Raw genomic sequence first — 50,745 nt, 5'->3', positions numbered from 1 at the left:
TTAATGAATGACTGTTTTATATGAGTAAAATTTTGATAAATGAATAACTATTATTTTTTTGCTTGATATTGTTAATTTTTAATGCAGCTGATTAAATCCTTCCCCAAAAACTTTCGAAGTTTCTGTAACTGTTACGAAGGCACGTGGATCATTTTCCTTTAAAAATTTTCTTAGTGCAATAAACTGCCTTCTGTCAAGTATAACAAGAAGAATATCTCTTTCTGCCCCTGAATATCCTCCGACTGCTTTAAGGATTGTACATCCTCTGTCAAAGTCCTTCAGAATGTAGTTTATAACAAGGTCTTTCTGTGATGTTATTACCATAACCTGTTTACTTGAGTAAAATCCGTCAATCAATTTGTCAGTTAAAAAACCTGAAAAATAGACACTCAATAAACCTACAAGCGCCAATTCAATACCGAAGGAAAACATGGCAAGAATTGTAACAGTGGCGTCTACCATAAAATTAGACATTCCGTATCCTATGTGGAAATATTTCTGGATAATTCTTCCAATTATTGAAGTTCCTCCAGTCGAAGCTTCAAACATATAAAGCATCGCAGTTCCGACAGCCGCAAAAACACTACCGAATATAGTTGCTAATATTAAGTCATCTGTAAAAGCCTGATTAGGAGCAAATTTTTCAAATATTCCTAAAAAAAGTGATAAAAGTATAGTCGCATAAATGCTCTTAATTCCAAATTGGCCACTTATCATTACAAATGCCATGGAAAATAATATGACGTTACCAATTGTAACAACAATACTGCTGGGTATATTAAACATGTGGGTCATAATCAGGGCAAACCCTGTAATTCCTCCACTGGCTATTTTATTCGGGAAAAAGAAAAATTGCAGCCCGACTGATAATATGAATACACCAAGTGTAATAACCGCATATTCTTTTATAGTTTTTATAATGTTGTATTTCATTTTCTTTTCAAATCTCCTATTTCTATAAAATTATTCTGCTCTATTATAATGATTTGTGTTATTGATGTCAAGATAAATTTCTTTTAATTATAACTTTGGTAAAAAATATTATGGGAAAAGTATAAAAAAAATGAATAGGAAATATTGGAAAAATAATTGAAATTATTGATAAAATTGTGATAGAATGATATAATTTTATTAACATATCAATATATTTTTTTTATTCATATTAAAAATATTTATCAACTGAAAATAGAAAAAATAAGAAGGAGGATTTTGAAATGAGTCAAAAAGACAAAATTGTAATTTCTGAAGGTCTGACATTTGATGATGTATTGTTAATTCCTCAGGCATCTGAAGTATTACCTCACGAAGTGTCACTAAAAACAAAGGTTACAGAAAAACTGGAACTGAATATCCCTATTATGAGTGCGGCTATGGATACGGTAACTGAAGCTGTTCTTGCCATAGCAATAGCAAGGGAAGGTGGAATAGGTTTTATTCATAAGAATATGACTATTGAAAGACAGGCTGAGGAAGTTCAAAAGGTAAAAAGATATGAAAGCGGTATGATTACTAATCCGATAACTTTAAGGGAAGATGCAATATTGCAGGAAGCAAATAATCTGATGAAGGAATACAAAATTTCAGGATTGCCTATTGTGGATGGAGAAGGTAGTTTAAAGGGAATTATTACCAACAGAGATTTAAAGTACAGAGAAGACTTATCAGTAAAAGTTACAGATATAATGACAAAGGAAAATCTTGTAACAGCACCTGTAGGAACTACTCTTGAAGAAGCAAAATCAATTCTTCTTGAACATAGAATAGAAAAACTTCCAATTGTAGAGGGGAATAAACTGAAAGGTTTAATTACAATAAAGGATATTGATAACATAATAAATTATCCTAACGCATGTAAAGATTCTCATGGAAGATTGAGAGTTGGAGCGGCTGTAGGAATCGGAAGTGATACAATTAAAAGAATACAGGCTCTTATAGATGCCGGAGTTGACATAATAACAGTGGATTCAGCTCACGGACATTCAAGAGGAGTGGTAGAAAGAATAAGGGAAATAAGAAAAACATTCCCTGATCTTGACCTGATTGGTGGAAATATAGTTACGAAAGAAGCTGCACTTGCACTTATAGATGCAGGAGTAAATGCAGTAAAAGTAGGGGTTGGACCTGGGTCAATCTGTACTACGAGAGTTGTTGCAGGAGTTGGAGTTCCACAAATTACTGCTGTAATGGAAGTGGCAGATGTATGTAAGGAAAAAGGCGTAGGAGTAATAGCCGATGGTGGAATAAAACTTTCAGGGGATATTGTGAAGGCAATAGCGGCAGGAGCAGATTGCGTAATGCTTGGAGGAATTCTGGCAGGTACTCAGGAAGCACCTGGAGAAGAAATTCTTTATAACGGAAGAAAATACAAAACATATGCAGGAATGGGATCACTTGCTGCAATGAAGAGAGGAAGCAGCGACAGATACTTCCAGCTTGAATCTGCAACAGAGAAATTAGTTCCTGAAGGAATAGAATCAATGGTTCCATTTAAAGGGGCATTGAAGGATACAGTATATCAAATGTGCGGTGGATTAAGATCTGGAATGGGATATTGCGGAACACCTACAATTAAAGAGTTAAAAGAAAATGGAAAATTTGTAAGAATAACAAATGCAGGATTGAAGGAAAGCCATCCACATGATGTTATAATAACAAAAGAAGCTCCGAATTATAACTCTACAAAATAATTGAAAAAAATGTTATAATAATAAAAAAATTATTATAAATGAGGCGATATATGAAAAAAATATTATTTTTATGTGCATTAATGTTGAGCATAAACAGTTTTCTATATTCATATGAAGACTATTACCAGAAAGTTTATACTGTGAAAATCTCAAAGGCTGAAATCTATAAGGCTGTTAATGCAACTTCACAACAGCAGAAACAGCTTTCAAAAGTGTTTGACAGATATCAGAAAAGAGCAGAAGGTGTAAACGGAATGCTTAAAAAGTATGAAACGAAAAAAGAAAAATTATCAGAAATAGAAAGCAAAAGATATGAAGAAATAGCAAAAATTTTATCATATGACCAGCTTTTACTGTATAATGACTATATAAACAGTAAAAAAATCGAATTTGAAGAAAAAAATGATAAAATCAAAAACTTGCTGGATAATTTAGAATTAAAGAATGAGCAGAAGGCAGATATTTTGAAATATGACAGGGATTTTAAGAGGGAAGTTAGAAAACTTAAGGAAAAATTCATGTCTGAAGAAGATTTTTCAAAAGAATTCGAAAGACTTAGAGCAGAAAGAAACGAAAAAATTAGAAGTGTTCTTACAGAGGAACAGAAAAAAGCAGTAGATAATTTTTAATTAATATAAAATTGTATTTTCTTTTTTTAAGAAATACAGTTTTATAAGAAAAATCAAATGTTTAAATTGATGAAAAAAATAACTTTAAAAATTTTTAAATTTTACTATTGAAATAAGTAGAAATAAAGGTATAATATATGAAGATAAATATAGGAGGCGATGTAAATGGCAAAAATGAAAGCGGCTAGATGGCACAACAGAAATGATGTAAGGGTTGAAGAACTGGAAATACCTCAACCAAAAGCAAATCAAATTAAGATTGAAGTGAAATACTGCGGAATCTGTGGAAGTGATTTGCATGAATATTTGGGAGGACCTATTTTTATTCCGGTAGATAAACCACATCCATATACAGGAGAAAAAGCCCCTTTAGTTATGGGACACGAATTTTCAGGAGAAGTTGTAGAAGTTGGTCCTGAAATAACTAAATTTAAAGTTGGAGATAGAGTTACTGTAGAACCAATCCACGCAAAAGACGGATTAAAAGGGAAATACAACTTAGATCCTAACTTAAACTTCATAGGATTAGCTGGTGGAGGAGGAGGATTCTCTGAATACGTTGTTGTAAATGAGGATCAGGCTCACAAATTACCAGAAAATGTAGATTTTGAACAAGGAGCTTTAACAGAACCGGCAGCAGTTGGATTATATGCTGTAAGACAAAGTAGAATAAAAGCCGGGGATACAGCAGCAGTATTTGGTTGCGGTCCTATAGGATTATTGGTTATAGATGCATTAAGAGCGGCAGGGGCATCAAGAATATATGCAGTAGAATTATCACCTGAACGTCAAGCAAAAGCAAAAGAATTAGGAGCAATAATAGTAGATCCTGCAAAAGAAGATGCTGTAGAATCAATTAGAAAACAAACTAATGGAGGAGTTAACGTATCATTTGAAGTAACAGGAGTTCCAGTAGTACTTCCACAATCTCTTGAAGTTGCAGAAAAAGGAGGAGAACTTGTAGTTGTAAGTATTTGGGAAAAACCTGCAACAATTCATCCAAATGAAATAGTAATTCAGGAAAAAACAATGAAAGGAGTTATTGCTTACCGTGATGTATTCCCTAAAGTTCTTGAATTAATGGGACAAGGATACTTCTCTAAAGATCTTCTTGTAACTAAAAGAATTAAATTAGATGATATAGTTGAAGAAGGATTTGAAGCTCTTGTAAAAGAAAAAAGTCAAGTTAAGATTTTAGTATCGCCTAAATAGTCAAATAAAAGTTAAATAGAAATTATTTTATGGAACATATGCTTAATTCAATATAGACGAGTTTATTGGATAAGTATATGTTCTTTTTATATTGAAACTGGTAAAATGGAAAACTGTTAATTTGCTCATAAAAAACTGCACCTCTAATCTTGTATCAAAGATTTTGGGTGCAGTATAACAGTACAATTTCTAAATTTATTTTTTTATATCTCCACGATTAGTAACAAGTTCATATCCTATGGAGGACATTCTCTGATTGAGACAGCTTCTACACTGTGCAGATTCATCTCCTGTACATATTTTATTATCATAGAGTGCATATTTTTTTCTGACTGAAACAGGGGACAAATTTGGCATAACAACATTTGCTCCTGCATCAATTCCCATTTCACGTCCACGCGGATGAATAGTTCCGAGGGCAGTAGTAGATGGAATGAGCAAGTTTGGCTTAATCAATCTTAAAAGTGAAAGAAGAAAAAGAGTTTCTGACAATTCACCCTGTTTTTTATCTGCAAAAATTGTGGAATGCTGTGGAATAAAAGGTCCGATACCACACATTTCAGGCTGAAATTCCTGTATGAAGTATAAATCTTCAGCAAGAGTATGGTAAGTCTGCCCAGGAGAACCCACCATAAATCCGCATCCCACCTGATATCCTATTTCCTTGAGATATCCTAGACATTCCCTACGTTTATCAAATGAAAGTTCCTTAGGATGTAAAATATTATAATGCTCCCTGTCTGCTGTTTCATGACGGAGGAGATATCTGTCTGCTCCTGCATCAAAAAAAGCTTTATAGGATTCTTTTGTTCTTTCACCGATGGATATTGTAATAGCACAGTCAGGATAATTTTTCCGGATGGATTTTATTATATCTACCATCCTCTCATCAGTAAAATAGGGATCTTCCCCACCCTGCAGTACAAAAGTACGAAATCCCAGCCTATAACCTTCTTCGCAGCAGGAAAGGATGTCTTCCTTAGTAAGACGATATCTTTCAACTTCGTGATTTGAGCTTTGAATACCACAGTAATGGCAATTATTTTTACAATAATTTGTAAATTCTATAAGTCCTCTTGTGTAGACTCCGTTTCCATAAATTTTTTTTCTCCATTTAACAGCCAGTTCCTGTGCAAATTTTTCATCCTCTTCTGTACGGTTTTTTAAAACTTCCTCATATTCAGAAAGACTTAATCGATGTTCCGTATCAAGACGGGAAATAAGCTCCCTTATTCTGCTGTTATTATTTGTAGATGAGTTTTCCCTGTCCATAATATTTAACCTCCTAATATAGTCTAATACTAGTATATCTTATTTTTTTAAAAAGTAAATAGTAGAAAAAAGTCAATATTTATTTGTTCTTCAAAGTTTTAATATATAGAATTTATAAAAATCTTTGGTTAAAAATAGAAAATTAATTAAAATTTTTATAACGAAGAAATTAACTCAATTTTATTTTTAAGATTTTTTTCAACAATAATTCTATTAAGTTTTTCAGTTAGTTTTTCACTATGAAAAGGCTTGAAATAAGGCTTTATAAATTTATTTATTTCCATGGATGCAGTTATTGACCCCTTATTTTCTGATAAAAGTTCCAAATGTTCTAAAAGAGTGGACTTTATTTCAAGAAAATCAGGAATAGATGAAATTTTTCCCTGCTGAATAAGTTCCCTTATTTGAGAAATAATCCATGGATTTCCAACAATTCCACGTGCAAGCATGGTTCCATCCAAGTTTGAATTTTTTATTTTCTGAATTATATCATGCGGTTCAAATAAATCACCATTTCCGATAAAATCAGTGTTTCTTGGAAGAGAAGAAAGCTGACTGACAATGTCCCAGTTGGCACTTCCACCATAAATTTGTTCCTGTGTACGCCCATGAACACAGATGAAATCAAGGTTATATTTATTTGCAAGATTTAAATAGAATTCGGGATTAGAAAAATCTTTATATCCTATACGTATTTTTATTGAAATTTTTGTACTGTCTGATAAAGTATTTTTCAATCTGTATAAAATTTTCTCAACAAATTCAGTATTGGGAAGCAGTGCAGAACCTGAGCCATTTTTTATAATTTTTGGCTGGGGACATCCCATATTAAGATTGATTTTTTTAAAGCCCATTTTTTCAAGCTTCTGAAATGAAAATACAATTTCTTCTTCGTCACTTCCGAAAACCTGTGTTCCTGTATTTTGGAAATTATCACATTTCAAAAGTTCTTTTTCTGTGGTTTTATCATTGGCGGCAAGAAGATGTGCATTTACCATTTCAGTAAAAAGAAAATCAGGATTAAATTTTTCCAGTATTTTTCTAAAGGAATAGTCGGTAATTCCTGCCATTGGTGCAACATATATTTTCATAAAAGTTTTTCTCCTTTAATTTTACAATTACAGCTTATAGTAATGCAGCCATTATTATATCATGTTTAAAGGGAATTACAACAACAAATTGATTTCAAAGTTAAAACAAACAGAAAAGGATGTAATTGTAGAATATACTTTCATCAAGTAAAATAATAAACATTAGGAGGGATAAAAATGAAAAAGTTATTAACAATATTTATGTTATCAATGTTACTTGTGGTATCTTGTACAACAGCAAGTGATGGAACAACAAAAGTAAGTAAGACAGGAGTAGGTGCCGGAATAGGAGCTGCGGCAGGTGCTGTATTAGGACAGGTAATAGGAAAAGATACAAAAGGAACAGTTATAGGAACAGCTGGAGGGGCAGCAGTAGGAGCAGTTATAGGAAATATCTTTGACAGACAGGAGAAAGAGTTGAAGACTAAATTAAAAGGTTCAGGTGTAGAAGTTGAAAGAACAGGGCAAGGGGAAATAAAACTTGTAGCTCCTGAAAATATCACATTTGATACAAACAGCAGTATAATAAAGCCAAAATTTGAAGATCTGCTTGATAAAGTAGCTGAAGTTTTACAAAAATATCCTGATAGTGATATAATTGTTTCAGGACATACTGACAGCACTGGAAATGATTCGATAAACGAACCTCTTTCAAGAAACAGAGCTTCTTCTGTATCATCTTACTTAATCTCAAAAGGAGTAAAAAGTTCAAGAATAACTTCTGTTGGATATGGAAGCAGACAGCCAATAGCAAGTAATTCTACAGAAGCTGGAAGAGCACAAAATAGAAGAGTTGAAATAAAAGTAGTAGCTAGAGAACAGTAATAATAATAATATATCGAGACTACCCGGAAATATTTCCAGGTAGTTTTTATGTTTTAGAAGTCTAGAAAAACAAGGAATATAATAATTTATGATATATATAAATGATATAAAAAACCTATATTTTACATTAATAGTTATTTTTGATACAATAATCTAGTAAATAATTTGAAAATTCATGAAATGAAGGAGGAAAAAATGTCATTAACATTAATTTTAGTCATATTATTACTCATAATTAATATTCAAATTCTAGGACTCATAGTCGTGAAAAAATTACAATTTTCAGCCTTGAAAGTTTCCAGGAATGATTTTGAAATGGAATCAGTAATAATGAGAAAAGACTATTATTAAAATTGTTAATAATATACTCGTAATATAAAAACATGAATTGCAGTTATTCCAAAAAAATCTTAGGAAATATAAATCTTAATTATAGACTTTTTAAGGCGATTTGAAAACAGATCGCCTTTTATTTTAGAAAATATTCTGTTAAAAAATTAAGGATTAAATAAAATTAGGAGAGTGAAATCGATGACAGCAAAAGGAAAAGAAAGAAGTAACAACTTGACAAAAGGTGCGGCGAGGGCACCACATAGATCATTGTTAAAGGGATTGGGGTTTGTAAATGATGAAATGGATAAACCGATAATTGGGATTGCGAATTCATTTAATGAAATAATACCTGGACATGTTCATTTGAAGGATCTGGTTCAATCGGTAAAAGATGGAATCAGAATGGCTGGAGGAGTTCCAATGGAATTTAATACAATTGGAATTTGTGACGGACTTGCAATGAACCATATTGGGATGAAATATTCACTGGTAACAAGAAATATAGTTGCAGATTCGATTGAAGCAGTTGCCATGGCAACTCCGTTTGATGCAATTGTATTTATGCCAAGCTGCGATAAAGTGGTACCTGGAATGTTGATTGCCGCGGCAAGATTGAATATTCCTGCAATATTTATAAGCGGGGGGGCGATGCTTGCAGGAGTCTACAAAGGTAAGAAAATAGGGTTAAGTAATGTATTTGAAGCAGTTGGTTCATATAATACCGGAAAAATTACTAAAAAGGAACTGAATTCAGTTGAAGAAATGGCGTGTCCTACATGTGGTTCATGTGCAGGAATGTATACAGCAAACACAATGAACTGTCTGACAGAAGCACTTGGAATGGGACTTCCTGGAAATGGAACTGTTCCTGCAGTATTTTCAGAAAGGGCAAGACTTGCTAAAAAAGCAGGTATGCAAATTATGGAAGTTTTAAAAGCAGATTTAAGACCAAGTGATATTTTAACAAGGGAAGCATTTGAAAATGCAGTTGCAGTAGACATGGCATTAGGTGGATCATCAAATACGGCGTTACATTTACCTGCAATAGCACATGAAGCGGGAGTTAAGCTGACTTTGGATGATTTCAATGAAATAGCTCAGAAAACACGTCAAATTTGTAAGTTATCACCTTCCGGAGAGCATTTTATAGAAGATTTATACAGAGCCGGAGGAGTTACTGGAGTTATGAAAAGAATGCTTGAAAATGGAAGATTACATGAAAATGCCAAGACGGTAGCACTTCAGACTCAAGGAGAACTGGCAAGGGAAGCGTATATTAACGATGATGATGTAATCAAGCCTTGGGACAAGCCGGCGTATCAAACTGGAGGAATTGCTGTATTAAAAGGAAATCTGGCACCGGACGGATGCGTTGTAAAAGAAGGAGCTGTTGCACCGGATATGCTGCAGCATTCAGGACCTGCGAAAGTATTTAATAGTGAAGAAGAAGCGGTAGATGCCATTGTCGGTGGAAAAATTGTAGCTGGAGATGTGGTAGTTATTAGATACGAAGGACCAAAAGGTGGACCTGGAATGAGGGAAATGTTATCACCAACAGCAATGATTGCAGGAATGGGACTTGATAAGGATGTTGCATTGATTACTGACGGAAGATTCTCAGGAGCAACAAGAGGGGCTTCAATAGGTCACGTTTCACCGGAAGCCGCTTCAGGTGGAAATATTGCAATAGTTCAGGATGGAGATATTGTTGAAATTGATATTCCAAACAGAAAAATTAATATAAAAATTTCAGATGAAGAAATTGAAGCTAGAAAAGCTAAGTTAGAACCATTTAAAATTGAAGTAAAAGGATATCTGAAAAAATATGCTATGCATGTGTCTTCTGCTGCAGAAGGTGCAATTGAAATATTAGATTAATGTGTGATGGATTTTTAAATAGGAAACTGAAAAAAGAAAAAGATGGAGAAGGTGAAAGAATTGCATAAACTTTATGATTTTATGGAGGCAAGGGAAAGATTGAATACTGTGATTACCAAGACAAAATTAATTCACAGTTCGGTTTTTTCAAAAGAAACAGGGAATGACGTTTATATTAAACCTGAAAATTTACAGAGAACAGGTTCGTTTAAGTTAAGAGGGGCCTATAACAAAATAGCAAAACTTACAGAAGAAGAAAAAAAGAAGGGGGTTATAGCTTCTTCTGCAGGAAATCATGCTCAGGGGGTGGCACTTGCCGCACAGAAACTTGGTATTAAGGCGGTCATTGTAATGCCTAAATATACACCGCTTATAAAGGTGGAAGCAACCCGTCAGTATGGTGCAGAAGTTATTCTGGCCGGAGAAGCATATGATGATGCATATAATTATGCTAAAGAATTGCAGGAAAAGGAAGGATATGTATTTATTCATCCCTTTAATGATGATGATGTTGTGGAAGGACAGGGAACTATTGCACTTGAAGTGCTGGAGGAATTGCCGGATACTGATATAATTCTTGTTCCTCTTGGAGGGGGAGGACTTATTTCCGGAATTGCACTTGCGGCAAAACTGAAAAACCCAATGATAAAGATAATTGGAGTGGAACCTGAAGGGGCGGCTTCGGCAACAGCGGCTTTAAAAAATGGGGAAGTTGTGGAACTGCCTGAAGTAAATACAATAGCAGATGGTACAGCTGTCAGAAGAATAGGGGATTTAAACTATGATTATATAAAAAAATATGTAGATGATATAATTACAGTTTCTGACTATGAACTTATGGAATCCTTCCTTCTGTTAGTTGAAAAACATAAAATTGTTGCAGAAAATGCAGGAGTTCTTTCAGTTGCGGCACTTAGAAAAATTAATGAAAAAGGAAAGAAAATTGTTTCAATTTTAAGTGGAGGAAATATTGATGTGTTAACTATTTCTTCCATGATAAATAAAGGGCTTGTTGTTAGAGGAAGAATATTCAGATTCTCAGTTGACTTGCCGGATAAACCAGGACAGCTGGTTGCTGTATCGCAAATTCTTTCTGAAAATAATGCCAACGTTATAAGACTTGATCATAACCAGTTTAAAAATCTTAACAGATTTCATGATGTGGAACTGCAGGTAACAGTTGAAACAAACGGTGAAGAACATATTCAGAAAATAATAGAGGAATTTAATAAGAAGGGATATGTTGTTAAAAGACTGAATTCTCAGGAAATAGAATAAAGAATGAAAGAAGAAAGGCGGTTGGAAAATGAGCAGTGAAATGATTAATGGAGCCAGAGTAGTACTGGAATGTCTGCACAGACTAGGTGTAGAGGATATATTTGGATATCCGGGAGGTGCAGTAATACCTATTTATGATGAAATTTACAAATTTGACAAAATAAAACATTATTTTGCAAGACATGAGCAAGGGGCCGCCCATGAGGCTGACGGATATGCAAGGGTATCCGGGAAAGTAGGAGTATGCCTTGCCACTTCAGGGCCGGGAGCAACAAATCTTGTTACGGGAATAATGACGGCACACATGGATTCTGTTCCCGTACTTGCAATAACTGGGCAGGTAGGCAGTTCGTTATTGGGAAAAGATGCATTTCAGGAAAGTGACATAGTGGGAATAACACTACCTATTACAAAAATGAATTATCTCGTACAGAATATAGAGGACTTGCCAAGAATTCTGAAGGAAGCTTACTATATTGCTTCAACAGGTAGACCAGGACCGGTTCTCGTTGATATTCCTAGAGATGTTCAATTACAGAAAATAACATATCAGGACTTTGAAAAATTATATGAAAAAGAATTTAGACTGGAAGGGTATGATCCTACATATAAGGGGCATCCAGGCCAGATAAAAAGGGCTGTAAGGTTAATAAAGGAATCTAAAAAGCCTTTAATTATAGCAGGAGCAGGAATTTTAAAATCAAAGGCATCAGGATGCCTGAAGGAATTTGCTGAAAGGATAGATGCTCCTGTAACAATGACATTACTTGGACTTGGAGGATTTCCAGGAAATCATGAACTGTCATTAGGAATGCTTGGAATGCATGGAACAGTTTATGCAAACTATGCAACAGATGAAGCAGATCTTATAATTGCGGCAGGAATAAGATTTGATGACAGGATTACAGGAAATCCTGATAAATTCTGTCCAAAAGCAAAAATATTACATATAGACATTGATCCTGCTGAAATAGAAAAAAATAAAAAGGTAGATGTGCCAATAGTAGGAGATCTGAAAAATGTTTTAACTGAACTGAATAAGGAACTGACACAGTTAAAACATGATGAATGGCTGGAAAAAGTTAAAGTCTGGAAAAAGGAATATCCTCTTGTTTATAGAAAAGTGGGAGATGACAAACTTATTCCTCAGGAAGTTCTTTCAGAACTGGATAATATCCTTAAGGGAGACGGAATAGTTGTAACAGATGTTGGACAGCATCAGATGTGGACAGCACAGTACATGACTTATACAAACCCTGATTCGATTGTGACATCAGGAGGAGCTGGAACTATGGGATTTGGACTTCCTGCGGCAATAGGTGCCCAGGTGGCAAAGCCTGATAGAAAAGTAGTGCTTGTTGTGGGTGATGGAGGATTCCAGATGACATTCCAGGAACTTATGATGATAAAACAGTATAATCTTCCGGTAAAAGTACTGCTTATAAATAACTCATTCCTTGGAATGGTAAGACAGTGGCAGGAAATATTCAATGACAGGAGATATTCATTTGTTAATCTTGACTATAATCCTGATTTTATAAAAATTGGTGAAGCATACGGAATTAAGTCGGTAACATTGAGAACAAAGGAAGACTTGAAAAATAAACTTAAAGGGCTTATAGAGAGTGATGAGGGAGTATTGATAAACTGCATAGTTGAAAAGGAAGAAAATGTATATCCGATGATACCGGCAGGAACAAGTGTAGCTCAGATGGTAGGTAAGAGAGGGGTGCTTGAAAATGAATAAGGAACACGAAATTCTTATAATTGCAAAAAATACTAACGGAATAGTTGCCAGAATAATGTCATTATTTAACAGAAGAGGATATTTTGTAAATAAAATGACAGCGGGAGTTACAAATAAACCTGGATATGCAAGACTGACACTTACTGTAGACGGAGATTCAAAATCGCTTGACCAGATACAGAAACAGGTGTATAAAATAGTTGATGTAGTAAAAGTGAAAGTATTTCCTTCAGAAGGTGTAATAAGAAGGGAACTTATGCTTATAAAGGTGAAATCTGACAGTGAAACAAGGGCACAGATTGTTCAGATAGCTGATATTTATAGAGGAAAGGTACTTGACGTATCTCCAACTTCCCTAATAATAGAACTTACAGGAGATGTGCAGAAACTGAGGGGATTTGTGGAAATAATGAGAAATTATGGAATACTGGAAATGGCAAAAACAGGAGTCACTGCAATGAGCAGAGGGGAAAAAATGTAATATTTTTTAAAATAAAAAGTATATAAAGGAGATACTGAAATGAGTATAAGTCAGCATTGGGAAAAAGAAAAATATGAGAAAAATGCACGCTTTGTTTCTGATTATGGTGAAGAACTGATAGAATGGCTAAATCCTCAAAAAAATGAATATATATTGGATTTGGGCTGTGGAGACGGAGTATTGACTAAAAAAATTAGTGAATACGGATGCAAAGTCTTAGGGTTGGATGGAAGTCAGAAATTTATTGAAGCAGCTGGAAAATTGGGAATAGATGCAGTACAAGGCGATGCACAGAATATGAATTTTGAAAATGAATTTGATGCAATTTTTTCCAATGCGGCATTACATTGGATGACTGATTACGATGGAGTGCTAAAAAGTGTGTCCAAAGCTTTAAAGAAAAGTGGACGCTTTGTAGTTGAAATGGGCTGCAAGGGGAATGTGGAAACAATAGAAAATGCAATTTTTGAAATTGCAGAGAAACACAATTTAAAAGCTAAAAAATGCTGGTTTTTTCCAACTCCGGAAGAAGAAAAGGAATTACTTGAAAGATATGGACTGAAAGTAAAAAGAATGACAAGTTTTTCGCGTCCAACCTTACTTCCTACTGGAATAAAAGGATGGCTACAAACCTTTTCTGCACCTGCTTTTGTGAATATTCCAAAAGAGATGCACGAGAAATTGATTGATGAAATAGCTGAAAAAGTAGAAAATGAACTTGAAAAAAATGAAAATGGACAAATACTGGCGGATTATGTCAGATTGAGATTTGAGGCTGTGAAGGAATAGAGAATCTTTATTTTGAGAGGAAGATGAATTTGAAAACAATAGGGCTAATAGGAGGAATGAGCTGGGAAAGTACAGCAACTTATTATAAAATAATAAATGAAACTGTGAAAGAAAAACTTGGTGGACTTCATTCGGCTAAATGTATATTATATAGTGTGGATTTCCAGGAAATAGAAGAATGTCAGGCAAATGGCAACTGGGAAAAAAGTGGAGAAATCTTGGGAGAAGCTGCATATAATTTGGAAAAAGCGGGAGCAGATTTCATAGTTATCTGCACAAATACAATGCACAAGGTTGTTAACCAAATTAAAGAAAAAATCTCCATTCCAATATTGCATATTGCTGAAATGACAGCAGAGAAAATATTAGAAAAAGGATTAAAAAATATAGCATTGCTTGGAACAAAATATACGATGGAACAGGATTTTTACAAATCAAAACTTATTGAAAAGGGTATAAATGTTATAATTCCTGATAAGAATGACATAGAAACTATAAATGAAGTAATATATGACGAACTTTGTCTTGGAACCATAAATTTTAATTCAAAAAAAAAATTTTTAGAAATTGTTGATAAGCTAAGAAGTAAAGGAGCAGAAGGTATAATATTAGGATGTACTGAAATAGGGCTTCTTATAAAAAATGAAGATACTGATGTTCCATTATTTGATACAGCGATTATTCATGCAGAGCAGGCGGCAATGTATTCTATAAAATAAAAATAAAATGAAGAGTATTACCTAATAAGGAGGAGACAATGAAAAAACATATTAAAATATTCGATACAACTCTGCGGGATGGAGAACAGACACCACGTGTGAACCTTAACGCACAGGAAAAATTGAGAATTGCAAAACAGCTTGAAAGTCTGGGAGTAGACATAATTGAAGCTGGATTTGCTGTAGCGTCACCTGGAGATTTTGAAGCGGTTAAAATGATTGCGGAAAATGTTAAAAATTCTACAGTCTGCAGTTTAGCCCGTGCAGTGAAAAAGGATATTGAAACAGCAGGAAAGGCTTTAAAGGGTGCGGCAAAACCTAGAATTCATACATTTATTGCAACTTCGCCTATTCATAGGGAATTTAAGTTGAAAATGACAAAAGAGCAGATTGTGGAAAGAGCAAGAGAAATGGTTGCTTATGCTAAGACATTTGTAGAGGATGTTGAGTTTTCTTCAGAAGATGCGACTAGAACAGAAAAAGAATTTTTGGTAGAGGTGTATGAAACAGCTATAAAAGCTGGAGCAACTACATTGAATGTACCTGATACTGTAGGTTACAGAACTCCAAATGAAATGTTTGAACTTATAACTTATTTGAGAAAAAATGTAAAAGGAATTGAAAATGTTGATATTTCTGTGCATTGTCACGATGATTTGGGACTTTCTGTAGCAAATTCAGTTGCGGCAATTCAAGCTGGGGCAACTCAAATTGAATGTACAATTAACGGACTTGGAGAAAGAGCTGGAAATACTTCGCTTGAAGAAATTGCAATGATTTTGAAAACAAGAAAAGATTTATTTGAAGAATATTACACAAATATTGATTCAAAACAAATTTATCCGACAAGTAAATTAGTAAGTCTTTTGACAGGGGTTACAACACAGCCAAATAAGGCAATCGTTGGAGCAAATGCTTTTGCACATGAGTCAGGAATCCATCAGCACGGAGTTTTAGCAAATCCTGAAACTTACGAAATTATGAGTCCTGAATCTGTAGGAAGAAATCCAGATAGCTTGGTACTTGGAAAACATTCAGGAAAACACGCTTTTATACAAAAGTTGGAATCTTTAGGATTTGATCATGTTGGAAGTGACAGGGTAGAGCAATTATTTTCACAGTTTAAAACATTAGCAGACAAGAAAAAATATGTTTTAGATGAGGATATTATTGCATTAGTTGCTGGAGATGCGGCAAAAATTGAAGGAAGAATAAAATTAGAGCACTTTGAAATTTCAAGACAGGAAGGTAAAAAACCAAAAGCTACAGTTACAATTGACTTAGATGGAGAAAAATTGGTCAAAGAAGCACTTGGAGATGGACCAGTTGATGCAGCTTACAATGCAGTAAATTTAGCAGTGAATGACACTTTTGTCTTAGAAGAATATAAATTGGAAGCAATTACAGGGGATACAGATGCACAAGCGCAAGTTGTTGTTATAATTGAAAAAGATGGGAACAGATTTATCGGTAGAGGACAAAGTACAGATGTGGTTGAGGCTAGTATTAAGGCTTATATTAATGGGATAAATAGACTTTATAATAAATAGTTTTCTTTTGAAGAGGTGAGAAATTATGCCTAAATTGGTTATAAATGATAAATCAGGTAAAAAAAATACTTCAATGAATTTTTTTCTGGATGATAAAGTTATAAAATTTAAAGAAAATAAAAAAGAAATTGAAAATGTAGATTATGGAGAACATACAATTAAAGTACGAACTTTGTATTTTAAAAGTTCTAAACAAAAAATAAATATTGAAAAAGAAGTTACAGAAATTGAAATAAAACAAAATTATAGGGTATATTTACTTTTTGTATGTTTAGTTATAATTTCATTACTTGGAGTTTTCTTGAAAATAAAACTAAAAATAGAAGCTAGTAAAGGTTTTTTATATATGATTTTATTTGTTATAGTGATGAATCTATATTTTGTTTTTGGAAATCCTTTAGTTTTGAAAGTAAAAGAGTAAATAAAAAAATATTGATTTATATAGGGTAGTTTTAAATACAAACTAGCAATTTTTAGACGATGAATACTCAATTGACCAATTTTTCAGACAAATGACTCCTGATACAGGAATGAAATCTGACAGGGGACTTGATTTTAATAAGGAAGTTGTTGCTAAGGCTCTTGCTGCCACTATTGATGAAGTATACAAGAGAACAGGTAAAAAATCTATAATTATTAGTCATTCTCAAGGAGGATCTCCAGGTTGGTTAGCACCTGTTTATACCAAAAATATAAAAGCAATAGTTGCAATTGAACCTGGTGGACCTGCAGCAGAAAATAGTATAGAATACAAAGAATTATTGGCACAAAAAATACCTATAGCATTTTATTTTGGTGATTACATTGAAAATGGAGATCCTAAAATTTTATCAACTCCAATTTGGCAGGAAAGATTGGAAAAATGTAAAAATTTTGTAAAAAATTACAATGATGAAGGCGGAAATTCAGTTTTATTTGAACTTCCAAAAGAAGGTATTTTTGGGAATAATCATTTTATATTTCAGAATTTAAATAATGATATTGTGGCTGATCATGTAGAAAAATGGATTAGAGGACTATAAAAAATTGAATAAATAGACTTTACAGCAATTAAAAAAAGAGGGGGATTTTGATGGAGGTTTCAAATAACTATATTAATGAAGTGAAAGAAATACTTAAAAATGCTAGACAAAAAGCATATACTGCTATAAATTCGGCTATGGTGGAAGCATATTGGGAAATTGGAAGAAGAATTGTAGAAGAAGAACAGCGAGGAAAAGAAAGAGCTGAATACGGGAAAGAAATTATCAAAAATTTATCAAAAGAATTGACAGAAGAATTTGGAAAAGGTTTTGGAGAAAGAAATATTCGGAATATTAGACAGTTTTATGTACTATTTTCAGATTATGAAAAATGGAAATCACTGATTTCCAAATTAACTTGGACACACATTCAGAAAGTTTTAAGAGTTTCCAATGAGAAGGCTAGAATATTTTATTTGACGGAAGCAGCAGAAAATATGTGGTCTGTAAGAACTTTGGATAGGAATATATCTACACTCTACTATGATCGTATTGTTGCAAGTATTGATAAAAAAATTGTCGAAAATGAAATGAAAGAGAAGACAAAAAAACTACAAGCAAAAGAATTTATAAAAAATCCAGTAGTTTTGGAGTTTCTAGATTTACCAACAAATATGTCTTATACAGAAAATGAATTAGAAAAAGCATTAACAGACGATATTCAAAAATTTATGATGGAACTTGGAAAAGGTTTTGCATTTGTGGAAAGGCAACAGCATATTCGTACAGAAAATTCAGATTTTTATATCGATTTGGTATTTTATAACTATATTTTGAAATGTTTTGTTATAGTAGAGTTAAAAACAGGAAAATTAACACATCAGGATATTGGACAACTTGATATGTACGTAAGAATGTATGATGACTTAAAAAAACAGAAAAATGATAATCCAACAATAGGACTTCTTCTTTGTACGGATACAGATAGAACTATTATAAAGTATTCAGTTTTGAATGATAATAAAAATCTTTTTGCAAGTAAATATATAAATTATCTGCCTAGTGAAGAGGAATTAATAAATGAAATAGAAAGGCAGAAAGTACTGTTTAAAATAAATAGTAAAGAGGAGGTTTCAAAATGAAAACAGTAATTTTCTCACACCCATGGGATGGAAGTTTTAATAAGGCAATTTTAGACCAAGTAATGAAAAAGCTAGATGAAACAAAAGAAAAATACACAGTTATTGATTTAAATAAAGATGGATTCAATCCTGTGATGACTGAAAAAGATTTGGAGTTGTATTCGCAAGGAAAAAGTGCTGATCTTTTGGTTCTGAAATATCAGGAAATTTTGAAAAATACAGATGAATTAATATTGATTTTTCCGATTTGGTGGATGTCGTTACCTGCGATATTAAAAGGATTTTTGGATAAAGTTATGTTGAGAGGATTTGCTTATGAAAGTGGGAAATATGGAATAAAAGGACTTTTACCAATAAAATCGGCTAAAATGATTACAACAGCTGAAGCACCAAAGTTTTTGTTAAATATAATGGGATTTGGAATGACGATGAGAAAGGCGAATCTTGGTGGAGTCGGAATAAAAAACACAAAATGGATTCATTATAGTTTGAGAGCAAAAGGAAAAGATGAAGACAGGAAGAAATTTCTTGAAAAAGTTGGGAAATTTGTGAGTAATTAACAAGGAAAGAAGTAACAGTCTTAAAATTGAAAAAATATGAAAAATATGTTTATTCATTTACTGGAATTTTACTTATACAAAACGGTCATTCATAAAAAAAGTCAAAATTCACCTGAAAAATTAGGTTGTTGACTTTTTCTAAATTCATTTTCTGTTTTGAATTGTGAAATTATAAATATTTTATAAATGTAGTTTTTACAGTATTTTTTAATTTTTGAGGCAGTATCATCGGAAGGTTTACATTATGAAAAAGAAAAATTTGATTTTTGAAATTCTTAAATAGTTAAATAGATGGAGAATAAAAATGAAAAAAGGATTTTTTTGGTTATTCTACTTGTTGTTTTTAACATTTTTTGATATTGTTTTGGTGATTATAAGGTTTAATAATAGCATTTATGATTTTTTAATAAGTTTGAATATAAAAAATGAATGGATTTTAGGAAAATTATTTTTGCTAGTGGAGGTTATTTTTATTATAATTTGTTTGACCTTCGCTTATTTAATTTCAAAGATAAAAGTCAGTAAAAAAAGTTTGTTAATCCCACCATTAGTTATAGTGGTGATAAAAGTAATAATATTTTTTTGTATATTTAGATTTTTTACGTTGAGTCCTGAATCAGAAGATGCAGGAGCAGGAGGATTTCTTTTATATCTTATATTCTTCGGCTTTGGAGTTTATATAGGAATGATAAATTTATATTTTTATTTGGGATTATTATTCAATTTATTTAGAAGGAGAAAAAATGAAAGGGAAAAGTTGGATTCTTAAAATGATATATGTTTTTTTAGGATTAATTGCATTATTTCTGGTGTATTCGCATTATGAATACAGACATATAAAAATAAGGACAATTGAAATACAGTCAAAAGATATACCGGAAGAATTTAATGGGAAGAGAATATTATTTGTTGCAGATTTTCAATATGATACAATGTCAAGATATAATAGAAAACAGCAGAAAAAGGCGATTGAGCTGATTAATGCACAAAAGAAGGATATGGTACTGCTGGGGGGAGATTATGCAACTTGGGAGAAAAATATTCCTAAGTTTTATGAAGATGCTAAAGATATAAAGATTCCTGAACTTGGAGTATATGCGATTTACGGGAATCATGAATATCCAGGAGAAGAAGAAACAGCTGAAAATATGAAAAAGCTTGGCTTTAATCTTTTAGTAAATGAAAATAGAAAAATAACAATTAACAATGAAAGTATATATATTGCAGGAGTGACAGACTTATGGCATGGAAATCCTGATGCGGAAAAGGCACTTGAAGGTATAGAAAAAGAGGATTTTGTATTGTTTTTAACTCATAATCCTGAATATTTTGAAGATATGACAGAGGCTGAGAAAGAAAAAACTGATATGATTCTGGCAGGACATAGCCATGCCGGTCAGATTACTTTTTTTGGAAAAATTATTGTATCAGCGGTAAAAAATAAAGAGAAATATGGATATGGAATGAAAAATTATGGTGGTCATAAACTATACATTACTTCAGGGATTGGAGGAGCTGCCCTGGAGATGTTTATCAGGTTTTTTGCACAGCCTGAGATTGTAATTTTTGAGTTAAAAAGAATTTAAAACTTCCAGGAAATAAAAAAGGTGGAAAAAATGGGAATAAAAAATTTAGAAATAAGAAATGCAAAATACAATATAAAGGAATTGAAGAAAAATTATTTAAAAGGGAAAAAGCAGAAATTTCTTTTTTTCTGGGGACATCAGCCATCAAAAGATGGGAGCATAATAAAAACATGTTTCAGCCAATGGTGGAAATCAGTTTTCATTGAAAATGGCAGAAAATATTGCTGTATGGAACAGTATATGATGGCAAAAAAAGCTGAATTATTTGAAGATAATGAAATTTTAGAAGAAATAATGGAAACGGCAGATCCTAAAAAAATAAAAGCTTTAGGAAGAAAAGTTAAAAACTTTAATGAGAAAAAATGGAATGAAGTAAAATATTCGATTGTATTTGCCGGAAATCTACTGAAATTTTCTCAGGATGAAAAGATGAAAGACTTTCTGCTTTCAACTAAAAATGATATAATAGTGGAAGCAAGTCCTTATGATAAAATCTGGGGAATTGGTATGTCTGCAGATGATGAATTTGTGGAAAATCCTACAAGGTGGAAAGGTGAAAATCTTTTAGGATTTGCATTAATGGAAGTAAGAGATGAATTATCCAAGTAAAAAAGTAAGGATGTAGAAGTAATGGAAAAAATTTTAATAACAGGTGCGAGTTCAGGAATTGGAAAAGAATTAGCAAGAAATCTGGCAGGCAGAAGCAGGAAAATGTATCTGCTGGCAAGGTCTGAAGACAAACTGAATTTACTGAAAAAAGAACTGGAAGAAAAAAATTCTTTACTCGAATGTACATGCATAAAATATGATTTAAATGATATTGAACAATTGGAAAAAATTACTGAAAACTGTGATGTGGATTTAGTGATTAACTGTGCAGGTATAGGTAAAATTACTGATTTTCTGAAACTAAGTGATGAAGAAGATTTGAATACAATAAATGTGAATTTCATTTCTCCGTTAATTTTGACTAAAAAATTTTCAGAAAAATTTTTACAGGCGGGAAAAGGAACAATATTAAATGTCTGTTCAACTGCCGCCTTATATCAGCATCCGTATATGGCAATATATAGTTCAGTAAAATCTGCCCTGCTGCATTATTCTCTGGCACTGGATGAAGAATTGTCGCATAAAAATAAAAATGTGAGGGTTCTGTCAGTTTGTCCAGGTCCAACAGCAAGTAACTTTTTTGATAAGGATACACAGGAAAAATTTGGAAATTCACAAAAATTTATGATGACTTCAGAATGTGCTGCTAAAGAAATTATAAAAATGATTGAAAAGAAAAAGAGATTTTCCATAATTGGATTTAGAAATAAACTGTCTATGTTTTTAATAAATTTATTACCAGTTTCATTGCAGTTAAAACTGGCAGGATTAATTTTAAAAAAGGTGATTAAATGATAGCTCTGATGAGAGTGTAAAAATTTACTTTAGATTTTAAGTTGAAAAGGATATAATTAAATTGAAAAATGTAAAATATAAAGAGAGAAGGAAAGTAAAATGAACGGAGAAAATAAAAAAAGCAAAGAAAACAGAAAAAGGGAAGAAAATAAGAAATCTATTATTACTTCAGTTTTTGCAGTAATAATTCTTATTGGAGTTTTTTTAATATATAGTTCATATTCAAAAATGCTACGTCTTCAGGCAGAATTAAAGCTACAGGAAGCAAAGGAAAAAATAAAAAAGATAGAAGAAAATGAGCAGAAACAGGCAGAAACACAGCAAAATCTGCAGAAGGATATTCAAAAAGTTGAAGAAACAGTTGCCAATGCTGTGACTCAGCAAACAAATTATGAAGAGGAACTGATGAAAAGAATGTCTTCTGTAAAGGACACTGATTTTGAAGGAAGTACGGCAGAAATGGCAGAACAGGCAGAAAAAGCCCGTAAAGCATGGGATGATGAACTAAATAAAGTTTATAAGCTTCTGATGTCAGAACTTTCAGGTGAACAGAAAGCAAAACTTCAAAACAGTGAGAGGGAATGGATAAAAAATATAGAAAAAGAAATAGAAAAAATGCTTGACGAAGAATGTGGTCTTGATGAAAAAGGAAAAAGAATGACTTGCGGAACAGTGGTTGTTCCAATTGAAGCGGGAACAAGAATGGAAAGAACAAAGGAAAGAGCAATACAGCTTGCAAAAATGTATGACGAAATTCATAAGAAATAGAATTAGAAAATAAATAGTTGTATATTTTTGAAAATGTAAATTAAGAGGTAAAAAATGATAAATAGAAAAATCATATTATCAGTTTTTATAACTTTAGCAGTATTTTTTACAATATGCCTGATATATGCACACTATGAATATAAACAGATAAAGGTAAAAGCGATAGAAATTGCTTCAAAAGATATTCCGGAGAAATTTGACAGAAAGAAGATTTATACGACTTCAGGTGTTGGCGGTGGAGCCTTTGAAATGTTTATAAGATTTTTCGCACAGCCTGAAATTGAGGTACTGAAATTGAGGAAAGTTAAGTAAAGATTTGGAAGAGGTGTGATATGGAAGATAAAGAATTAAAGAAGTTGGCAAAAGAGATTTTTGAAAAAATAAAAAAAAAGTATTATGAAACAGCAAAAGAAATGATAGTTGCAAATGCTTCAGTCAATACTTCAAAGGAAATAAAAATAACAGACAGTAAAATTGAAGGAATTCCATATATTCCAAAAGGGAGTAAAATTCCAACAAATTCAGAAGGGAAACAGTTTATGTTTCTTGCACAGATAAATTGTGCTGACTTAAAAGGTCTAGAAAATTTTCCAAAAGAAGGAATTTTGCAATTTTGGGTTTTGGGAGATGACTTGATGGGATTAGATTTTGACAACAGTACAAATCGGAATGGTTTTGATGTAATTTATTATGAGAAAATTGAAGATTACTATTTGGAAGATGAGTTTAAGAAAATGTATAATCCTTACAAATATGACCCGGCATGGGATTTTTTGATAGCACATCATCCTTGTAAAATGGAATTTTCTTTGGGAAAGCAAAAAGAGAATTTAGACTATGATTTTTTAGATATTTTATTTGAAAAAGTATGGGAAGAAGAAAATTTTAAATTTGATGAAAAAGATAAATTGTCTGAAGAAGTGGAAGAAATTTATGGATATGAATTTTATGAAGAAAATATTGGCACAAAATGTAATGGATTTCCATTTTTCACACAATCTGAACCAAGAAAGGGTGAGGAAATGAATGAATACGATACTTTATTATTTCAAATTAATAGTGGAAAAGAAATAATGATTGGAGATTGTGGAGTGATGAATTTCTTTATTAATCGTGAAAAATTAAAAAATAGGGACTTTTCAGATGTTTTCTACAATTGGGACTGCTATTAATTTTATGAGAATAGAAAGTTGGGAAAATGGATATAGAAACTATAAATTATGAGTATTTTTTAGATTTATTAGTGAGAATGACGCATCATTCGAATGCCATTGAAGGAAATACATTAACACTAAATGAAACAGCTACAATTATTTTAGATAATACAATACCGGGAAGTAAAAGTGTACGTGAAGTTTTTGAAGTTTTAAATCATAAGAAAGCAATTGATTATATTATAAGTGAACTTGAAAATGAGAAAAAATTAGATATTTATATGATTAAAAATATAAATACGGAAATTTTAGACAGATTAAACGATAATGCGGGAAATTTAAAAAATAGCAGTAATGCAATAATTGGTGCAAATTTTGAAACTTCTACGCCAAGTCAGGTACCGATTCTTACCAAAAATTGGATTGAAAATTTAAATTATCGGAAAAATACTGATGAAAAGTTGTTGGAAATACTAAATTCTCATGTAGAGTTTGAAAGAATACATCCTTTTAGTGATGGAAATGGTCGGACAGGAAGATTAATTATGCTATATTTGTGTTTTCAGGAGAAAGTAAGTCCATTTGTGATTGAAAAAAGTGACAGGGCTTTGTATATGACTTATCTGAGGGAACAAAATGTAGATATTATTTTTGAAAGGATAAAAGAATTACAGGAATTTGAGGAAAATAGACTGAAACAATTTTAAAAAATATAGAAAACTTGTAGAAAGAATTGGAGGAGAGAAATGTCAGAAATAAAAAATGGAATAAAAAAACCAAAAACTTTATTTGATAAGGTTTGGGAAAAACATGTAATAACAGGGGAACCAGGGGAAGCTCAGCTACTTTACATAGATTTACACTTAATTCATGAGGTTACTTCACCACAGGCGTTTTCAGGACTGAGATTAGCCGGGAGAAAGGTTAGAAGACCTGACTTAACATTTGGGACAATGGATCATAATACTCCAACTATAATGTCACAAAGACTGGATATTAAAGATAAAATTTCAAAGGCACAGCTGGATGCACTTGCGGCAAACTGTAAGGAATTTGGAATAGAACTGGTTGATATGTTTAATGAAAGCAATGGAATAGTTCATATGGTAGGGCCTGAACAGGGACTTACACAGCCAGGAAAAACAGTAGTTTGTGGAGATAGTCATACTGCAACTCATGGGGCATTTGGAGCAATTGCATTTGGAATAGGAACAAGTGAAGTTGAACATGTACTGGCAACACAGACAATCTGGCAGAAAAAACCTAAGACAATGGGAATTGAAATAACAGGAAAACTGCAAAAGGGAGTTTATGCAAAGGATATAATTTTACATATAATTAAAACTTATGGAATTGGGCTTGGAAACGGTTATGCCTTTGAGTTTTTCGGAGACACGATAAGAGGCCTTTCGATGGAAGAAAGAATGACAATTTGTAACATGGCAATTGAAGGTGGAGGGAAATCAGGAATTATTGCTCCTGATGAAACTACTTTTGAATATGTAAGAGGAAGAAGATTTGCACCTAAAGGTGAAGAATTTGAGAAAAAGGTGGCTGAATGGAAGGAATTATACACAGATTCTGTGGAAGCCTTTGATAAGCATATTAAAGTGGATGTTTCAAACCTTGAACCACAAGTTACATGGGGGACAAATCCTGAAATGGGAATCAGCGTTACAGAAACTTTCCCTGAAATTAAAGATCACAATGATGAAAAGGCATATGAATATATGGGATTAAAGCCGGGACAGACTCCATTTGAGATACCTTTAAAACATGTGTTTATTGGTTCGTGTACAAATGGAAGACTGAGCGACCTGGAAATTGCCGCAAAAATTGTAAAAGGAAAAAAAGTTGCATCAAATATTACAGCAGTTGTAGTTCCAGGATCACAAATAGTTAAAAAAATGGCTGAAGAAAATGGAATAGCACAAATATTCAAAGATGCAGGCTTTGAATGGAGGGAGGCCGGATGCTCAACTTGCCTTGGAATGAACCCTGATTTGATACCGGCTGGAGAACATTGTGCATCAACTTCCAATAGAAACTTTGAAGGACGTCAAGGAAAAGGAGCAAGAACTCACTTAGTAAGTCCGGCAATGGCAGCGGCTGCCGCAATTTATGGGAAATTTGTGGATGTAAGGGAATTGGAAGAAGTGAAATAACTTTAAATAAAGAGTAAAGAGGTAAGTAAAATGAATAAAAATGAAGGAGAAAAACATGAAACCATTTACAAAATATGAAGGAACAATCGTTCCTATAATGAATGATAATATCGACACAGATCAGCTGATTCCAAAGCAATATTTGAAAAGTATTGAAAAAACAGGTTTTGGACAATATGTGTTTGATGAATGGAGATACAACGAAGATAGAACTGAGAATATGGATTTTAATTTAAATAAGCCTGAATATAAGACAGGGACAATTTTAATTACAGGAGATAATTTTGGATGCGGTTCGAGCAGAGAGCATGCGGCGTGGGCATTACAGGATTATGGCTTTCATGTAATTGTTGCTGGAGGATACTCGGGAATTTTCTATATGAACTGGCTGAATAACGGGCATTTGCCAATAACTTTACCTGAAGCAGACAGACTTGAACTGGCTAAACTTCCTGGAGATGTAAAAGTGACAGTTGATCTTGAAAATAATAAATTGACAGCAAATGGAAAGGACTATTTGTTTGAGCTGGAAGAAAGCTGGAAACAGAGATTGCTGAAAGGACTGGATTCAATCGGACTGACATTGGAACATGAAGATGAGATTAGGAAATATGAGGAGAATCATAAATAGTCTAAAAGAGGAGTAAAAATGAAAAATTGGGAAATCATAGATGGAGAGTATACTCGTAAAGTGATGTGGATAAATCATGAGATAGAAATGAAATTGTATTATAATGGCGAAGATGAAATTGATGGAGAGGAAGTTGATGAATCAAAAGTTGAAGAAATGGTTGAAAAAATTTTGGGAAATAAAGATTATTGGGATAAAAAATGTAAAAAATTATTTGCTGACGAATTTGTTGACTGGTTTAATGAAGAAAAATGGGTAAAACCTGAGTATTCTGAAATTTATTATGAAACAAAGAGTACTGATAAAGTGGAAAAAGAATTACTTAAAATTATTGGAAAAGAAGATACAGAAAAAATCATGAAAAATAACTTGCTTACAAAAGAAGCGTTTAAAAAGTTGCTTGATAATCAAGATATGGGAATAATAATTGATTATTGTGATGGAGAAGAAGATTCTTTCTTTACAATTGCTATGCACGAAAAATTATTTTTTGTTGATAAGATGTTCTATGCGTGCTGTAATTTTAATGGTGAAATAGATGAATATTATATGGATTAAATTTTTTAAGAAGGAGAATTAGACATGGAAAAAAAATCAAAAGAACAGCTAAGAGTTGAAGAGTATTTTGAGGAAAACAATATAGTTCATAATGGAAACTATATTTATGCCACTAGGCAGGAGAGAAATTTAAATTCATTTTGGTTATTGGGACTTTCTGGATTGCTATTTAAATCAGCACAGCCTTATTACATTCTTTTTAGGGAAGATGAAATATTATTCTTTAAAATGAAAGTATTGGGTGGAATTAAGGAATTATCTTTCATCATGAAAGTGGAGGATATTAAGAGCATTGTACTGAAAAAAGGACTTCTAAGTTATAGCCTGATAATAAAAGTGGAAACTGATGGAAAAATAAAAAAAGAAATAATAAATTTCATTAAAATTAATGGAAAAGCATGGTGGCTACAGAATAGAAATAATCTGATTGAAAGTGGATATTTTGATAGATTGAAGGAAAAAGTGGATAGAAGAAATTTATTAAATTAAAAATATTCAATAGGAGGTAAAAAAATGTTAAAAAAAATACTTTTTTTAGTAATGCTGTTAAGTATGCAGACGCTTTTTGCAGATTTATCTTTTGAGCAGGAACTTGATAATGTTTCATTCAATGAAGCAGCAAAGGAAGCTTCAATTTCAGCATCAAGACAAGGAAAAAAATCATTTAAATTTACAGGTACGTATATAGAAACAGGAAGAAGTTTCCTTGAAGTGGAGTATAAAAATGGAAAAAGGGACGGTGCCGCTGTATTTTATTATAAAAATGGGAATACTATGGCAAAAGGAAATTATAAAGATGATAAAAAGGATAGAGTGTGGGAATTTTATACAGAAGATGGTAAACTTGAAAGAAAAGTCACTTATAGAAATGGTCTTTATGATGGAATGACAACTGAATTTTTTAAAAGTGGAAAAATAAATAGAACGAGTAACTATGTTCAGGGAATAAAAAATGGAAAAGAAAAGGAATATTATGTTTCCGGAAGAGTTCAGAACGAAGGAAATTATATAAATAATCAGCTTGAAGGAAAATATATCATATATTATCCTAATGGAAGAATTTACATGAAGAGTAATTTTATAAATAATAAGCATAATGGCGAAATCGTTTACTATTATGAAAATGGAAAAACAATGTTAAAAGGTAACACAAAAGATGGAAGCAGCATAGGAGAATTTGAATTTTATGATGAAAATGGAAAATTGGAATACAAAGGGGAATATGACAGCATAAAAGATAAATTCATGCCAAAGCTTGAAAAATATAGAAACAAAACTGTGAGAAGTAACTAATGTAGATATTTTTATAAATATAAAAATCGAAAGGGGTATATAAAATGAATTATAACATTGCATTATTAAAAGGGGATGGAATTGGTCCGGAAATAGTTGATGAAGCGGTAAAAATTCTGGATAAGATTGGAGAGAAATTTGGTCATAAGTTTGAGTATGTTCAGGGGTATTTAGGTGGAGAGTCTATTGATAAGTATGGTATTCCTTTATCTGATGAAACAGTTCAAGTGAGCAGGGAAAGTGATGCAATTTTACTTGGAGCAATTGGAGGGCCTAAATGGGACAATATTGACCCACAGAAGAGACCGGAAAGAGGACTTCTTGCAATAAGAAAGGAACTTGGGGTATATACTAACTTAAGACCTGCAACATTATTTAAACCATTGAAAAGTGCGAGTCCTTTAAAAGAGGAAATAATCGGTGAAGGACTTGACATAATGATAGTAAGGGAACTTACAGGGGGACTTTACTTCGGACATAGGGAATATTCAGAAGAAAAGGCATATGACACACTTTCATACACAAGACCTGAAATTGAAAGAATTGCTAAAAAAGCATTTGAAATAGCAAAACTTAGAAATAAAAAGCTGACAAGTGTTGATAAGCACAATGTTCTTGACACTTCAAAACTTTGGAGAAAAATTGTTGAGGAAATAGCAAAGGATTATCCTGAAGTGGAAGTTTCACACATGTATGTGGATAATGCGGCAATGCAGCTGATTTCAAATCCTGGCCAGTTTGATGTAATTTTAACTGAGAATATGTTTGGAGATATTTTATCTGATGAGGCTTCAATGCTTACAGGATCACTTGGAATGCTGGCATCTGCAAGTTTAGGTGACGGAAAGAAAGGGCTTTATGAGCCAAGTCATGGTTCTGCCCCTGATATAGCTGGACAGAATGTGGCAAATCCTATTGCAACAATACTTTCTGCCGCAATGATGCTAAGATATTCATTTGATTTATCTGCTGAAGCTGATGCAATAGAAAAGGCAGTGGAAAAAACATTGGAAGAAGGATATAGAACAGCTGATATTTATACTGAAGGAATGAAAAAAGTCGGAACTGCTGAAATGGGAACAGAAATAGCAGGAAGAATATAGATAGTTAAATAAATTTAATGATTTTACTCAGAAAGGATGCTAATTAATGAAAAAAGTTTTATTATTTTTATTGGTAATCTTATCTTTTCAGATTACCGCAAAGGAAGAAGAGGTAAGAATATGGTATCAGAATGGAATTTTAACAGAAGTGGGAATAACAATAGAAGAAATCGTTGATTTGAGGAATATAAAAATCGATGAAAAGAATAAGACAGAAATTGAAATGAAAAATTATAAATTTTATGTAAATAAAAATGATTTAATGGAAGAGCATAATAATAATGCCAGCAATATTCGTAATAAAATAGCAAAAATAGATAATGTTGGAAGTAAAATTGATAAAAAACAACTTCAGAATATTGATTTTAGAGAAACTTTATTTGAACTCATAAAAAATAGAAAAGTACTAGTTTATGATAAGAAGAAAAAGAAATATTTGGAGGAGGTTGCAATCTGTAGCGGTTATTCTCAGTATGAAAATGAAAAAAGAAAGGATTTTTCAGGACATATATATGAAAAACTTGTATATAGTAAGGATTTAAGTGATAAAATAGTTATTCCTGATTGGAGATATCATTATAGTGGGGTAAAAAAGAATAATAAATCAAAAAATGATATTGAAGCAAATGGGAATAAGAAAATATCAGAAAGACAGGAAAAAATTGAAAAGTTTACGGAAGAAGCTAAGAAAAATCCTGGGAAGAAATTTAAATTTCGTATAAATGAATAATGGGAAAAAAGGAATATATTATGAAAGAAATACTTCATTATGAAAATGTTACATTTAGAAGAGAAGGTAGGGAAATTTTAAAGGGGATAGATTGGCATATAAATGAAGGAGAAAATTGGGCTTTACTGGGGCTGAACGGCTCCGGTAAATCCACTCTTTTGGGAATGATTCCGGCTTATACTTTTCCAACTTCAGGAGAAGTACGGGTTTTTGGGCATAAATTTGGAAATTATGTATGGACAAAAATTCGTGACAGAGTAGGTTTTGTGAGCTCTACTTTAAATAATTTTTTGAGTACATTGAATTCCCAGAAATTAGAAGATGTCGTAATTTCCGGGAAGTTCAGTTCGATTGGAATTTATCAGGAAGTAACGGAGGAAGATAGAAAAAAAGCTGAAAAAATAATTGAAGATTTTGGAATAACATACATCAAAGAGAAATATTTTTCAACATTGTCACAAGGTGAACAAAGACGGACATTACTTGCAAGAGCATTTATGAATGAACCGGATTTACTGATTTTAGATGAGCCCTGTTCAGGATTAGATGTAAAATCAAGAGAATATCTGCTTTCAGTTTTGGAAAAAAATTCTAAAAATGAAAATGCAGTACCGTTTATTTATGTGACACATCAAATTGAAGAAATAATACCTTCAATTACCCATGTGACTCTTTTAAAAGATGGAAAAGTTTTTGCAAAGGGCAATAAAAAAGATATTTTAACAGATAAAATTTTATCAGAAATGTTTGAAATGTCAGTAAAAATTGTCTGGGAAAATGACAGATCATGGCTAATTGTGAAATAAAGCCAGTAATTTGGCATTACTCACGGTTATTTTTTATGCTGATTAGAAAAATTTTTAAAGGAAATGGGGAATAAAAGTAACTATAGTATCTAATTGATAATGATATATATTGTTTATACTAAACAGTAAAAACATATATGGACTAGATTATTGACAATTTTTATTATAAAATATATAATGTTTAAGTTGATGTAAAAGTCGTAAAATAGACTTGAATAAAATTTATTTAAGTATGAAATTATTAAAATATAAATTTGGGAGGATAAAAAAAATGGCAGGAAATATTTTAGGAACAACAGTTTATTATGATGCAGATTGTAACTTGGACAAATTGACAGGAAAGAAAATAACAATACTGGGGTATGGATCACAGGGGCATGCTCATGCATTGAACTTAAAGGAAAGTGGAATGGATGTAACAGTGGGGCTTAGAAAAGGTTCAAAATCATGGAAACAGGCTGAAGAAGCAGGATTTACAGTTAAAGAAACAGCTGATGCAGTAAAAGGTGCAGATATAGTTATGATTTTAATTCCTGATGAATTACAGGCAGATACATATGCGGCAGATGTTGCACCTAACCTGAAAGAAGGAGCATACTTAGGATTTGGACATGGATTTAACATTCATTTCAAAAAAATAAATCCTAGGGAAGATATAAATGTATTCATGGTTGCACCAAAAGGACCAGGACATCTTGTAAGAAGAACTTTCCAGGAAGGAAGTGGAGTTCCTTGTCTTATAGCAGTGGAAAAAGATCCTAGCGGAGATACTAAGGAAGTAGCTCTTGCATGGGCATCAGGTATTGGTGGAGGAAGATCAGGAATACTTGAAACAACTTACAAACAGGAAACAGAAACAGATTTATTTGGAGAACAGGCAGTTTTATGTGGTGGAGTTGTAGAACTTATGAAAACTGGATTTGAAGTGCTTGTGGAAGCTGGATATGATCCTGTAAATGCTTATTTTGAATGTCTTCACGAAATGAAACTAATTGTAGACCTAATTTATGAAGGTGGACTGGCAACAATGAGAAATTCAATTTCAAACACAGCAGAATATGGAGATTATATTACAGGACCAAAAATAATTACACCTGAAACTAAAAAAGCAATGCAGGGAGTTTTAGCAGATATCCAATCAGGAAAATTTGCTGATGACTTCTTAGCTGATTCAAAAGCAGGACAACCATATTTGAAAGCTAAAAGAGAAGAATTTGCAAAACATGAAGTTGAAAAAGTTGGAGCTGAATTAAGAAAACTTATGTCATGGATTAAAAAATAGTGACTCTTTGTCAAGTACAGGAGTAAAAAATTCGATAACCTTGAGAGATTTTAGGCTGAATAAGCTTTTGAGGTTGTCGAATTTTTTTAACACTATACATAATTATAGAGCCTAAAATTTAGAGAAATAAATAGGGATGAAATAAATAATAAATATAAAGAAAGGAGTGTGTGATATTTTATATAATTATTTATATATTTATTATAAAAGGAAAATATGAAGGATATAAAAGAAGCTTATAACAAAAAAATGAGAAAAATGTTTACAGAAAATATAAAAAAGATATTTACAGAAGATATGTTAAAAGAATATGATGAAAATATGTTAAATGTATTGAAAGAAGTTGGAGTAGATATATTAAATGTAAATTATGAAGAAGCAAATAAAAAAATAATAAATATCAATAAACAAGAAATAGATAAAATAATATGGAATATGGCTAATGTTACAGAAAGTTTCACTTTTTATGGATTTTCACAATATATGTATAAAAAAACAGAAAATATAATTTGGTTGAATTTGTCAGCAAGTATGCTATCTTTTACATTTTGTTGTGTAGAAGGAGCTTATGCTGTTGGTATTTTTCACGCTAGAGAAGCAGTAGGAATCAAAAAAAATCTTGAAAATCTATTAACTTTACTAAGTTTTTATGGGCTTCCAGAACATTTAATGTACGATGAAGAAGCAGAGAGCATAGCAAAAGAAATTTTAAAGTTAGATAAGAATAATGAAATTGCAATCTGTGTATTGAATGAAATCTTAAATTCAACAAAAGAATAAAGAAAAAATTAAAAAGATTAATTCCTACTTCTTACAGAAGTCAGTCCTTATTAGTAAGTTAAATTAATTTGTCCAACTTTTTTGGTCAGTACATTTACCATCTTCATATAAATATAAACAATTTAAAATTACAAATAAAATATTGGACTGGACTTTTTCCAGTCTTTTTTAGTATAATATAATGTATTTAAGAGAGAAGGAGAACTAGGAAAATGATTTTTTTAACGTCACTGGGGAGTATATTTCCCATTATTGTAATGATAGCAATAGGTTATATTTTAAGAAAGAGACACTGGTTTCACCATACATTCAGTGAAAATGTATCGAAACTTATAACAAATGTGGCATTACCATGTTCAATATTTTATTCTGTATTAAAATATTTAGACATGAACGTATTGAAAGAATTATCAAATCGTCTAATTTTTACATTTGCTTCAGTTATTATAGGCTATGTTACAGCTTACATTGTAATAAAAATATTCAAGATAAGAAGAGGACGTCGAGGGGTATTTTATAATGCAGTAGTAAATGCAAACACAATATTTATTGGACTTCCTTTAAATATGGCACTTTTTGGGGAACAGGCTTCCAAATATTATTTAATGTATTACATAACAAATACAATATCAATCTGGACATTAGGATACATACTTCTGGAAAATGATTCTACAGAAGAGAAGGAAGGTAAAGGAGGATTTAATCCTAAAAAACTGCTTTCACCACCACTTATAGCTTTTGTAGTTGCATTTATAGTTCTAGTTCTGGGAATAAGTATTCCTAAACCTCTGGTGGAAACTACAAAGTATCTTGGTAATATTGTTACTCCTCTTGCACTGCTTTATATCGGGATTGTTCTTGCAGATGCAGGACTTCACAGTATAAATTTTGATTTGGATACAATTTTAGCTTTACTGGGAAGATTTGTATTTTCTTCAATCGTTATGGTTGCATTACTGAAAGCTGCAGGTCAGTTTATTCAGCTGGATTCATTGGAAATTAAAACATTTGTCATACAGTCGGCTGCCCCTGTATTTGCGGCATTGCCAATTTTGACAAATCAGACAGAAGGGGATATAGAGTATGCTACAAACGTAGTTACTACAAGTACAATTTTATTTGTGGTTGTCATACCTATACTTATGATGTTTTTAAAGTAAAAATATTATAAAAAAGGAGGAGAAGATGAAGGATAAAGATAAAGTATTGGCATTATTCAATTACATTTCAGAAATATCTAAAAATTTAAAAAATACAAAAACAAATATTGCAGAAGAAAAATGGTTTGATTTTTTAGAAAATTTTCCTAAACATAAGGATATTATTTTTGAATATAAGAATTTAGATGGAAAATATTTTGAAAAGGAAGAAGGTAAACTTTTAGAAATAAGAAAACCAAATTTTTTAAAGCCGTTATATATAGATGAATATCTGCTGGAATGGATTGAGGGAGATTGGAAAGATTACAGAGCAACTTTGGAAGTTAATGAAAAGATATTTGTTGAAAATACTGAAAATGGTTCAGGAGAAATAGTTGATATAACACCTGAAATAGAGGGAAAAATACAGGAAGAGCTTGAGAAAAGAGAGCTATGGATAGAAAAACAGCTGGCTATAGAAGAAGTAAGAAATTTTTTTGATACTCTTTACATCAAATATCTGGAACTCAACAAAGAAACTGAAACATTGGAACTTGTAATTGGAAATGGAATAGTGAGAATAAAAGAGCAGAATGTTTATTATCCTGTTTTGTTAAAAAAGATAAAAATAGACTTTAATGCCAAAGATAATATTTTAATTTTGTCAGATCCTCATACGAATGAAAGTTTTTCTCCAAATTTATATACAAATTTTTTAAATGAAATAGATGATATCCATCTGGAAAATGTTTTTGAACTTGAAAAAGAAGTAAAAGAAAAAAATTTACATCCATTAAATAGGAAAGAAACAGTAGACTTTTTTAAAAAGTTTATTCATAGTTTAACTAATAGAGGTTTTTTTATCGAAGATGGCGATATAGAAGATTTAAAGGAATATGGGGATATATTTATAGAAGATAATCCTCTGATTTTTATAAGAAAAAAAGAAACGGGAATAGTAAAGGCAATAGAGAATATAACAGAGAAAATAGAAAATTCCGGAGAAATTCCTGATCATCTTTATGAATTAGTTGGGATATCTGTTGAAGAAGAAAATGAAAATATAGAAAAAGATTTCAGGGAAGAAGAAATTTTATTTGTAAAGGATGCAAACACTGAACAGGTTAATATAGCAAAACAAATAGAAAAAAATAATGCAGTTGTAGTTCAGGGACCGCCAGGAACTGGAAAGACCCATACTATTGCCAACCTGTTAGGCCATTTTCTGGCACAGGGGAAAAATGTTCTTGTAACAAGTCAGACTAAAAAAGCATTAAGGGTATTAAAGGAAAAAATTCCGAAAAGTATACAAGGACTATGTATTTCAATTTTAGATGATGATAATAGTGATATGAGAAAATCAGTTGAAACTATTTCAGAAAAATTAGGTAACTTTACTTCAGAAAAACTAAAAAAAGAAGTAGGGGAACTGGAAAAAATAAGAATAAAAGAATGCAGTGATTTAGAAAATATAACAGATCAAATGTGCGGGATAAGATATAGGGAAAGCAAATCCATAGATTTTAATGGAGAAACTTTTTTTATAAAAGATATAGCAAAATATTTGAGGGAAAATCCTGAAATTATTGGAAAAATACCCGGGAAAATCTCGGAACTGGTACCTTGTCCCATTACAAATGATGAATTTTCTTTCCTTAAAACAAAATATAGACAACAGGTATCTGAAAGTGAAGAAAAGGAAATAGTTTTAGGTTTAAATAACATTTCTGATTACCTGGATATTAGTGAATTTGAAGAGCTGGTCAATGACAAGAAACATACATGGAAAGAACTGGAAAAACTCTTAAATGATAACAGTTTTAATATTGACAGTAATATTTTATATGTAAATGGAAAAGAAATAATAGATTTAAAAAAGTTTAAGGAAAATTATGATGTAAGACAGACTATTCCAAAAGAACTGACAGAAGATATGGAAAAATGGAAAGTAGATGTGGCTATATCAGGAGGAACAGATAACGGAAATAAAATAAACTGGCAAAATTTTATTGAGGATATAAAAGAATTGCATGAATATTTAAATAATCTGAGACCAAAGTTATTTAAGAAAAGAATTGATTTTTCAGGAATAGCTCTTCCTGATGCTGTAAAAATGATTCAGGAACTTAAAAATGCTTTTAATAATCCTGGCCTTATGTTTGGTTTGAATGTAAAAAAAGCAAAAAATAGAATTGGAAGCAGAATAACTTTAAATGAAGAAACAGTAAAAGATGTTGCAGAATGTGATCTTCTTTTAGAATATTTTAATTTACTTATTCAGGAAAAGGAACTTAAAGAAAGCTGGAAGGAGCTTATAGAAAATAATGGAGGAATTTCAGCAGATTCTTTAGGTGGAAGTTTTATTGATTACGCTTTTGAGTCTGTAAAGGAAATAGAATATTTTCTTAACTGGAATTATAAGGAAAAGGCTAAACTCTTAAAAAATATTGAAAATCTTGGAATAAATAAAAATTGTCTTTTTAAGGAAACAAATATTTCAATGGAGGAAATAAAGGATATATTAAATTCTGCAAAAAACATTGAAAAAGCAATGGAAATTGGAAGTAAGGCCTTAAAATTATCAGAAAAGGAAGAAAAATATTCGCTGTATACTGAAAAAATAAAAAATATAACAAAAAAAGACTCTATACTTGATGAAAAAATAAAAAATGCAGTAGTCAATGAAGAAGTAAAAGAATATTCAAAAAATTTGAAGCAGCTGGAAATATTATCAGCTAAGCAGGAATATTACAAGAAAAGGGAAGATATACTGGAAAGAATAAATAAAACTGCTTTCAAATGGTATGAAGAATTAAAGAATGGTAAAATTAAAGAAATTGAAGATATATGTGAAGTGTGGAAATGGAAACAGCTTTCACAGGAATTGGAAAAGCTGGAAAAAGAGCCATATGAAGATTTAGAAAGGAAAGCTCTTGAAAAAAGGGAAAATATAAAAAAGGCGACGCTGGAACTAGTTGAAAAGAAATCATGGTATCATGTGCTGCATTTTATTGAAAAAAAAGAAAATTTAATGGTAAGTCAGGCGTTAAGAGGTTGGGAGCAGACAATACAGAAAATAGGAAAAGGGACAGGGAAAAATGCTTCATTATATAGAAAGCAGGCAAAAGAAAAAATGAATATCTGTCAGAAAGCCGTTCCGGCCTGGATTATGCCAATGAATAAAGTAATTGATACTTTGAATCCTGCAGAAAATAAATTTGATGTTATAATCATAGACGAAGCCAGCCAGTCGGATATAAGTTCATTAGTGCTTCTATATATGGCAAAAAAGGTTATTATTGTGGGAGATGATAAGCAGGTAAGTCCATTGGATATAGGAGTAAGCGTTGAAAAAGTAAATTCATTAAGAGAAAAATATATAAAAGGAAAAATCATCAATGATGATTTATATGGATTAAATTCTTCACTTTACTCAGTAGCTGCAACAACATACCGTCCACTGATGTTGAAGGAACATTTCAGATGTGTTCCTGAAATAATAGGGTATAGCAATAAAACTTCCTATGATTTGAAAATAAAGCCTTTGAGAGAGTCGGGATCATCGGATTTGAAACCGGCAGTCATAAATTATAAGGTTCCAGGGATGAGGGATGAGAAAAGGAAAATAAATGAACTCGAAGCTAAAACAGTTGTATCTTTAATTAAAGCATGTATGGAAATGAAAGAATATGCTGACAGTTCTTTTGGAGTAATTTCTCTTTTGGGGGATGAACAGTCTGATCTCATTCAGAAAATGATAGTGGAAAAAATAGATGTGACAGATATAGAAAAACATGATATTCTATGTGGAAATTCAAGTCATTTTCAAGGAGATGAAAGAGATGTCATATTCCTTACAATGGTTGACAGTAATTCAGGAGAAGTGCCTTTAAGAGTGATGACTGATGGAACTGAATCAGCAAGAAAGAAAAGATACAATGTTGCGGCGAGCAGGGCTAGAAATCAGATGTGGGTAGTTAATTCCCTGGATGTTGATAATGATTTAAAAACAGGAGATATTAGAAAAGAATTTCTGGAATATGTCAGCAGTCCTAAGGAAATGCTTTTAACTGAAGAAATGGAAAAAAATTCAGAATCGGTTTTTGAAGAAAAAATAGCAAAATACTTAATATCGGAGGGATACCATATAGAACAGCAATGGGAAGCAGGGTTGTACAAAATAGATATGGTTGCACTTTTTCAGGATAAAAAAGTGGCGATAGAATGTGATGGCGAAAAATGGCATAGTACTGAAGAACAGATAAGGGAAGATATGGAACGTCAGAATGTTTTAGAACGTTGTGGATGGGAATTTATAAGAATAAGAGGAAGCAGATATTTCAAAAATCCTGAATCTACAATGAAAACTCTTATAGAAGAATTGAATAGAAAGGGAATATATCCTGAAAGCATGGAGGATAAAAGGTATTTAACAAAAGAAAAGGAACTGTTGAATAAAATAAAAAACAGGGCATTAAAAATTATGAAGTTCTAGGATAGCAATAATTAAATAATAACATATATTTAAGTTTTATCTATTGGTAAAAAAATGAAAATATGCAATAGTTATGGTAGGATATTTTGAAAAAATGAAAGGATGAGAAATATGAAAAAAATAATAATGATAGTAACTTCTGTCCTAATCCTTTCTTCATGCGGAGTGATCGGTGCGGCAGGAAGTATTGCAGGTGAGACAATAAAGGCGGCGGGAACTGTAGCAGGAGCGGCAATTAAAACAACGGGAAATATTATAGGTGGAATAATTGGTGGAAACGAAGGGGAAATCAATGCCAAAGGTGTAAAATATAAATTTGCCAAGGCGAAGGTTGAAAATGACGGAAATACAACAGTTGTAACTGGATTTCTTTCACATAACGGAAGCAGCAAAAAAAATGTAAAACTGGAAGTTCCGTGCTTTGATAAAAAGGGAGATAAAATTGGAGATGCTGTCGATACAATAGATTCCCTTGAAAAAAATAAGAAATGGGAGTTCAGGGCAGTCATAAATTCAGGCGATGTGAAATCATGTAAAGTAAAGACTGGTTACAGTTTAATATTTTAATCGCGGAGTATTTGAAAGCATTGATTTTACTGTGTTCTATGTATTTTAATTAGTTAAATTAAAATTAAAATGATGTGTGGGAACATCAAAAATTTAACCTATAATATACACGGAATATACAAAAAAATACTCCATTGAGGAGGCAGGAAATTAATTTATTTTGTCTATTTCCTGTCTCATTTTTTGTATATTAGTTAAAGTATATTTATCCGTCATCTGTATATTAGTGTGTCCGACAATGCTTGTAATAGCGGCGTTGTTGTCAGTCACTTCTCTCAGAGATGTAATGAATGTGTATCTTGTATCGTGTATCGTATGATCCATTTCCAGTTTTTCTAAAATTTGAGAAAAATATCTTCTGAAACTGGAATAGTTCATATGAGATTTAAAGTTGTGGTTCGGAATAAGATACTCTCCATCTGTCTGCATATATCTGATAATCAAGGGCTGTATCCTGTGATGTATCGGAACTACTCTTTCCTTTCCTGCATCTGTTTTAGATCCTGATGTCACAGTCCAGTTTTCCAGATCTATTTTTTCTTTTTTCACAGATAACAGTTCATTTACCCTGAAACCTGTGTAAATTAATATTAATAGGATATCTGTTCCTGGAATGGTTTCAATGTTATCCCATAGTTTTTGTTGTTCTTCAGCAGTAAATATACTATTTTTTCTCAGTTTTTTAAATTTTCTAAGTTTAAGAAATCTTGTATAATCCTTGTCAAGTACGTCAATTTCCATCGCATACTTGTAAACCAAGCCCGCGAAAGATTTTAATTCTCTCACATACAGCGGAGAAAATTCAGTAAATGTGTCGAATAATGTCTGCAGATGCGGAGTTTTAATGTCTACCATTTTCATATTGTAAAGCGGTGCAAGTTTCTTAAAGAATGATTCGTATGCTTTCAGTCTTTTTTCACTTGTCCCTGTATTTTTCTTTACATCATAAAATCTTTTATAGACATCCTTAAAAGTTAGATTTTTCAAATTAATGTCATATGGATTCGCATTGTAAAGTGAAAGCTGATATTCCGCCTCCTTCCTTGTCGCATAATATCCAAGATACTTGTATATCTGTTTCCCTTCGTCCGTATAACCCGCCGTAATCCTTACCGCAAACGGTCTTCTCCTTTTTCCGCTTAATTTTGCTACTGTTCCGTAGCCATTCGGTTTTCGCATAAAAAAAATCACACTCCTTGTATTGTATTTTAAAGGTTTGTGTGATATACTTAATACTGGTTAGAGTATGTTGTGTTATATCACACATATTTTCAAGGTCCTGTTGGTCGCAGGGCCTTTTTTATTTAGATTTATTATCTCGAGATTATATCGAGATTATTTATTTTGAAAGGTCTATTTCAAGATGTCCGCCTGTCTGGGAAAATATATTACTTCCTAATTTTAATTTTAAGTTTTTAGCATCTACCACATCTTTAGGCACATCAAAGAATATTCTTCTTTTAATCTGCACTCCTGGATTGATTCCATCGAGGTTTAATCCATCTTTGACCATAACCATAGTAGGTGAATACTGAACATCGCCTGAATATAGTTGAAAACTACTTGAATCAAGGGAAATCATTTCCTTGGCTATATTCTTAATTGTAACATGCAGAATTATGAATCTGTTGTCTTCTCCGTCAGGTTTGTATTCAAGATAACCGCTGTCGTCAGTAACTTTTTTGACAGATGATATGTCATTTACGGTAAGTTCTATGTTTTCGGTATTGACCATATCTCCTATTTTAAAAGTTTTAACTTCTTCCTTTTTTGATTCTGCTGTTTTTGTACCCGAAGAACTATTTTCATTTTTACTTCCTCTGCTACCTATAATTCCTAAGATAATCAGGATAACCAGCAGGATAAACCACCATCTTTTATAGATTGGTTTCCTTTCATAATATACTTTTCCGTCTTCTCCGACAATCTTCTTTGCCATTTTAAAATCACTCCTTTATAATATAATGTTGTTGATTAATTGTTTTATTTCTTCATCTTCTTCAAATTCTATTTCTGACTCACTGAAAAACACAACTGCAAAATAGTTAGCCTCAAACTCTATTTTAGACTCAGAAAAACTGAAATATCTGATAATAGTAGCTTCATACGGATGTAGTAGAAGATGGGCAATTTCGTGTGCCAAAACGAACAACTGTTTTAGTGTGGACATCCTAGTATTGATTACTATCAATTGTTTTCCATTCATTCTTATGCAGCTTCCTGAATGATTGTTAAAAGAACGATATTTCACCACAATTCCGAGTTCTTTCGCCAATCTTTTCGGGTCGGAGCGGTATTCCGTTGCGAGCTTTTTGGCAAGTTCAAAAATTTCCTTTTTCTTCATTGATCTTCTTCTCTCCCGTTAAAATTTTATTTCTGCTCTAATGTTTCGATATAGAATTCTCTTAAAATATCAGCCAGTTTCTTAGCATCATCCTCATCCATTTTATTACGTTTGAAAAATAGCATATTATGTTCAATTATGTACTGTAGCTCTGCTTCCTGTTCTGGTGTGAGAACAACATCATCTGTTTTTGATTTCTGAGTTTCTTTTTTTAAAACTGTTCTTTTCATCGGAACATCATACCCCATCAACCATGGTTCTGATACATTTAAAACTTTTGATAATTCATCAATTGCGTTTTGTCTCGGAGTTATTTTTCCACTAATATATTGACTCAGTGCAGATTTTTTTATATTTGTTCTTTCAACTATATCTGACTGATTCAAATTTCTCAATTCCATAGCCTCTTTAATTCTTATATGGCAATCAACTTTGTTTCCCATATTTAGATTTTCCTTCCTAGATTTTATTGATATATTATACCCCATTGTTTAAGAAAAATCAACTTTTTAATAAAAAAGTTTATTTAAAATAAAAAAAAGTATTGACAAGTTAAAAAAATGGTGGTATCATATGTTTAGTTAAAATAAACTTGATTTGGAGGTGGGATATGAGAGATTACTCTTTATTAAGAGGTAGAATAAAAGAAAAGTTAAAAAATGAGTATGTTTTAGCTGAGAAATTGAATTGTTCAAAAGCTACTCTGAGTAAGAAACTTAACGATGAAGTTGATTTCACTCAAACTGAAATAGAGAATGTTTGTACAATTCTTGAAATAGAGAGAATTGATATATCATCTTATTTTTTTACCTCTAAAGTTTAGTTAAAATAAACAAAATATCTAAAAAAGCGAGGTGACCCCATGAAAATAACTTTATTCGGAGCGGATGTCAGCAGGAAAGAGAGGTGATTAGGGAATGGAAAAGAAAGAAACCGCTCAGCAGTTGGAGTTACTGAACGGTAAACTTGACAGGATTATCAGTCTTCTTGAGAGTCAACAGAAAATCCAATTTTACGTCTTGGCCTCTCAGGGTCTCGACGTTTTGAAGCTATCAGACAGAGATTTAACTGAGATGTGTGCTGAAGCACTTGAACAGTCGAACCATCGGAAACCAGTACACCGTCAAAAATTATGATGTCAGGATTCCAGTAGCCCACATCATTGATTAAAATGGGATTGTTTGCAAATGACGAAATTACTATGCTCGCCTGCTCATCATCCCTGATATCTTTTTCAAAATCATTGATGGTACTTACAACACGTTCATGCATCCATTCAGCAGAACGGTAATTCATAGCAGAAACACCTCCTTTCAGAATTATTATACCCTGAAAGGATAAAAATCGAAACGAAAGGATCTTGGAAATATGAAAACTCTAACCATTAAAGAATGTTCCAACCGTATCCACAAATCTGAATCAGCTGTAAGAATCGGATTACAGCGTGGCGGATATAAGTTCGGAACGGCAATTCAGACAGTATCCCCTTCTCCCTCAAGACCAAGGGGCGGATGGGACTACCACATACCCGAGGAGGCCGTGGAACACTACATGAAATATGGGAACTTCCCTGTCATAATCGTGAACGGGGATGACGTGACAAAATTAGTACATTCGCTGGCAAATAATATAGCGATGGATATGATTAAAAAAGGAGGGATAGGAAATGACAATGAAAACTAAAAAAGCGTTGATATGGTACGGCATATTTATAACAGCTCTGATACTTAATCAGACAAAATCATTTACTGACGACATAGTTGTTAAAGTGGTAGTGCACGGCTTATGGGTAACACTTGTTGCGGTTACTTACATGTACTTCAAGGAAACAAAATGGGACTAAGGAGGAAGAAGGATATGCAGAACACATTAAAAGACCTTAACAATCACCTGTTTGCACAGCTGGAACGCCTCAGTGACGAGGAAATGACACAGGAAAAGCTGAACGTGGAAGTGGCCAGGTCGGAGGCGGTCGTAAAGGTCGCATCAACAATAATCGACAACGCCAACACTGTCCTGAGGGCGATAAAGCTTAAGGACGAGGGACTGAACGCGGACTTACAGCTCCCTAAGATGTTGGAGGGATAGGAAATGATTAAAAAAGCACCGAGACGGTACACCAAAGAGGAACTTGACTATATCCGGGAAATCGCACCCGGGAGGCACTATCACGAAATTGTGGAAATGTTCAACAAAAAATTTGAGTACCAGATAAATGCGAAAAAACTTAAGGGGATATTGAGAAATCATGGAATTTCAACCGGACTGACTGGACGTTTTAAAAAAGGAATCACTCCGCACAATAAAGGGAAAAAGTATCCCGGAACAGGTAACAGAACAACGTTCAGAAAAGGGGCTACTCCTCACAATAAAATGAAAGTCGGCGAGGATGCGATAACCACTGACGGATACGTTAAGACAAAAATAGCGGAGCCTGACGTGTGGGAATACAAGCATAAGCTTATTTGGGCAGAGGTAAACGGGCCTATTCCGGAGAAACATTCCATCATATTTGCAGACGGTAACAAACTGAACCTCAGCATTGATAATCTGTTACTCGTATCAAAAGCGGAACTGCTGATGCTGAACAGACGAAGACTGATTTCCGAGGATTCGGAACTCACAAAAACGGGATTAAACGTAGTAAAAGTTATGAACAAAATCTATAAAATTAAGAAGGGAGAGTGACTAAAAAATGAAATATATTTTGTATAAAAATAACAAGTTCATTATGGAAAGAAAATTCTTCTATCCTGTAAAATCGCATTTAAAAAACTTGTTGGGTATGAAAAATTTAATGGTTCTAAGTTTTAAAGAATGGCTGGAAACAGCGGAAAAAAATGGATACAGACTGGAGGTGAAAAAATGAAAAAAGATATTGTGGAAATATACAAGGAATGCGGGAATTTCCATCAGGCTGTAAAAGAAAGTGGATTACCTACATTAGTGGCACATATAAAGCTATTATCAAGTGGTGTATTAAAAATACAGGATAAAATAAAATATGGAAGTGAAAGTGCAAGGCTTGGAGGAAAAGCAGAGGAATATTTTCAGAAGCTTGTGCCTACAGCGGTGGATGCTAACAAGTACTGGCAAGTAAATAATCCAAAGTATGATTTTATGTATAAAAATATAACAATAGATGTAAAATTCAGTTCGTGCTATAGAAGTCGCAGAAGTAAAGAATCGAAAGCGAGACACTGGACTGCAAGATGCAACGGAAGTGCAGATTTATATGTGATTTTTTTAGAAAATGAGAAAAATAGAAACAAAGAAGATAAATTAGAAAACTCTTACATATTACTAATTCCAAATGGATTTTTACACACTAAAGAAAACAAACATTTTACAAAAAGTTCAGCATTTTTTACAGATTTTCAGGTAAAAAAAGAAGAACTTAATTCGATGTTAGATGAATATGCAGGAGTATTGGAATAGTTAAGAAAGGAGAGTGACTAAAAATGCCCGAAATTGAAGGAATTTACTACGAAACAGAAGAGGATTACTATATGATCCTAGATGAACTTTATAGAGATGGAAAGGAAGGTGATTAATAATGAAAACAGAAACAAGACTTTTAAAAAATGTACCAGTAGGTATCAACGGGAAATTACATTATGCAGATATAAAAGTATATCATGATTTGCCTGAAGCTGGATTAGAATTACTTAGAAAATTTAAAGAACTCCCATTAAAATATCAGAAAAAAGCATTGAGATATATTAATAAAAATTATGGTTTAAAAAAGAAAAAAGCCGATACTGGCAATATCGACTGATTATAAAAGTATAACAATAAAAGTATAGCACTAACGAAAGGAAAAATCAATATGGAATTAAAAATATTAAAAAAGGAACTTCTCGGTGCAGTCGAAATAGCTGAGAATTTCATAAGCACCGAGAGGGCATGCATGGAACATCTTAAGTATGTCCATATCAGAACAGACGGAAATAACAGAATTGAAATCTTTACTTCTGACTCCGAGACATGTGCAAAAGTCAGAATTAACGGGCATGTGGAGGAAGAAGGAAAGGTGGCCATACCTTGTAAGATGTTCAAGACCGCAATAAAACAGGCTCCTGATACTGAGATATTAATTAAAGCTTATGATTACAAAATAAAAATTACGGCAAAAAATTACACGTCTGAAATACCTTTAAATGAGTACAATCCGGGATTTAAAGAGGACTCTGTAGAAGCGTTGAAATTCAAAATAAAAAGAGTGGAACTTAAAGAAGCTTTGGAAAAAGTAGAATTTTCAGCATCATGTGACCCCGAGAACTTCGCGGTAAACTGTGTGAGACTGGAAACGGAAGAAAGTATACTTACAACCGTTGGAACGGACACCTACAGACTGGCCATGTGCGAAACAGAAATAACGGAACCTCAGGGGCAATTATCTGCCAGTATCCCCTTGAAAGCGGTAAAAGGATTAATCAAAGCCCTGAAGTCAAAAATACAGGGGGTTGAAGAAACGGTGTTGGTAATGACGGATATCAGTGGAAAAATCAATTTCAGACTTGGAAGCGTCAACATACGGACAGAACCGGTTAAGCTTTCGTTTCCTGATTATAAAACGATAATCAAGGGACTAAAAAATGACAAAAAGGTGCTTCTGAACACGAAAGTATTTCACGTATCGCTCAGAAAAGGGCTTACAGTTGCGAAATACAACAAGGAGGCGAAAAACGGAGGTATACTTGACTTCCGGGGAGGCAGGCTGACAATAAAGGCGAAAGATGGGTTTGCCGTTGAGTACAGAGACACAATTGACACAGTGCAGACAGGGGAAGACTTAAAAATCTCACTGAACTTAAGATTTCTGGCGGACTATTTATATAAGTCTAAGGACAGCCTGACCGTCATGGAAATGTCGAACGAAAGAAATGCAGTGCTTGTAAGGGGAGAAACCGACAGTAAGTGGATATATCTGCTGATGCCACTTGCGTTAAGAGAATAATATTTTAGGAGGACAGATGGAAAAACTCAGATTACCGAAGAAAATAATAAAAAATGAAAAGGATTACGGAGTGCCTATCAGAATAAGGTCAAGCACCCATAGTCTGCTTGACAACATTGAGTGGATACCGTCCGAGGAATATGTAAAAGATAATGGAGGGAGATAATAATGGAAATAAAGGTTTTATTTGAAATTGAAGAAGGAAGTAAAAAAGTAATAGAAAATTTTTCAAAAGCACTAACAGGACTGGAAAATAATCCGGTACAGAACATAGCAGCTTCAGTAGCTGGGAAAATAAAAGAGCCTGAAAAGGTGGAAACAGAAATAAAAACAGGAGACTGGCAGACGAACGATGTAAAAGTGGAGCCTGAGAAAAAGGAAGAATCCCCTGTTAAAAATGTAGAAACCCCAAAAGAAACTCCGAAGGAGGAAGAACCTAAAAAAGCAGAAGCTTCTACGGCAGAAACACAGGGGTGGAGCTACGACCAGCTCAAGGCGGGATGTCATGAGGCTTCAACGATGAATCTAGGCTCAGAGGTCGCCAAATTAATAAAAGGGAAATATAACCTGTCAAAACTGACAGAACTTGACCCTAAGCTGTATGATGCATTTGCAAATGATTTGCGGGAACTAGGGGTGAGAATATGATGAACCACAAGGAAAGGGATCATGCCCTGCTTTCGGCAAGCGGGGCGTCAAGATGGATGAACTGCAATCCAAGTGCAAGGCTTGAGGAACTGTTCCCCGAAACAACTTCAGAATATGCCGAGGAGGGGACACTGGCACATGAGATTTCGGAACTCAAGCTGACAAAATACACAAGCCCGATGGGTGCACGGACTTACAACAGCAGATTGAAGAAACTTAAGGCGAATAAACTGTATAAGCAGGAAATGGATTCCTATACGGATGCCTATCTCGAGCATATAAAGGAGCTTATGATGTCCTTTGATAAACCCGCCGTGGCATCAATCGAGAAGAAAGTGGATTTCAGTGCATATGTGCCCGAAGGATTCGGGACATGTGACTTTGTAACGGTATATGATGGGACCTTATACGTAAGGGATTTGAAGTATGGAAAAGGTGTGCCTGTATTTGCGGAAAATAATCCACAGCTTATGCTCTACTCGTTAGGTGCATTCCTCGAATACTCACTGTTCGAGGACATAGTAACGGTGAATATGGGTATTGTACAGCCGAGACTGGACAGCATCTCGGTGTGGGAAATATCGGCAGAGGAACTCGTGGAATGGGCGGAAAAAGAAGTTAAACCTAACGCCAAAAGGGCATTTAATGCCGAAGGGGATTTTGTCCCGGGACAATGTACGTTCTGCAGGGCGAAAGCAGTCTGCAAGGCAAGGGCTGAAATGAACATGGAACTTGAAACTGATATGAAGCTTAAAGGTAATATCTTAAGTAATGCCGAAATGGGCGACATTCTTAAAAGGGCACAGGATATCGTGAAATGGGTCAAGGACATTGAGAACTACTGCCAGCAGGCAATCCTGAAAGGTGAATCAGTTCCGGGGTGGAAGCTTGTCGAAGGAAGGTCGGTGAGAACGTTCTCGGATACGGAAAAGGCATTTGAGATACTGAAAGACAAGGGGATAGCCGAAGAGCTGATGTATGAACGTAAGATGCTTACATTAAGCCAGCTTGAAGGGACAATAGGGAAGAAAGATTTTAATGATTATGTGGGCGAACTGATAGTAAAGCCTAAGGGTAAGCCTACACTTGTAATGGAGTCGGATAAAAGGGCTCCGTATGTAAATGATGTTATTAATGTAGAAGATGAATTTGAAAAAATAATAGATTAAGAGAGGATGATAATATATGGAAAAAAATCAGAACACTAGAATAAACGTAAGAGGAAGACTAAGCTTTGTACACTTGTTTAAACCACATGCAGCAACTCCGGGGGCGGAAGAAAAATATAGCACGACAATACTTGTACCGAAATCAGATACGGCCGCAAAGCAGAAAATAGATGCCGCAATTGCGGAGGCGATAAAGATAGGAACAGCTGAAAAATGGAACGGAGTAAAACCTCCGCACGTACCAACTCCTATATGGGACGGTGACGGGGTAAAACAGAACGGGGAGCCTTTCGGACCTGAGTGCAAAGGTCACTGGGTATTTACAGCATCAGCAAAAACGGATTATCCGCCTCAGGTAGTGGACAAGTATGTGAATCCTATAATGGACCAGTCTGAAATTTACAGCGGAATCTACGCAAATGTCACAGTCAACTTTTTCCCTTACATGTTCACAGGGAAAAAAGGAATAGGTGCAGGACTGGGGAACGTACAGAAAGTGTCGGACGGAGAACCGCTTGCAGGAGGAAGAACGGCTCAGCAGGACTTCGCTCCGGTTGAGGATGAAGAACTATATTAATTAAAAAGGAAGGATAACGAATGAATGTACTGAACATAGATATTGAAACTTACAGCAGTGAAGATATTTCAAAGACAGGACTGTATAAGTATGCACAGAGTACGGATTTTGAAATCCTTCTTTTTGCCTATTCGCTCAACGGGTCGCCCGTTGAAGTGATTGACCTTGCACAAGGTGATGCAGTGCCGGAGGAAGTTGTTAAAATGCTCAATGACGGGGAAACTGAGCTAAGGGCATATAATGCGGCTTTTGAATGGTACTGCCTTAACCAGGCGGGGTATGAAACTAATCTTGAACAGTGGAGATGTACCATGATACATGCGTATTATGCCGGTTATCCGGGAGGACTGGACAAGGTCGGGAAGGCAATGGGATTTGAAAATGATAAGAAAAAATCCGCAACAGGTAAGGCTCTTATAAAGCTTTTCTCCGTTCCATGCAAACCTACGAAGAGGAACGGCGGAAGAACAAGGAACATGCCACATCACGAGCCTGAGAAGTGGGAGCTGTATAAGGAGTACAACAGGCAGGACGTGGTGGCAGAAATGTCGATAAAGGAAAAACTTGAAGGGATAAAACTTCCAAAATTTGAATGGAAACTGTGGCATACTGATGTCAGAATGAATGCCGAAGGAATAAAAGTGGACAGTGAGCTTGTTGAAAGTGCCCTGTTCGTGAGTGACACCTGGAATGAATATCTGCTGAACGAGGCAAAGGAACTGACAGGACTTGAGAATCCTAACAGTACAGTGCAACTACTGAAATGGTTAAAAGATAAAGGCGTAAATGCCGAAAATCTTCAGAAGGAAACAGTTAAAAATCTTATTGGAGAAACTGAAGGGAACGTAAAAAGAGTGCTTGAAATAAGGCAGGAACTGAGTAAAACAAGCACGAAGAAATATGTGGCCATGAAAGATGCCCTCTGTGAAGATGGAAGGGTGAGGGGACTTCTGCAGTTCTATGGTGCCAACCGTACAGGAAGGTGGGCTGGAAGACTTGTACAGGTACAGAACCTGCCTAGGAACTATCTGTCAGACCTTGATGATGCGAGGAACATGGTAAAAAGAAGAGACCTGCTGACTTTAGACATACTGTATGACAATATACCTGATACCTTGTCGCAGTTAATACGTACGGCATTTGTTCCGGAGGAAGGAAAAAAATTTGTAATCGCCGACTTTTCCGCAATAGAAGCAAGAGTGATCGCATGGCTTGCAGGCGAACAGTGGAGACTTGATGTGTTCAGGACTCACGGGAAAATTTATGAGGCATCGGCATCACAGATGTTCGGTGTGGACATATCAACAATTGCGAAGGGCAAGGAGAACTACCACTTAAGACAGAAAGGGAAGGTTGCGGAACTTGCACTCGGCTATCAGGGGTCAAGCGGAGCCCTTATGGCCATGGGTGCGATTAATATGGGACTTACTG

Annotated in this window: 59 protein-coding genes (1 of these 59 cut by a window edge); 51 read left to right on the top strand and 8 right to left on the bottom strand. The window is 33.3% G+C overall.

Features of this window, described 5'->3' with window-relative positions; genetic code table 11:
- Window positions 1-78: 78 nt before the first annotated feature.
- Entirely contained in the window at window positions 79-933 is an 855-nt protein-coding gene (locus HMPREF1984_RS04205) for a YitT family protein (RefSeq protein WP_021766663.1), read from the bottom strand.
- Between the two features lie 281 nt (window positions 934-1,214).
- On the opposite strand from HMPREF1984_RS04205, the gene guaB reads away from it, so the two are divergent.
- The 3 genes from guaB (at window position 1,215) to HMPREF1984_RS04190 (ending at window position 4,528) form a co-directional block, all read left to right on the top strand.
- On the top strand, window positions 1,215-2,687 hold the full coding sequence (guaB, locus tag HMPREF1984_RS04200; RefSeq protein ID WP_021766661.1) for an IMP dehydrogenase: 1,473 nt from the start codon (window positions 1,215-1,217) through the stop codon (window positions 2,685-2,687).
- A 50-nt stretch (window positions 2,688-2,737) separates the two neighbouring features.
- Window positions 2,738-3,316 carry a hypothetical protein gene (locus HMPREF1984_RS04195; protein ID WP_021766660.1) on the top strand — a complete coding sequence of 193 codons (579 nt, stop codon included), beginning with the start codon at window positions 2,738-2,740 and terminating at the stop codon, window positions 3,314-3,316.
- A gap of 165 nt (window positions 3,317-3,481) precedes the next feature.
- Window positions 3,482-4,528 carry a 2,3-butanediol dehydrogenase gene (locus tag HMPREF1984_RS04190; protein ID WP_021766659.1) on the top strand — a complete coding sequence of 349 codons (1,047 nt, stop codon included), beginning with the start codon at window positions 3,482-3,484 and terminating at the stop codon, window positions 4,526-4,528.
- A gap of 195 nt (window positions 4,529-4,723) precedes the next feature.
- Here HMPREF1984_RS04190 and hydE read toward each other — a convergent pair whose 3' ends face one another.
- Window positions 4,724-5,800 (bottom strand): [FeFe] hydrogenase H-cluster radical SAM maturase HydE, encoded by a 1,077-nt coding sequence (hydE, locus tag HMPREF1984_RS04185; RefSeq protein WP_021766658.1) that lies wholly within the window; start codon window positions 5,798-5,800, stop codon window positions 4,724-4,726.
- A gap of 155 nt (window positions 5,801-5,955) precedes the next feature.
- Entirely contained in the window at window positions 5,956-6,891 is a 936-nt protein-coding gene (locus HMPREF1984_RS04180) for a tRNA-dihydrouridine synthase family protein (RefSeq protein WP_021766657.1), read from the bottom strand.
- 177 nt (window positions 6,892-7,068) lie between these two features.
- Here HMPREF1984_RS04180 and HMPREF1984_RS04175 point away from each other — a divergent pair, with 177 nt between their 5' ends.
- From HMPREF1984_RS04175 to HMPREF1984_RS04015, 34 genes are all read left to right on the top strand, one after another.
- Window positions 7,069-7,716: an OmpA family protein gene (locus HMPREF1984_RS04175; protein ID WP_021766656.1), complete on the top strand. Its 648-nt coding sequence runs from the start codon at window positions 7,069-7,071 to the stop codon at window positions 7,714-7,716.
- Window positions 7,717-7,911: 195 nt separating this feature from the next.
- Window positions 7,912-8,067 carry a hypothetical protein gene (locus tag HMPREF1984_RS11310; RefSeq protein WP_156894242.1) on the top strand — a complete coding sequence of 52 codons (156 nt, stop codon included), beginning with the start codon at window positions 7,912-7,914 and terminating at the stop codon, window positions 8,065-8,067.
- A 180-nt stretch (window positions 8,068-8,247) separates the two neighbouring features.
- On the top strand, window positions 8,248-9,927 hold the full coding sequence (gene ilvD, locus HMPREF1984_RS04170; RefSeq protein WP_021766654.1) for a dihydroxy-acid dehydratase: 1,680 nt from the start codon (window positions 8,248-8,250) through the stop codon (window positions 9,925-9,927).
- Window positions 9,928-9,987: 60 nt separating this feature from the next.
- Complete coding sequence (gene ilvA / locus HMPREF1984_RS04165) at window positions 9,988-11,205, top strand: threonine ammonia-lyase (protein WP_036099741.1); 1,218 nt, start codon at window positions 9,988-9,990, stop codon at window positions 11,203-11,205.
- A 28-nt stretch (window positions 11,206-11,233) separates the two neighbouring features.
- Window positions 11,234-12,952: a biosynthetic-type acetolactate synthase large subunit gene (gene ilvB, locus HMPREF1984_RS04160; RefSeq protein ID WP_021766652.1), complete on the top strand. Its 1,719-nt coding sequence runs from the start codon at window positions 11,234-11,236 to the stop codon at window positions 12,950-12,952.
- Entirely contained in the window at window positions 12,945-13,433 is a 489-nt protein-coding gene (gene ilvN / locus HMPREF1984_RS04155) for an acetolactate synthase small subunit (protein ID WP_021766651.1), read from the top strand. Before ilvB ends, ilvN begins: the two co-directional genes overlap by 8 nt.
- 39 nt (window positions 13,434-13,472) lie before the next feature.
- Entirely contained in the window at window positions 13,473-14,222 is a 750-nt protein-coding gene (locus HMPREF1984_RS04150) for a class I SAM-dependent methyltransferase (protein WP_021766650.1), read from the top strand.
- 29 nt (window positions 14,223-14,251) lie between these two features.
- Window positions 14,252-14,941 (top strand): aspartate/glutamate racemase family protein, encoded by a 690-nt coding sequence (locus HMPREF1984_RS04145; protein ID WP_198011755.1) that lies wholly within the window; start codon window positions 14,252-14,254, stop codon window positions 14,939-14,941.
- A 38-nt stretch (window positions 14,942-14,979) separates the two neighbouring features.
- Window positions 14,980-16,491, top strand: a complete 1,512-nt coding sequence (locus HMPREF1984_RS04140; RefSeq protein WP_021766648.1) for a 2-isopropylmalate synthase — start codon at window positions 14,980-14,982, stop codon at window positions 16,489-16,491.
- 25 nt (window positions 16,492-16,516) lie between these two features.
- Window positions 16,517-16,912, top strand: a complete 396-nt coding sequence (locus HMPREF1984_RS04135; RefSeq protein ID WP_021766647.1) for a hypothetical protein — start codon at window positions 16,517-16,519, stop codon at window positions 16,910-16,912.
- Between the two features lie 109 nt (window positions 16,913-17,021).
- Window positions 17,022-17,513, top strand: coding sequence for a hypothetical protein (locus tag HMPREF1984_RS04130; RefSeq protein WP_198011756.1), 492 nt, complete (start codon window positions 17,022-17,024; stop codon window positions 17,511-17,513).
- A 50-nt stretch (window positions 17,514-17,563) separates the two neighbouring features.
- Entirely contained in the window at window positions 17,564-18,595 is a 1,032-nt protein-coding gene (locus HMPREF1984_RS04125; protein ID WP_021766645.1) for a YhcG family protein, read from the top strand.
- Window positions 18,592-19,155 (top strand): NAD(P)H-dependent oxidoreductase, encoded by a 564-nt coding sequence (locus tag HMPREF1984_RS04120; protein ID WP_021766644.1) that lies wholly within the window; start codon window positions 18,592-18,594, stop codon window positions 19,153-19,155. The genes HMPREF1984_RS04125 and HMPREF1984_RS04120 overlap by 4 nt, the downstream gene beginning before the upstream one ends.
- A gap of 304 nt (window positions 19,156-19,459) precedes the next feature.
- Window positions 19,460-19,924, top strand: coding sequence for a hypothetical protein (locus HMPREF1984_RS04115; RefSeq protein ID WP_021766643.1), 465 nt, complete (start codon window positions 19,460-19,462; stop codon window positions 19,922-19,924).
- Window positions 19,899-20,741, top strand: coding sequence for a metallophosphoesterase (locus tag HMPREF1984_RS04110; RefSeq protein WP_021766642.1), 843 nt, complete (start codon window positions 19,899-19,901; stop codon window positions 20,739-20,741). Before HMPREF1984_RS04115 ends, HMPREF1984_RS04110 begins: the two co-directional genes overlap by 26 nt.
- Window positions 20,742-20,771: 30 nt before the next feature.
- Entirely contained in the window at window positions 20,772-21,350 is a 579-nt protein-coding gene (locus HMPREF1984_RS04105) for an NADAR family protein (protein WP_036099678.1), read from the top strand.
- Window positions 21,351-21,371: 21 nt separating this feature from the next.
- Entirely contained in the window at window positions 21,372-22,145 is a 774-nt protein-coding gene (locus HMPREF1984_RS04100) for an SDR family oxidoreductase (protein ID WP_021766640.1), read from the top strand.
- 99 nt (window positions 22,146-22,244) lie between these two features.
- Complete coding sequence (locus HMPREF1984_RS04095; protein ID WP_021766639.1) at window positions 22,245-22,913, top strand: lysozyme inhibitor LprI family protein; 669 nt, start codon at window positions 22,245-22,247, stop codon at window positions 22,911-22,913.
- A 54-nt stretch (window positions 22,914-22,967) separates the two neighbouring features.
- Entirely contained in the window at window positions 22,968-23,225 is a 258-nt protein-coding gene (locus HMPREF1984_RS04090; RefSeq protein WP_021766638.1) for a hypothetical protein, read from the top strand.
- A gap of 20 nt (window positions 23,226-23,245) precedes the next feature.
- A complete protein-coding gene (locus tag HMPREF1984_RS04085) occupies window positions 23,246-24,085 on the top strand; it encodes a YwqG family protein (protein WP_021766637.1) in 840 nt (279 codons plus the stop codon).
- A gap of 26 nt (window positions 24,086-24,111) precedes the next feature.
- Window positions 24,112-24,774 (top strand): Fic family protein, encoded by a 663-nt coding sequence (locus tag HMPREF1984_RS04080; RefSeq protein ID WP_021766636.1) that lies wholly within the window; start codon window positions 24,112-24,114, stop codon window positions 24,772-24,774.
- A gap of 39 nt (window positions 24,775-24,813) precedes the next feature.
- Window positions 24,814-26,232, top strand: a complete 1,419-nt coding sequence (leuC, locus tag HMPREF1984_RS04075; RefSeq protein ID WP_021766635.1) for a 3-isopropylmalate dehydratase large subunit — start codon at window positions 24,814-24,816, stop codon at window positions 26,230-26,232.
- A 55-nt stretch (window positions 26,233-26,287) separates the two neighbouring features.
- The gene (leuD, locus tag HMPREF1984_RS04070; RefSeq protein ID WP_036099676.1) at window positions 26,288-26,863 is read left to right on the top strand and encodes a 3-isopropylmalate dehydratase small subunit; all 576 of its coding nucleotides are present in this window, start codon (window positions 26,288-26,290) and stop codon (window positions 26,861-26,863) included.
- Between the two features lie 18 nt (window positions 26,864-26,881).
- Window positions 26,882-27,421: a hypothetical protein gene (locus HMPREF1984_RS04065; RefSeq protein WP_021766633.1), complete on the top strand. Its 540-nt coding sequence runs from the start codon at window positions 26,882-26,884 to the stop codon at window positions 27,419-27,421.
- Between the two features lie 24 nt (window positions 27,422-27,445).
- Window positions 27,446-27,910: a hypothetical protein gene (locus tag HMPREF1984_RS04060; protein ID WP_021766632.1), complete on the top strand. Its 465-nt coding sequence runs from the start codon at window positions 27,446-27,448 to the stop codon at window positions 27,908-27,910.
- Between the two features lie 24 nt (window positions 27,911-27,934).
- Window positions 27,935-28,714 (top strand): toxin-antitoxin system YwqK family antitoxin, encoded by a 780-nt coding sequence (locus HMPREF1984_RS04055; protein ID WP_021766631.1) that lies wholly within the window; start codon window positions 27,935-27,937, stop codon window positions 28,712-28,714.
- Between the two features lie 44 nt (window positions 28,715-28,758).
- A complete protein-coding gene (leuB, locus tag HMPREF1984_RS04050) occupies window positions 28,759-29,817 on the top strand; it encodes a 3-isopropylmalate dehydrogenase (RefSeq protein ID WP_021766630.1) in 1,059 nt (352 codons plus the stop codon).
- 46 nt (window positions 29,818-29,863) lie between these two features.
- The gene (locus tag HMPREF1984_RS04045; protein ID WP_021766629.1) at window positions 29,864-30,547 is read left to right on the top strand and encodes a hypothetical protein; all 684 of its coding nucleotides are present in this window, start codon (window positions 29,864-29,866) and stop codon (window positions 30,545-30,547) included.
- A gap of 20 nt (window positions 30,548-30,567) precedes the next feature.
- On the top strand, window positions 30,568-31,353 hold the full coding sequence (locus HMPREF1984_RS04040; RefSeq protein ID WP_036099733.1) for an ABC transporter ATP-binding protein: 786 nt from the start codon (window positions 30,568-30,570) through the stop codon (window positions 31,351-31,353).
- A 271-nt stretch (window positions 31,354-31,624) separates the two neighbouring features.
- Window positions 31,625-32,635 carry a ketol-acid reductoisomerase gene (gene ilvC / locus HMPREF1984_RS04035; RefSeq protein WP_036099673.1) on the top strand — a complete coding sequence of 337 codons (1,011 nt, stop codon included), beginning with the start codon at window positions 31,625-31,627 and terminating at the stop codon, window positions 32,633-32,635.
- Between the two features lie 258 nt (window positions 32,636-32,893).
- Window positions 32,894-33,415, top strand: a complete 522-nt coding sequence (locus tag HMPREF1984_RS10905; RefSeq protein WP_198011754.1) for a hypothetical protein — start codon at window positions 32,894-32,896, stop codon at window positions 33,413-33,415.
- Window positions 33,416-33,627: 212 nt separating this feature from the next.
- Window positions 33,628-34,575 (top strand): AEC family transporter, encoded by a 948-nt coding sequence (locus tag HMPREF1984_RS04025; RefSeq protein WP_021766625.1) that lies wholly within the window; start codon window positions 33,628-33,630, stop codon window positions 34,573-34,575.
- A 25-nt stretch (window positions 34,576-34,600) separates the two neighbouring features.
- Complete coding sequence (locus HMPREF1984_RS04020; RefSeq protein ID WP_021766624.1) at window positions 34,601-39,049, top strand: AAA domain-containing protein; 4,449 nt, start codon at window positions 34,601-34,603, stop codon at window positions 39,047-39,049.
- A 111-nt stretch (window positions 39,050-39,160) separates the two neighbouring features.
- The gene (locus tag HMPREF1984_RS04015) at window positions 39,161-39,616 is read left to right on the top strand and encodes an FxLYD domain-containing protein (protein ID WP_036099670.1); all 456 of its coding nucleotides are present in this window, start codon (window positions 39,161-39,163) and stop codon (window positions 39,614-39,616) included.
- 150 nt (window positions 39,617-39,766) lie between these two features.
- Here HMPREF1984_RS04015 and HMPREF1984_RS04010 read toward each other — a convergent pair whose 3' ends face one another.
- The 4 genes from HMPREF1984_RS04010 to HMPREF1984_RS10890 form a co-directional block, all read right to left on the bottom strand.
- A complete protein-coding gene (locus HMPREF1984_RS04010; protein WP_021766622.1) occupies window positions 39,767-40,795 on the bottom strand; it encodes a site-specific integrase in 1,029 nt (342 codons plus the stop codon).
- 160 nt (window positions 40,796-40,955) lie between these two features.
- On the bottom strand, window positions 40,956-41,555 hold the full coding sequence (locus HMPREF1984_RS10900) for a DUF4352 domain-containing protein (protein ID WP_021766621.1): 600 nt from the start codon (window positions 41,553-41,555) through the stop codon (window positions 40,956-40,958).
- 15 nt (window positions 41,556-41,570) lie between these two features.
- Complete coding sequence (locus tag HMPREF1984_RS10895; protein WP_021766620.1) at window positions 41,571-41,960, bottom strand: ImmA/IrrE family metallo-endopeptidase; 390 nt, start codon at window positions 41,958-41,960, stop codon at window positions 41,571-41,573.
- Between the two features lie 26 nt (window positions 41,961-41,986).
- Window positions 41,987-42,403 carry a helix-turn-helix domain-containing protein gene (locus HMPREF1984_RS10890; RefSeq protein ID WP_051314453.1) on the bottom strand — a complete coding sequence of 139 codons (417 nt, stop codon included), beginning with the start codon at window positions 42,401-42,403 and terminating at the stop codon, window positions 41,987-41,989.
- A gap of 167 nt (window positions 42,404-42,570) precedes the next feature.
- Here HMPREF1984_RS10890 and HMPREF1984_RS03990 point away from each other — a divergent pair, with 167 nt between their 5' ends.
- Window positions 42,571-42,783: a DUF739 family protein gene (locus tag HMPREF1984_RS03990; RefSeq protein ID WP_021766618.1), complete on the top strand. Its 213-nt coding sequence runs from the start codon at window positions 42,571-42,573 to the stop codon at window positions 42,781-42,783.
- 155 nt (window positions 42,784-42,938) lie between these two features.
- Here HMPREF1984_RS03990 and HMPREF1984_RS03985 read toward each other — a convergent pair whose 3' ends face one another.
- The gene (locus tag HMPREF1984_RS03985) at window positions 42,939-43,256 is read right to left on the bottom strand and encodes a DUF6173 family protein (RefSeq protein ID WP_021766617.1); all 318 of its coding nucleotides are present in this window, start codon (window positions 43,254-43,256) and stop codon (window positions 42,939-42,941) included.
- A 243-nt stretch (window positions 43,257-43,499) separates the two neighbouring features.
- Here HMPREF1984_RS03985 and HMPREF1984_RS11610 point away from each other — a divergent pair, with 243 nt between their 5' ends.
- The 13 genes from HMPREF1984_RS11610 to HMPREF1984_RS03940 all read left to right on the top strand — a co-directional run.
- A complete protein-coding gene (locus HMPREF1984_RS11610; RefSeq protein WP_232219683.1) occupies window positions 43,500-43,643 on the top strand; it encodes a hypothetical protein in 144 nt (47 codons plus the stop codon).
- Window positions 43,627-43,803: a hypothetical protein gene (locus HMPREF1984_RS11305; RefSeq protein WP_156894241.1), complete on the top strand. Its 177-nt coding sequence runs from the start codon at window positions 43,627-43,629 to the stop codon at window positions 43,801-43,803. Before HMPREF1984_RS11610 ends, HMPREF1984_RS11305 begins: the two co-directional genes overlap by 17 nt.
- A gap of 14 nt (window positions 43,804-43,817) precedes the next feature.
- Window positions 43,818-44,048, top strand: a complete 231-nt coding sequence (locus HMPREF1984_RS03980) for a hypothetical protein (protein ID WP_036099668.1) — start codon at window positions 43,818-43,820, stop codon at window positions 44,046-44,048.
- Window positions 44,049-44,051: 3 nt separating this feature from the next.
- Window positions 44,052-44,648 (top strand): HNH endonuclease signature motif containing protein, encoded by a 597-nt coding sequence (locus HMPREF1984_RS03975; protein ID WP_021766613.1) that lies wholly within the window; start codon window positions 44,052-44,054, stop codon window positions 44,646-44,648.
- A gap of 7 nt (window positions 44,649-44,655) precedes the next feature.
- Window positions 44,656-44,829: a hypothetical protein gene (locus HMPREF1984_RS11300; protein WP_021766612.1), complete on the top strand. Its 174-nt coding sequence runs from the start codon at window positions 44,656-44,658 to the stop codon at window positions 44,827-44,829.
- Window positions 44,826-45,398 carry a hypothetical protein gene (locus HMPREF1984_RS03970; RefSeq protein WP_036099667.1) on the top strand — a complete coding sequence of 191 codons (573 nt, stop codon included), beginning with the start codon at window positions 44,826-44,828 and terminating at the stop codon, window positions 45,396-45,398. The genes HMPREF1984_RS11300 and HMPREF1984_RS03970 overlap by 4 nt, the downstream gene beginning before the upstream one ends.
- Window positions 45,399-45,516: 118 nt before the next feature.
- Entirely contained in the window at window positions 45,517-45,738 is a 222-nt protein-coding gene (locus HMPREF1984_RS03965) for a hypothetical protein (protein ID WP_021766610.1), read from the top strand.
- 51 nt (window positions 45,739-45,789) lie between these two features.
- Window positions 45,790-46,920 (top strand): DNA polymerase III subunit beta, encoded by a 1,131-nt coding sequence (dnaN, locus tag HMPREF1984_RS03960; protein WP_021766609.1) that lies wholly within the window; start codon window positions 45,790-45,792, stop codon window positions 46,918-46,920.
- Window positions 46,921-46,936: 16 nt separating this feature from the next.
- Window positions 46,937-47,086 (top strand): hypothetical protein, encoded by a 150-nt coding sequence (locus tag HMPREF1984_RS11295; protein WP_021766608.1) that lies wholly within the window; start codon window positions 46,937-46,939, stop codon window positions 47,084-47,086.
- Window positions 47,087-47,088: 2 nt separating this feature from the next.
- Window positions 47,089-47,568, top strand: a complete 480-nt coding sequence (locus tag HMPREF1984_RS03955; RefSeq protein WP_021766607.1) for a hypothetical protein — start codon at window positions 47,089-47,091, stop codon at window positions 47,566-47,568.
- Entirely contained in the window at window positions 47,565-48,737 is a 1,173-nt protein-coding gene (locus tag HMPREF1984_RS03950; RefSeq protein ID WP_021766606.1) for a DUF2800 domain-containing protein, read from the top strand. Before HMPREF1984_RS03955 ends, HMPREF1984_RS03950 begins: the two co-directional genes overlap by 4 nt.
- A gap of 16 nt (window positions 48,738-48,753) precedes the next feature.
- Window positions 48,754-49,314: a DUF2815 family protein gene (locus HMPREF1984_RS03945; protein WP_021766605.1), complete on the top strand. Its 561-nt coding sequence runs from the start codon at window positions 48,754-48,756 to the stop codon at window positions 49,312-49,314.
- Between the two features lie 20 nt (window positions 49,315-49,334).
- Window positions 49,335-50,745: the 5' portion of a DNA polymerase gene (locus HMPREF1984_RS03940; RefSeq protein ID WP_021766604.1), read on the top strand. Its footprint extends 557 nt past the window's final position; only the first 1,411 of its 1,968 coding nucleotides appear in the window; its start codon is at window positions 49,335-49,337; the stop codon falls past the right edge of the window.

The organism is Leptotrichia sp. oral taxon 215 str. W9775 (genome assembly GCF_000469505.1).
Classification (GTDB): domain Bacteria; phylum Fusobacteriota; class Fusobacteriia; order Fusobacteriales; family Leptotrichiaceae; genus Leptotrichia_A.
Note: the sequence above shows the minus strand (reverse complement) of the source record. Positions and strands in the feature narration are given on the sequence as shown.

Bases quoted from the DNA above. Each gene is read 5' to 3' on its own strand.
- HMPREF1984_RS04085 (WP_021766637.1), top strand. From the start codon at position 23,246: ATGGAAGATAAAGAATTAAAGAAGTTGGCAAAAGAGATTTTTGAAAAA.
- HMPREF1984_RS04095 (WP_021766639.1), top strand. From the start codon at position 22,245: ATGAACGGAGAAAATAAAAAAAGCAAAGAAAACAGAAAAAGGGAAGAA.
- HMPREF1984_RS10895 (WP_021766620.1), bottom strand. From the start codon at position 41,960: ATGAAGAAAAAGGAAATTTTTGAACTTGCCAAAAAGCTCGCAACGGAA.
- HMPREF1984_RS04065 (WP_021766633.1), top strand. From the start codon at position 26,882: ATGAAAAATTGGGAAATCATAGATGGAGAGTATACTCGTAAAGTGATG.
- HMPREF1984_RS04040 (WP_036099733.1), top strand. From the start codon at position 30,568: ATGAAAGAAATACTTCATTATGAAAATGTTACATTTAGAAGAGAAGGT.
- HMPREF1984_RS03975 (WP_021766613.1), top strand. From the start codon at position 44,052: ATGATTAAAAAAGCACCGAGACGGTACACCAAAGAGGAACTTGACTAT.
- leuD (WP_036099676.1), top strand. From the start codon at position 26,288: ATGAAACCATTTACAAAATATGAAGGAACAATCGTTCCTATAATGAAT.
- HMPREF1984_RS04110 (WP_021766642.1), top strand. From the start codon at position 19,899: ATGAAAGGGAAAAGTTGGATTCTTAAAATGATATATGTTTTTTTAGGA.
- HMPREF1984_RS04015 (WP_036099670.1), top strand. From the start codon at position 39,161: ATGAAAAAAATAATAATGATAGTAACTTCTGTCCTAATCCTTTCTTCA.
- HMPREF1984_RS04150 (WP_021766650.1), top strand. From the start codon at position 13,473: ATGAGTATAAGTCAGCATTGGGAAAAAGAAAAATATGAGAAAAATGCA.
- ilvC (WP_036099673.1), top strand. From the start codon at position 31,625: ATGGCAGGAAATATTTTAGGAACAACAGTTTATTATGATGCAGATTGT.
- HMPREF1984_RS04175 (WP_021766656.1), top strand. From the start codon at position 7,069: ATGAAAAAGTTATTAACAATATTTATGTTATCAATGTTACTTGTGGTA.
- HMPREF1984_RS03985 (WP_021766617.1), bottom strand. From the start codon at position 43,256: ATGAATTACCGTTCTGCTGAATGGATGCATGAACGTGTTGTAAGTACC.
- HMPREF1984_RS04130 (WP_198011756.1), top strand. From the start codon at position 17,022: ATGAAATCTGACAGGGGACTTGATTTTAATAAGGAAGTTGTTGCTAAG.
- HMPREF1984_RS04010 (WP_021766622.1), bottom strand. From the start codon at position 40,795: ATGCGAAAACCGAATGGCTACGGAACAGTAGCAAAATTAAGCGGAAAA.
- HMPREF1984_RS04105 (WP_036099678.1), top strand. From the start codon at position 20,772: ATGGGAATAAAAAATTTAGAAATAAGAAATGCAAAATACAATATAAAG.
- HMPREF1984_RS10905 (WP_198011754.1), top strand. From the start codon at position 32,894: ATGTTTACAGAAAATATAAAAAAGATATTTACAGAAGATATGTTAAAA.
- ilvB (WP_021766652.1), top strand. From the start codon at position 11,234: ATGAGCAGTGAAATGATTAATGGAGCCAGAGTAGTACTGGAATGTCTG.
- ilvN (WP_021766651.1), top strand. From the start codon at position 12,945: ATGAATAAGGAACACGAAATTCTTATAATTGCAAAAAATACTAACGGA.
- HMPREF1984_RS03965 (WP_021766610.1), top strand. From the start codon at position 45,517: ATGAAAACAGAAACAAGACTTTTAAAAAATGTACCAGTAGGTATCAAC.
- HMPREF1984_RS03950 (WP_021766606.1), top strand. From the start codon at position 47,565: ATGATGAACCACAAGGAAAGGGATCATGCCCTGCTTTCGGCAAGCGGG.
- HMPREF1984_RS10890 (WP_051314453.1), bottom strand. From the start codon at position 42,403: ATGGGAAACAAAGTTGATTGCCATATAAGAATTAAAGAGGCTATGGAA.
- HMPREF1984_RS04055 (WP_021766631.1), top strand. From the start codon at position 27,935: ATGTTAAAAAAAATACTTTTTTTAGTAATGCTGTTAAGTATGCAGACG.
- HMPREF1984_RS04045 (WP_021766629.1), top strand. From the start codon at position 29,864: ATGAAAAAAGTTTTATTATTTTTATTGGTAATCTTATCTTTTCAGATT.
- HMPREF1984_RS11300 (WP_021766612.1), top strand. From the start codon at position 44,656: ATGAAATATATTTTGTATAAAAATAACAAGTTCATTATGGAAAGAAAA.
- HMPREF1984_RS04135 (WP_021766647.1), top strand. From the start codon at position 16,517: ATGCCTAAATTGGTTATAAATGATAAATCAGGTAAAAAAAATACTTCA.
- HMPREF1984_RS03990 (WP_021766618.1), top strand. From the start codon at position 42,571: ATGAGAGATTACTCTTTATTAAGAGGTAGAATAAAAGAAAAGTTAAAA.
- dnaN (WP_021766609.1), top strand. From the start codon at position 45,790: ATGGAATTAAAAATATTAAAAAAGGAACTTCTCGGTGCAGTCGAAATA.
- HMPREF1984_RS04090 (WP_021766638.1), top strand. From the start codon at position 22,968: ATGATAAATAGAAAAATCATATTATCAGTTTTTATAACTTTAGCAGTA.
- ilvD (WP_021766654.1), top strand. From the start codon at position 8,248: ATGACAGCAAAAGGAAAAGAAAGAAGTAACAACTTGACAAAAGGTGCG.
- HMPREF1984_RS10900 (WP_021766621.1), bottom strand. From the start codon at position 41,555: ATGGCAAAGAAGATTGTCGGAGAAGACGGAAAAGTATATTATGAAAGG.
- HMPREF1984_RS04120 (WP_021766644.1), top strand. From the start codon at position 18,592: ATGAAAACAGTAATTTTCTCACACCCATGGGATGGAAGTTTTAATAAG.
- leuB (WP_021766630.1), top strand. From the start codon at position 28,759: ATGAATTATAACATTGCATTATTAAAAGGGGATGGAATTGGTCCGGAA.
- guaB (WP_021766661.1), top strand. From the start codon at position 1,215: ATGAGTCAAAAAGACAAAATTGTAATTTCTGAAGGTCTGACATTTGAT.
- HMPREF1984_RS11305 (WP_156894241.1), top strand. From the start codon at position 43,627: ATGACAATGAAAACTAAAAAAGCGTTGATATGGTACGGCATATTTATA.
- HMPREF1984_RS03955 (WP_021766607.1), top strand. From the start codon at position 47,089: ATGGAAATAAAGGTTTTATTTGAAATTGAAGAAGGAAGTAAAAAAGTA.
- HMPREF1984_RS03945 (WP_021766605.1), top strand. From the start codon at position 48,754: ATGGAAAAAAATCAGAACACTAGAATAAACGTAAGAGGAAGACTAAGC.
- HMPREF1984_RS04195 (WP_021766660.1), top strand. From the start codon at position 2,738: ATGAAAAAAATATTATTTTTATGTGCATTAATGTTGAGCATAAACAGT.
- HMPREF1984_RS04025 (WP_021766625.1), top strand. From the start codon at position 33,628: ATGATTTTTTTAACGTCACTGGGGAGTATATTTCCCATTATTGTAATG.
- HMPREF1984_RS11310 (WP_156894242.1), top strand. From the start codon at position 7,912: ATGTCATTAACATTAATTTTAGTCATATTATTACTCATAATTAATATT.
- HMPREF1984_RS04060 (WP_021766632.1), top strand. From the start codon at position 27,446: ATGGAAAAAAAATCAAAAGAACAGCTAAGAGTTGAAGAGTATTTTGAG.
- HMPREF1984_RS11295 (WP_021766608.1), top strand. From the start codon at position 46,937: ATGGAAAAACTCAGATTACCGAAGAAAATAATAAAAAATGAAAAGGAT.
- HMPREF1984_RS04180 (WP_021766657.1), bottom strand. From the start codon at position 6,891: ATGAAAATATATGTTGCACCAATGGCAGGAATTACCGACTATTCCTTT.
- hydE (WP_021766658.1), bottom strand. From the start codon at position 5,800: ATGGACAGGGAAAACTCATCTACAAATAATAACAGCAGAATAAGGGAG.
- HMPREF1984_RS04190 (WP_021766659.1), top strand. From the start codon at position 3,482: ATGGCAAAAATGAAAGCGGCTAGATGGCACAACAGAAATGATGTAAGG.
- HMPREF1984_RS04100 (WP_021766640.1), top strand. From the start codon at position 21,372: ATGGAAAAAATTTTAATAACAGGTGCGAGTTCAGGAATTGGAAAAGAA.
- HMPREF1984_RS04020 (WP_021766624.1), top strand. From the start codon at position 34,601: ATGAAGGATAAAGATAAAGTATTGGCATTATTCAATTACATTTCAGAA.
- HMPREF1984_RS03970 (WP_036099667.1), top strand. From the start codon at position 44,826: ATGAAAAAAGATATTGTGGAAATATACAAGGAATGCGGGAATTTCCAT.
- HMPREF1984_RS04080 (WP_021766636.1), top strand. From the start codon at position 24,112: ATGGATATAGAAACTATAAATTATGAGTATTTTTTAGATTTATTAGTG.
- HMPREF1984_RS04205 (WP_021766663.1), bottom strand. From the start codon at position 933: ATGAAATACAACATTATAAAAACTATAAAAGAATATGCGGTTATTACA.
- HMPREF1984_RS04125 (WP_021766645.1), top strand. From the start codon at position 17,564: ATGGAGGTTTCAAATAACTATATTAATGAAGTGAAAGAAATACTTAAA.
- leuC (WP_021766635.1), top strand. From the start codon at position 24,814: ATGTCAGAAATAAAAAATGGAATAAAAAAACCAAAAACTTTATTTGAT.
- HMPREF1984_RS04140 (WP_021766648.1), top strand. From the start codon at position 14,980: ATGAAAAAACATATTAAAATATTCGATACAACTCTGCGGGATGGAGAA.
- HMPREF1984_RS04115 (WP_021766643.1), top strand. From the start codon at position 19,460: ATGAAAAAAGGATTTTTTTGGTTATTCTACTTGTTGTTTTTAACATTT.
- HMPREF1984_RS03980 (WP_036099668.1), top strand. From the start codon at position 43,818: ATGCAGAACACATTAAAAGACCTTAACAATCACCTGTTTGCACAGCTG.